This window comes from Nonomuraea sp. NPDC049725, assembly GCF_040674795.1.
Taxonomy (GTDB): domain Bacteria; phylum Actinomycetota; class Actinomycetes; order Streptosporangiales; family Streptosporangiaceae; genus Nonomuraea; species Nonomuraea ceibae.
The window spans coordinates 111806-169476 of sequence record NZ_JBFANJ010000020.1 but is presented as its reverse complement, the minus strand read 5'-3'; the positions used below and the strand labels follow the sequence as shown (position 1 = coordinate 169476).

The following is a 57671-nucleotide window of genomic DNA, read 5'->3' as shown; positions in this document are numbered from 1 at the left end:
GGCGGCCACCCAGCTCGGGGTGCGCCCGGAGGACGTGGTGGTCGACCGGAGCTGCGCGGACTGCGCCAGGCACCACGGCAAGCCGTACATCAGGATGTCGGGTCGCCGCCTGCACGTTTCGGTCTCCCACTCGGGCGACCGGGTGGCGGTGGCGCTGACGGGCGTGGGAGCGCTGGGCGTGGACGTCGAGGCGGTGCCTTCGGAGCCCGTGGACGACCTGGCCCGGTGCGCCCTGACCCCGCACGAGTTGAAGGCCCTGGACGCGCTGCCGCCGGATGAGCGTTATGAGGCGTTCGCCAGGGTGTGGACGCGCAAGGAGGCGGCGCTCAAGGCCACCGGGCACGGCCTGCGCGTCTCCCCGGGCAAGCTTGAGGTCACCGGCCCCGAGGAGCCGCCTGAGCTGCTGAGCTGGCCGCTGGAGATCCCGCCGCGTGACATCAGGTTCGTCGACCTGGACCCCGGTGACGGGTACGTGGCGGTGGTGGCGCTGATCGCCGGCGATCAGCGCGTGCACGTCGTGCAGTCCCTGGTGGCCGGTCAGCCGGTGGCCGCCCCGCCGCCCGCCCGTGAGCGCGTGCTGGTCGCCGCCTGAGCGGTGGACACCGTGGCCGGGCTTCTGTCAGATGAGGAAGAAGGAGGTGACCTCCGGTGAAGCGAGGGTTCGTCCTGATCCCGGGCCCCTGGATGGGGGCCTGGGCGTGGGAGCCGGTCGCCAGGCGGCTGCGGGCGCGCGGGCACGAGGCCCGCGCGGTCACCCTGCGCGGCCTGGCTGGCGGCGAGGACGACGTGTCCGACGTCGGCCTGGAGACGCACGTACGCGACGTGCTGGCGCTGCTGGAGTCGGACGACCTGCGCGACGTGGTGCTCGTCGGCCACAGCTACTCCGGCCTGGTGGCCGGGCAGGTGGCCGACCGGGCGCGCGAGCGGGTCGCGCACACCGTGTTCGTGGAGGCGTTCCTGCCGCACGACGGCAGGTCGATGCTGCACGCGTTCCCGGAGCGCCAGCGGACCCAGGAGTTGCGGCTCATCGCCGACAACGAGGGCCGCTGGCCCGCCCCGGACGCGACGATCGTGGGGGAGGGGCAGGGGCTGACCACGACGCAGGCGCGCTGGCTGGCCGGGCGCCTCGTCGGGCACCCCGGCCGCACGATCGCCGAGCCGGCCACGCTGACCCGGCCGCTGGAGCGGCAGCGGGCCAGCTACGTCGTCTGCAGCCTGGACCATTTCGCCGGGCGGCTCTCGGCGGACGTGACGGCCATGCGGTCGGTGCCGTCCTGGGACTTCCACACGCTGGAGACCGGCCACTGGCCGATGGTCTCCGCGCCGGGTCCGCTGGCCGCGCTGCTGGCCCGCATCGCCGCCCGCGACTCGTGACCCTAGGAGACGCGGGCGGGCTCGCGCCGGAACGCCCGGCGGAGCGGCCCCCCGTACAGCCAGAGCAGGATGCCCAGCCCACTCACGATCATGAGCGCGGTGAACACCCACTCGTTCGAGCCGCCGGGGCCGTAGACGCGGCCGGGCAGGCCGATGTCCACCGCCCGCACCGGGGACCCGGCCCGGTTGGAGTAGCGGTCGCTGCCGTACAGCTCGACGCCGGCCCGGTCCGAGGAGCCGTCGCCGGAGCGGAACTCACCCGTCCACACGCACGACTCGTGCCCCGGATGCACGATGCAGATCAGCTCGCGCGGGGTGAACGTGCCGGCGACGCCGTCGGCCCTGGCCGCGCGGACGGCCGTGCCGGCGTTCGGCACGGCCAGGTAGAGGAGGAAGACCGCCACCAGGGTCAGGACGACGGTGAACATGCGGGAGCGTGGACGCCGGGCCATCGTCACGCGGGGGCCACGGCGCAGGCGCACCGCATGGCGGAACGCTCGGCCGGGCGGGGGTGGCGGTGCAGGAGCATCGCGACGACCATCGGCGCGAACACCAGCGCGTTGTAGAACAGGTGCAGCTCCACGCGCGGCACGAGGAGCTGGATGAGGCTCGTCGGCACCGGCCGACCGGCCAGGTTGCTGCCGGAGATCGCCTGCAGGAGCAGGATCAGGTGCTCCAGGTGGTGCCAGACCTGGATGCCGAGCGAGACGTTCCACCACACGCGGGACCGCCCGGTGAAGCCGCGCCGCAGCATGATCAGCCCGACGAGCATGAGCAGCGCGTACCCGTAGTGCATCCACTCGGAGGTGACGAGCCACGGGAAGGGCACGCCGAGCACGCCGCGCGCCTCGGGCAGCGGCCAGCCCAGCACGTAGATCTGGATGGCCTGGACGACGTGCTCGGCCCAGTGGGCCAGGACGATGAGCAGGTAGACGGCCAGCGCGGCCCGGTGATGCCGGGTGTTCAGGCCGGTGAGCAGCCCTGGGGTTGCGGCGTTCGTGACCATGAGCGGGACCTCGCTTCTCGGAGTGGTGGGTCGCGTCGCGGTACCGAGCTTCGTTCGGCGCTCCGGAGGCCGCACCTTTGGCCGTGCGGACTTCGCGATGTACCGCAATCCAGGAGATGCGGGCGCCGCCGTACACCGTGAGTATGAGGCGGTGAAAGCACGCTGACCACCCACTGGTCGCCGGGGCCGCCACGCTTGCGGGAGGGTGGCGGCTCCTTCTTCCGTCCGCCCGTCCTCCCGCGCCGTCGGAAGGAAAGCACGACATGACGCCAGCAGGAACGTGGGGCAGGAGGCTGGTGCGCGTCGTCGCGTCCGCAGCCCTGGCCGTGGTGCTGATCGCCACGACCGCCACCGCGTCGTCAGGCGAGGACGAGCAGGCCGGGAGCCTGCCCGGCTTCACCCACGGCCGGGTCGCCGTCGAGGGCGGCTCCGTCCACTACGTCAAGGGCGGGTCGGGGCCGGCGCTGCTGCTCCTGCACGGCTGGCCGCAGACGTGGCAGATGTGGCGCGACGTCATGCCCGAGCTGGCCCGCCAGCACACCGTCATCGCCATGGACCTGCCCGGCCTGGGCACCTCGTCCATCCCCGGCGGCGGCTACGACAAGGTCACCACCGCGCACCGGATCCGCGAGGCCGTGCGCGCGCTCGGCTTCACCAAGGTCGGCATCATCGGCCACGACCTGGGCGTCCTGGTCGCCTACCCGTACGCGCGGGACTTCCCGGCCGAGGTGAGCCGGCTCGTGATGATCGAGAGCCCGCTGCCCGGCTTCGGGCTGGAGGACCTGTACGGGGTGAGCTTCCACTTCAAGTTCAACTCCGCCCCGGCCCCGATCCCCGAGCGGATCATGGACGACGAGGACGTGCCCACCTACCTCGGCATGATCTTCGACTTCAGCCACCGCAAGGACGCTGTCAGTCGCGAAACCTACTATCGCGCGTATGCCTCCGACGCCAGGCGCACGGCGGGGTACGAGTACTACCGCGCCTTCGCCGCCGACGCCGCCGACAACCGGGCCAACGCCGGCCGGAGGCTCGCCATGCCGGTCGCGGCCGTGGGCGGCCAGCACTCCTTCGGCCCCGGCGTCGCCGCCTCGTTCGCCCAGGTGGCCGACGACGTGCGCACCGTGGTCGCGCCCGATTCCGGGCACTTCGTCCCCGAGGAGAACCCGGAGTTCCTGGCCGGGTGCGCGCTCCTGTTCTTCGGCCCGGCGGGCACGACCCCCGGTCCCGGGCTCGGCGACTGTGCCCCCTGACATCCCAGGGCCGCCTGACACCCCAGGCCCGTCGCGGTCCCCGTCCCCGGATCCGGGGGCGGGGCCGCCGCATGACCACACCCCGACAGGAGGGAAGGCTGACATGAGCCAGCAATACGCGCATCAGCGCCTGTCCCCGCCAGGCGTCTCGGCAGAGAACGAGCGGGAGGCGGTGCGGCGGCTGCGCCGCGACGTCGAGGGGGCCGTCCTGGTCCCGTTCGAGGCCGCCTACGAACGCGAGCGGCAGGCGCCCTACTCCGACATCGACCCCAGGCCCGTCGCCGTCGTGATGGCGAGCGGCCCGGCCGACGTCCGCACCGCGCTCACCACCGCGCGCGAGCACGACCTGCCCTTCGCCGTCCAGGGCACCGGGCACGGCACCCACGCCGCCTCCGACGGCGGCGTCCTCGTCAAGACCACGCAGCTGGCCGGCGTCCTGGTCGACCCGGTGCGCCAGGTGGCCCGCGTCGGCGCCGGCGCCGTGTGGGAGCAGGTGATCGCCGCCGCCGCGCCGCTCGGCCTGGCGCCGCTGGCCGGGTCCCATCAGACGGTCGGCGTGGCCGGCTACACGCTGGGCGGCGGTCTCGGCTGGCTGTCGCGCCGGTACGGGTTCGCCGCCGACAGCGTGCTGCGCGCCGAGGTGGTCACCGCGGACGGCCGGCTGCTCACGGCGAGCGCCGACAGCCACCCCGACCTGTTCTGGGCCATGCGCGGCGGCGGCGGCAACTTCGGCGTGGTCACCTCGCTGGAGTTCCGGCTCCACCCGGTCGCGCGGGTGTTCGCCGGGGCGGCGTTCTTCCCCGGCGACCGGGCCGCCGACCTGCTCGCCCGCTACCGCGACTGGATCGACGGCGCGCCCGACGCGCTCAGCACCGCGATCCTGCTCACCCGGCTGCCGCACGACCGGCGGGTGCCCGCCGCGCTGCGGGGCAGGCCGGGCGCGGTCGTCCAGGTCATGTACGACGGGCCGGGCGAGGAGGCCGGGCGGCTGCTCGCGCCGCTGTTCGAGGCGGCGGGGCCGCCGCTGCTGGAGACGTTCCGGACCGGCGCGTTCGGCGAGATGGACATGGGCGGCACCGGCCCCGCGCACGTCAACCTGCTCGACTCGCTGCCCGACGAGGTGATCGAGGTCCTGGTGTCGGCGGCGACCCGGCCGGGCTCGCCGGTCTCCGGCGTGGAGATCCGCCACTGGGGCGGCGCGCTGGGCCGCCCCGGCCCGCACGCCGGCCCGATCGGGCACCGCTCGACGCGGCTCAGCGCCATCCTCGACGCCAGGCTGCCGGAGGTGGAGGCGGTGATGCGCCCCCACACGGGCGGGCGCGCGTTCCTCAACTTCCTGCACGACCCGGGCAACGCCGTGGCGGCCTACGACCCGGCCGACCACCGCAGGCTGCGCGAGGTGAAGCGGGCCTACGACCCGGACAACGTCTTCCGGCTGAACTACAACATCCCGCCCGCCTGAGCCCCGGGCGGCAGCGAGCCGCCCGGGCCGGTGACCGGCCCGGGCGGCTCTCGCGTGCGTCGCGGCCCGGCTCACAGCTCGACGCGGACGTCGTACAGGGTGACCCAGGTGTTGAACTCGATCAGCCGCTCGATGACGGCGCGGGCGCTCCACGGGCCGCCCATGCTGTAGGCGCCGGGCGGCGCGTCCAGCAGGGTGCGGATCTCCGCCTCCGACGCCAGCAGCAGCGCCGGGCCGCCGTCGGCCAGGATGCCGGCCAGCTTCTCGCGCAGCGCCTCCTCGTAGCCGGTGTCCTGGGTGGACGGGTACGGGTTCTTCTTCCTGTCGAGCACCGAGTCGGGCAGCACGCCCCGCATGGCGGCCCGCAGCAGGCTCTTCTCCCGGCCGTCGAAGTTCTTCATCGCCCACGGCGTGTTGTACACGTACTCGACCAGCGTGTGGTCGGTGAACGGGACCCGCACCTCCAGGCTGGCGGCCATGCTGATGCGGTCCTTGCGGTCGAGCAGGAAGTTCTCCCACCGGGTGAGGTTGAGGTAGGTCAGCTCGCGCATGCGCGCCTCCAGCCCGCTCTCGCCGGGCAGCCTCGGCACCTCCTCCAGCGCCTCGGCGTAGCGCCGCTTGACGTACTCCTCCAGGCCGAGCCGGTCCCACAGGCCGATGTCGCGCAGCGCGCCGATGCCGCCGGCCTTCCTGAACGGCGAATGCCAGGGGAAGGTGTCGGACTGGACCGCGTCCTCGTCGTGGAACCAGGTGTAGCCGCCGAACAGCTCGTCGGCCGCCTCGCCCGACAGCGCGACCGTCATCTCCCGCTTCAGCGCGCGGCACAGCACGAGCAGCGAGTACTCCATGTCGCCGGTCGACACCGGCAGGTCCTGGGCGCGCAGCACCGACCGCCTGACCTCCGGGTCGAGGATCTCGGCGTTGTCCAGCTCGACGATGATGTGCTCGGCGCCGACGTGCTCGGCCACCTCGACCGCGAACGGCGTGTCCGGGTCCTCCCACTGCACGTTCGCCTGGAAGCGCGACTCGTGGCCCTTGAAGTCCACCGAGAACGCCTTGAGCGGCTCGCCGGCGCCCTTGCGGGCGATCGCGGCGGCGGCCAGCGCGGTGATCGCGCTGGAGTCGAGGCCGCCCGACAGCAGCGTGCCCACGGGCACGTCGGCGACGAGCTGGCGGTCCACGATCTCCGACAGCAGCCGCCGCACGGTGGCGATCGTGGTGTCCAGGTCGTCGGTGTGCGGGCGGGCCCGCAGCCGCCAGTAGCGGTGCTCGCTGCGGCCCTCGCGCGACAGGCGCAGCACGGTGGCCGGGCGCACCTCGTGCATGCCGCGGAAGACGCCGTGGCCGGGCGTCTTGACGATCGTGAAGATCTCCCGCAGCCCGTCGGCGTCGATGACCGCCTCGGCCTCGTCGTGCGCCAGGATCGTCTTCGGCTCCGAGCCGAACAGCACCCCGTCGGGCGTCGGGTAGTAGTAGAGCGGCTTGACGCCCATCCGGTCGCGCACCAGCAGCAGCTCCTCGGTGCGCGGGTCCCAGATGGCCAGCGCGAAGATGCCGTCGAGCCGGTCGGCGAAGTCCTCGCCCCACTCCAGGTAGGCGCGCAGCACCACCTCGGAGTCGCTGGCGGTGCGGAACTCGTGGCCCAGCCCGCGCAGCTCCTCGCGCAGCTCGCGGTAGTTGTAGACCTCCCCGTTGTAGGTCATGACCGGCAGGCCGTCGTCGCCGGCCGCCATCGGCTGCCTGCCGCCCTCCAGGTCGATGATCGCCAGCCTCCGGTGGCCGAGCGCCGCGCGGGCGCAGGTCCACACGCCGCCCGCGTCGGGGCCCCGGTACTCCAGCGTCGCCGTCATCGCCGTGATCGTGTCCCGTTCGCCGGTCAGATCGCGGTCGTAGCTCACCCATCCTGCGATGCCGCACATGGTCAGTTCGTCCTTTCGATGGTCTCGGTGAAGTCGCGGGCGCCGTGCAGCCACGCGACCTTGTCGTGCAGCTCGTCCTCGGAGAGGGCGGACAGCATCCGGTTCCTGGCGAGCGCGTCGGCGCCGGCCGGGTGGTAGAGGCGGGCGCCCATCTCGCGCGAGACGAGCTGGGTCCTGGCCGTGCGGTCCCGGCGGGCCGCGTTGTACTTCTCGAACCGCTGCGGGAACTCGGCGGGGCCGCAGTCGGCCAGCTCGCCCAGCGTCACCGCGTCCTCCAGCGCCATGCACGCGCCCTGGGCGGCGTACTGGAGCATCGGGTGGGCGGCGTCGCCGAGCAGCACCACCCGGCCGTCGGCCCAGTCGGGCACCGGGTCGCGGTCGCACAGCACCCACTCGCGCCACTGGGCGCCGAGCTCCAGCAGCCGCCTGGCGGTCTCGCCCAGCTCGGGGAAGGCGCCCAGCACCCGCTCGCGCACGGCCGGCCGGCCCGTCACCACGGCGGCGGCGCCGTCGTCGCGGGTGGCGGCCAGGTTGAGGAACTCGCCGCCGCCGATCGGGTAGTGCACGAAGTGCCAGCGCGGCCCCGCCCACAGCGTGACGGTGTTCCAGCGCAGGTCGGCGGGCACCCGGTCCATCGGGATGACCGAACGGAAGATCGTGTGCCCCGACACGCGCGGCCCGCCGTCGCCGACCAGCCGCGCCCGGATCATCGAGTGCAGCCCGTCGGCCCCGACGAGCGCGTCGCCCGGCACCCGCCGCCCGTCGCCGAGCAGCGCCCGCACGCCGCCCGCGTCCTGCTCGTAGCCGGTGACGTGGCTGCCGCCGCGCAGCTCGACCAGCGGGTGCTCGCGGCAGGCGGCCAGCAGCGGCCCGTACAGGTCCACCCGCTGCACGACCGCGTACGGGTTGCCGAAGCGGGCCCGGTAGCGGCCGGTGAGCGGCATGCTGGCCACCCGCTCACCGGTGGTGCCGTCCATGAAGCGCAGCTCGTCGATGTAGACGGCCAGCTCGCGCACCGCCTGCCCGACCCCGAGCCGGTCCAGCGCGGTGAAGCCGTTGGGGCCGATCTGGATGCCGGCGCCGAGCTCGCTGAACTCGTCGCGGCGCTCCAGGACCACCGCCCGGTGGCCCTGGCCGGCCAGGCCGAGCGCGGCGGCGAGCCCGCCGATGCCGCCCCCGGCGACGAGCACGGTCGCCGTCCTCGTCCGCCCGCTCATCGCCGCACCGGCGTCCGGTCGAGCACCGACAGCAGGGCGTCGCGCAGGATGCCGACCCCGTCGGCGGTGAGCACCGACTCGGCGTGGAACTGCATGGAGGCGAACCGGGGCCCGCGCAAGGCGTGCACCTCGCCCGTCTCCGGGTCGCGGCTGACCGCGACGGTCCCCGTCAGTCCGGCGGGCTCGATCTCGTCGGCCGGGGCGTGCGCGGCGAAGGTGTTGTAGAAGCCGACCCTGGCCCGGCGGCCGAACAGGTCGATCACCCGCTGCACGCCCTGGTTGGGCACCTTCCTGCGGCGCAGCGGCAGGCCGAGCGCGCCGCTGAGCACCTGGTGGCTCAGGCACACGGCCAGGAACGGGGCGCCGGAGCCGAGCAGCCGCCCGACCGCGTCCCGCAGGTGCGCGATCTTGGGGTGGGCCAGGTCGGCCGGGTCGCCCGGCCCGGGCCCGAGCACCACCAGGTCGTGGCCGTCCAGCGTGTACGGCTCGTCGAAGCGGCGCACGCTCACCTGGAGGCCCAGCGAGCGGAGCTGGTGGCCGATCATCGAGGTGAACGTGTCCTCGGCGTCCACCACCAGCACCCGCAGGCCGATCAGGTCGGGCGTCCAGAACGTCCGCTCGCCCTGCTCCTGCCGCCAGAACCCGGAGATGCCGTCGTTGCGCCCCTCCAGCGCGCCGCGCACGTCGGGGTGCTCGGCCAGCGGCTCCGGCGGCTCGGCGCACAGCGCGTCGAGCAGCCCGGCCGCCTTCGCCGCGGTCTCGGCCACCTCCGACTCCGGGTCGGAGTGCCTGACGAGGGTCGAGCCGACGCCGATGCGGACCCGCCCGGCGGCGTCGATGTCGGCGGTGCGGATGAGGATCGAGGAGTCGAGCGTCCGCCGGCCCGCCCCGTCGCTGCCGATCAGCGCCGCCACGCCGCTGTAGTAGCCGCGTCCCTCCTTCTCGTAGCGGCCGATCACCCGGCAGGCGCTCTCCAGCGGGCTGCCGGTGACGGTCGGCGCGAACAGGGTCTCGCGCAGGATCTCCCGCACGTCGCGGGTGGTCTCGCCCTCGATGTAGTACTCGGTGTGCGCGAGCCTGGCCATCTCCCTCAGGTACGGCCCCGACAGCCGGCCGCCCGACTCGCAGATCCGGGCCATCATCTTGAGCTCCTCGTCGACCACCATGTAGAGCTCGTCGGCCTCCTTCTTGTCGCTGAGGAAGTCCATGAGCGCGCCGACGGTCGGCCCGGACGGGGGGTAGCGGTAGGTGCCGCTGATCGGGTTCATCACCGCGACGCCGTCGTCGACGCTGATGTGCCGCTCGGGCGAGGCGCCGACGAACGTCCGCTCGCCGGTGTGGATGACGAACGTCCAGTACGTGCCCGTCTCCCGGGTGGCCAGCCGGCGGAACAGCGTGAGGGCGGCGGCCGGGGTGTAGTCGGTGATGTCGGCCAGGAACGAGCGCTTGATGACGAAGTTGGCGCCCTCGCCCCGGCCGATCTCGTCGTCGATGACGGCCCGCACCACGGCCGCGTAGTCCTCGTCGGAGGTGTCGACCGTGCGCTCGCGGGTGCGGATCGGCCGGTCGGGGATGCGCGCCAGCGCGGCGGGCAGCGGCAGGCTGCCGTGGCCGGTGACGGTCATCGCGACGAGCGGCGCGCCGTCGTCGCGCGCCTCGAAGCCGCGCTCGGCGATCTGCCGGTACGGGATGAGCGTCAGCAGCTCGGGGCCCTCGGCGCCGGGCTCGTCGGGCAGCGGGAGCTCGGCCAGCGTGGCGACCGTGGACACCTCGCCGACCAGCACGTCCAGCATGCCCTCGCGGCCGGCGCCCGGCCGGTGCAGCAGCGCGAACGGGGGCGGCACGGGGGACAGGACGTCGTCCAGGAGCCGTTCGGCGCTCATGGCCGCCCTCCTCGCGCGAGATCGGTCAGGAGCTCCTTGGTCGTGGCGACCATGCCGCACCGCCCGGCCACGTACCGCAGCGTCATGAGGTGGTCCTCGGCGGTGAAGTCGGCGACGGCGTCGGCCACCAGGAACGGCTGGACGTCGTGGGAGTAGGCGTCCACGGCCGTCATCAGCACGCCGATGTGCGCGTACACCCCCGAGATGATCAACTGGTCGCGCCCGCTGTCACGTAGCATCCACAGCAGCGGCGACTGGTGGAAGGCGCTGTAGCGCCGTTTGACGATGATCCAGTCGTCCGGCCCGGGCGCCACCGGGTCCACGACGCCGCGATGCTCCGCGCCGGTGGTCATGCCGGGGCCCCAGAAGTCCCTGAGCAGTCCCCGCTGCCGGTCGGACATCCCGCCGGGCTGCGTGGTGTAGGCGACGGGGATGCCGACGGCGGCGCACCGCTCGCGCAGCGCGGCCGCGTTCCTGACGAGATCCGTCACCGGGGCCTCGCCCGCGGGAAAGGCATCCAAGAAGAAATGCTGCATGTCGTGCAACAGGAGAACGGCCCGCTCCGGGGAAACGGTCCACCGCGCCGTGTTGGCCGGTAGTTCGCCGGAGTCCGGCATCGGATAAGGCGTAATAGCAGGAATCCCGATCATTGTTGCCTCAATCTGGTTGTGCGATGAAGAAATTCAGGCGCCCAGTGCGGCGCCCCCGTCCACCGTCAGGTGCTGAAGCGTGATGTGGCTCGCCTTTTCGGAGAGCAGGAATGCGACCGTGTGCGCGATGTCGGCCGGGCTGGCGACCTTCCCGAGGGGGATGCCGGTGCGGTAGGCGCGCGGCTTGCCCTCGATCGACGAGCGCAGGGCCCGGCCGTGGTCGCTCCACAGCGCCGAGAGCATCGGGGTGTCGACCGAGCCCGGCGTCACCACGTTGCAGCGGATCCCGTACCCGGCCACCTCCAGGCCCAGGGACTTCGTGAACGCCGTGGCCGCGGCCTTGGAGGCGGCGTAGGCGGCCATGTCGGCGCGGGCGACCAGCGCCGCGTTGGAGGCGACGGTGACGACCGCGCCCGCCCGCCGCGGCACCATCCGGGACACGACCGCCCTGGAGACGTGGAAGACGCCGTCGACGTTGACCCCGAACGTGGCCGCCCAGTCGGCGTCCGACATCGTCACCGCCCGGCCGGTGCGCAGCACCCCCGCGGCGTTGACCAGCTTGGTGACCGGCCCGAGCAGCCGCTCGGCCGCCTCGACCACCGCCTCCACCTGGGCGCTGGAGGCGACGTCCACGGGGAACGCCGCCACCCGCAGCCCGTCGGCCTCCAGCTTCCCGGCCAGCTCCCTCAGCCCGGCCTCGTCCCGGTCCAGGGCGGCCACCGCGATGCCCTCCTCTCCCAGCGTCCGCGCGATCGCCGCCCCGATGCCGCCGGCGGCCCCGGTGACCAGCGCCACCATCAGGAGCTCCCGGCGGAGAATCGCGTCAAATGAATGTGCATGATGAACTCAGCCGCCTTTCCCCGCACAATTGCCGAGGTGCGGGCCTGTCAATTTCCGGGTCTTTCTCTTACGTAAGAGACTGCGATCGGGGATGACCCGGAACAAGGCGGGAGCGTGGCAGCAAGTTGTCTTCCCGGCGCTGTTTCCTGCCAGCCCGGAGCAACGCAGCACGTCAAGAGATGCCCCAGGGGGCGGCCCGAGCTGACGATGTCGTGGTGAGGAAGTCCGGTGTCAAGAGAGCGGCGACCTCGTGGCTGCAGGACCAGGCATGGTTCCTGCAGAAACTGGTCCCGGATTCACCCGCCTACACGATGCTCCGCGCCTACCGAACGACCGGCGAACTCGACGTGCCCGCGCTCCGCGCCGCCTGGCGGGGGGTCGTGCTGCGGCACGAGATCCTGCGCACCACGCTCGTGGACGACGGCGGGCTGCCCGTGCAGGAGATCGCCGGCGACTGCCACCCGCGCGCCTTCACCGAGCTCGACGCCTCCGGCGCCACGGCCGAGCAGCTCTGCGCCGACCTCGCGCGCACCCCGCTCGACCTGGAGGACGGCCCGCTCGCGCAGCTCACCGTGGCCCGGCCGGCCGACGGCGGCCACCTGCTCGTGCTGCGGCTGCACGAGGCCGTCGCCGACGAGTGGTCGCTCCCCACGCTGCTCGACGAGCTCTCCGACGGCTACGCCGACCAGCGGGTGCCGCCGCCGCCCGAGGGGCTCCAGTACGCCTCCTACGCCCGCTGGCAGCGCGACCAGGGGCACACGCCCGAGTTCCACGGGCTGCTGCGCTGGTGGACCGGGCACCTGACGCCGCCGCCCGCCTCCCCGGCGCCGCCCGCCGACCGGCCCCGCCCCGACGGGCCGTCCTTCGGCGGCGGGGCGGTCCCCTTCACCTGGGCGCCCGCGCTCGGGCAGGCCGTCGCCGAGCTGTCCCGCGAGGAACGGGTCAGCGCCCCCGCGGTGCTGCTGGCCGCGTTCCTGTGCCTGCTGCGCCGCCACAGCGGCGAGGACCGGGTGGCCGTCGGCGCCCCCGTCAACCTGCGGCCCGCGGTGCGCACCGGCGCGCTCGTCGGCCCGTTCCGCAACCACGTGGTGCTGTGCGCCGACCTGTCCGGCGGGATCACGTTCCGGCAGGCGGTGCGCCGGGTGGCCAAGGCCGTGGCGCACGCCTACCAGCGCCGGATCGTCCCCTACGACCGGCTGGTGCAGGCGCTGCGGCTGGAGCGGGACCCGCGCCGGATGCCGCTGTGCGACGTGCTGTTCGACTACCGCGACGAGGCCGAGCCGCTGCCCGTCCTGGGCGACGCCGAGGTGCGCCCGGTGCGGCCGCGCGCGGGCTCGGCCAGGACCGACCTGTGCCTCACGGTCGAGCACGTCGGCTCCGGCCTCACCGGGGAGCTGACCTACCGCGACAGCCTGTACGAGGACGAGTCCGCCGGGCAGCTTCTCGACCAGCTCCGCACGTTCCTGGCCATCGCCCTGCGCGCCCCGGACCTGCCCGCCGACCAGATCCCGCTGGAGGACTACGCCCGCACCCGCGCCCGGGTGCGCGAGGCCGACCGGACCGGGGTGCTCGACCCGCTGCTGCCGTCCGTGCCCGAGCTCGTGCGCGCCCGCGCCACCCGCACCCCGGACGCGGTCGCGGTGGACTGGCCGGACGCCGCGCTGACCTTCCGCGAGCTGGACGCGCGCGCCTCGGCCGTCATCACCGCCCTGCGCGCGCTGCCCGCCGACGCGCCCCCCGGAGAAGCCGCCGGGTCCACCGCCGGGCCTGCCACGGAATCCGCCGCCGGGCCTCTCGGGGACGCCTCCGTGGTCGTCCGGATGGCGCCGGGCCCCGCCCAGGTCGCCGCCGTGCTCGGCACGCTCGGCGCCGGCGCCAGGCTCACCTGCCTGGCCACCGGCGACGCGGGAGAGCGGGGCAAGGCCGTGCTCGCCGAGCTGCGGCCCGCCTGCGTGCTCACCGAGGGCCGGTCCGACGACCTGATCCGCTGGTACGAGAACGAGCTCGGCGGAACCGTCGTCGACGTCACCGCACTCGGCGTCCCCGCCCGCCCGGCCGCCCTGGTCACCCCCATGACCACCGCGCCCGCCTACGTCGCCTACACCTCCGGCTCGACCGGCAGGCCCAAGGGCATCATCCAGTCGCACGGCAGCCTCGCCCAGTTCGCCACCTGGCTGGCCACCGAGTTCCGGATGCGGCCGGGCGCCCGCGTCGCCCAGTGGGCCGCGCCCGGCTACGACGCCGCGCTCGTCGAGACGTTCGCCGCGCTGACCGGCGGCGCGACGCTCTGCCCGGTCCCCGAGCGGATCAGGGCGAACCCGGAGAAGCTGGCCGCCTGGCTCGCCGACGAGCGCATCACGCTGCTGCAGACCGTGCCGAGCTTCGCGCGCAAGCTCCTCGACGCGATCACCGCCGACGGCGCCGGCCGCTCGCTCTCGCTCGGCTGCCTGCTGCTCGCCGGTGAGCCGCTGCCCGGCGAGCTGGCCGCCGACCTGCGCGCGGCCCTGCCCGCCGTCCGGCTGGCGAACCTGTACGGCGCCACCGAGACGATCCTGGCCACCTGGTACGAGGTGACCGGCCCGGTGCCCGGCATGACGCCGATCGGCACGTCCATCCCCGGCCGCCAGGTCGTCGTGCTGGACGACTGGGACCGGCCCTGCCCGCCCGGCGTCACCGGGCACCTGGTGGTCAGGAGCCCGTACGTCGCGCTCGGCTACGCGGGCGCGGGCGCCGACACGCGGCCCTTCGAGCCCGTCTACCACCTCCAGGCGTGCGGGTCCGGCTTCGGCCGCTTCTACCGCACCGGCGACCTCGGCCGCCTGCGGTGGGACGGCCTGCTGGAGTTCCGCGGGCGCGGCGACTCCCAGATCAAGTTCCACGGCACCCGCGTCGAGCTGGCCGAGGTCGAGGACGCGCTGAACCGGAACGAGGCGGTCGCCGAGTGCGCGGTCGTCCCGGTCAGCGGCCCCGACGGCTGGGTCACCCGCCTGGTCGCCTACGTCGTGCCGAACCGCACGGCGGCGGGCGAGGCGGAGGTGCGGGCCGCCGACCTGCGGGCCACGCTGCGCGCCCGGTTCGGCAAGAGCACGCTGCCCCTGTCGGTCAGGACGGTCGGCGCGCTGCCCCGCAACGTCGGCGGCAAGATCGACCGGCGGATGCTGCCGGCGCTGCCCGCCGGCGGCGCGAACCGGAGCGCGCGGACGCCGGCCGAGCTCGAACTGGCCGCCATCTGGTCAGACGTCCTGGGCGCCGAGCCGGACGGCGACGGGGACCCCTTCTTCGCGGTGGGCGGGCACTCGCTCATGGTGCCCCGCCTGCTCGATCGCGTGCGTGACAGGTTCGGCGTGGAGATCCCCCTGTGGGAGTTCTTCGCCAACCCCACCCTGAACGGCCTGGCCGCTCAGGTCAGCGCGCACGCGCTTTCCGCTGATGCTGTCAACCAATCTATGGCGGGTGAGTGATGTGACACTGGTGGAGACCTCGACGTCAGTCGACTTCGATGGGGAGAACCTGGATGTCCCGACAGTACGGCTGATCGCCGAGAACCAGGTCACCTGCGGCGTCGCCCCGTCCGCCCTGGCCAAGGTCGCGGCCAACCGGCGGCTGTTCGAGGACGTCATCGCACGTGGCATCCCCGTGTACGGCGTGACGACCGGCTACGGCGAGATGATCTACATGCTCGTCGACACCTCCAACGAGATCCAGCTCCAGACCAACCTCGTCCGCAGCCACTGCGCCGGCGTCGGCCCGATCTTCGCCGAGGACGAGGCTCGGGCGGTTCTCACGGCCCGGCTCAACGCCCTGTCCAAGGGCTACTCGGCGGTCCGGCCCGAACTGCTCGAACGCATGGCGCTCTACCTCAACCTCGGCATCACGCCCGCCATCCCCGAGATCGGGTCGCTGGGCGCCAGCGGCGACCTCGCGCCGCTGGCGCACGTCGCCTCGACGCTCATCGGCGAGGGGTACGTGCTGCGCGACGGCCGCCGCACCGAGACCGGGCCGGTGCTGCGCGAGCTCGGCATCGAGCCGCTGCAACTGCGGTTCAAGGAGGGCCTGGCGCTCATCAACGGCACCTCGGCGATGACCGGGCTCGGCTGCCTGCTCGTCACCCGGGCGCTCGACCAGGTCCGGCAGGCCGAGATCGTCACCGCGCTGATCTGCGAGGTGCTGCAGGGCTCGACCAGCCCGTTCGTGGCCGACGGGCACGACATCGCCCGCCCCCACCAGGGGCAGATCGACGTCGCCGCCAACATGCGCGCCCTGCTCAGCGGCAGCGGCCTGGCCGTGGAGCACAGCGAGCTGCGCCAGGCGCTCAGCGTCGACCCGCTGCGCCTGTCGATCCTGCGCGACCGGGAGCCGCCGCGCCGCCGCAAGGACGGCGACGCGCCCGAGCACGGCGTCCACCGGACCGAGGTCTACCTGCAGAAGGCGTACACGCTGCGGGCCATCCCGCAGGTCGTCGGCGCCGTCCGCGACACGGTCTACCACGCCGCCGCCACGCTGCGCACCGAGCTCAACTCCTCCAACGACAACCCCCTAGTCTTCGAGGGCAAGGAGGTCTTCCACGGCGCCAACTTCCACGGCCAGCCGGTCGCCTTCGTCATGGACTACCTGACGATCGCGCTCACCCAGCTCGGCGTCTTCTCCGAGCGGCGCACCAACCGGCTGCTGAACCGCCACCTCAGCAACGGCCTGCCCGAGTTCCTCGTCGCCGGCGACCCCGGCCTCAACAGCGGGTTCGCCGGAGCCCAGTACCCCGCCACCGCCCTGGTCGCGGAGAACCGGACGATCGGCCCGGCCAGCACCCAGAGCGTGCCGTCCAACGGCGACAACCAGGACGTCGTCAGCATGGGCCTGATCGCCGCCCGCAACGCCCGCCGGGTGCTGCAGAACAACAGCAGGATCCTCGCGGTGGAGTTCCTGTCCGCCGCCCAGGCCGTGGACCTGTCGGGCCGCGCGGACCGGCTCAGCCCGGCCGGGCGGGCCACGTACGAGCGGGTCCGCTCGCTCGTGCCGGTCCTGGAGGCGGACCGGTACATGGCCGACGACATCGAGCTGGTGGCCTCGGCGATCTCACGGGGCGAGTTCCTGGACGCGGTCGTCCAGGCCGACGTCGCCCTCCGCTAGACCCGCTGGACCCCGTACGCGAAGCGCCCCCGGGAGGTGATCCCGGGGGCGCTTTCTCGCGGGCTAGGCGCTCAGTGGCGCAGGCCGTTCTTCGCCTGGCGCAGGTGCTCGAAGGAGGACAGGTCGGGCGCCGTCCAGCCGTCCAGGTCGTACTCGCTCAGGCACTGGTCGACGAACGCCTTGTAGCCGTCCACCTGGCCGCTGGCGGTCTGCGCGGCCAGCAGCTCCACGCGGGTGTTCTCGTGGTTGCCGGCGTAGTTGCGCTCGTACAGCTCGTGCCGGCCGCCGAACTCGGTGCCCACGGCGTCCCAGAGCAGCTTCATCACCTTGATCCGCTCGACCGAGTCGATGCCGCCGGAGCCGCGCAGGTACTTGTCCAGGTACGGCCGCACCTCGGGGTTCTTGAAGTCCTCGGCGCTGGAGTTGATGTAGATCAGGCCGCTGGCGATGTCCTGGTGGATGATCTCCTTGACCCGGGGGTAGCCGGTCTGCATGAACCAGCGGTAGGCCAGGCCGTACTCCGGGTTGGGCAGGACCGCGCCGTTGCGCCATTCGACGGGGTTGCGCGCGGCCGCGTCCGACAGGCCCCAGAACAGGTTGCGCCAGGCCAGCACCTCGCCGATGCGGCTCTGCACGCCCCGGAAGTCCTTGGTGCCGGTGATCTCCACGGCCTTGGCCAGCAGGCCCGCGATGAACTCCAGCTTGACCGCCAGGCGGGTGCAGCCGTGGAAGGTGAAGCGCTCGGGGAAGCCGGAGCGGCCGGTGAACAGCTGCACCTTGCCGAGGTGGCCGTAGATGAAGACGTTCTCCCAGGGGATGAGCACCTTGTCCAGGACGAGGATCGTGTCGTTCTCGTCCAGCCGCGACGACAGGGGATAGTCGAACGGGCTGCCCATCACGGTCGCCGCGGCGGTGTAGGACGGCCGGCAGATCAGCTTCAGCCCCGGCGCGTTCATCGGGATGGTCGCCACCAGCGCGAACTTCTTGTCCTTGATCGGCAGGCCGTAGTGGGCGATGAAGTTGTAGTGCGTCAGCGCCGACCCCGTCGCCACCACCTTGGCCCCGCTCACCACGAGCCCGGCGTCGGTCTCCTTCTCCACGTGCACGAACACGTCGGCGACCTCGTCCGGCGGCCGGCTGCGGTCCACCGGCGGGTGCACGATCGCGTGGTTCCAGAACAGGACCTTCTCCTGCGACTCCCGGTACCAGCGCCGCGCGTTGTCGGCGAACGGCTCGTAGAACTCGGCGTTGGCGCCCAGCGTGCCGAGGAAGGCCGCCTTGTAGTCGGGGCTGCGGCCCATCCAGCCGTAGCTCATCCGCGCCCACGCGGCGATGGCGCGCTGGTTGGCCACCAGGTCGTCGGCGCTGCGCGGGGTGGTGAAGAAGCTGTGGGTGAAGCCGTCGCCGCCCGTGTCGGTCGGCACGACGAGGTCGCCGCGCCGCTCCGGGTCGTGCAGCGCGTCGTAGAGCCTGGCGGTCATCCGGATCGGGTTGTGGAACGCCGGGTGCGCGGTCACGTCCGAGACGCGGTCGCCGTACAGGTAGATCGCCCGGTCGTCGCGCAGGCTCTCGACGTACTCGGCGCCGGTCATCGGGCGGGTCTTCGGCCGGCTGTCCGGCCCGGTGTCCGGGATGTGTGGCGCGTCCTGCAAGTCAGTCATGGCAATTCCCCTATTCGAGCCCGAACCGGGCCTTGGCCAGATCGCGTTTGGCGATTTTGGCGAGGTAGGTGGACAGGCCGGCGTGCGTGACGAACATCGACATGTCCCGCCACACCCGCTCGACGCGCTCGCCGGCGCGCACGGCGCTCGAACCCGCCGTGGGGAACAGGTGCGACTCGACCGCCCGCCAGCACAGCGCCACGGCCTCCTGGCAGATCGCCGCCAGCCGCAGCTCGTGCTCGTGGGTGACGGCCGCCGCGCCGCGGGCGCTCGTCTCGCGCCACTGCCGCACCGCGTCCGTGGTCGCGGCCTCGGCCGTGGCGATCAGGCCCGCGGCCTTGCCGTACGTGAGCTGGAAGTCCGGGTCCTCGGTACGGGTCACGATGGGCGGGAACGGCGTCGTGCGGGTCCGCATGAGGTCCTCGTAGGCGTCCAGCGCGCCCTTGGCCATGCCGACCGCCAGCAGCGCGTCCTCCATGACCATGAAGCTGAGCTGCCCGCCGCCGTACTCGGGGCCGTGCAGCTCGCGGCCGGGGGTGCCGCCGGTGACGTCGATCTGGCTCATGTGGTGCTTGAGCACGTAGCGGTCGGGAACCCGGCCGCCGGTGATGCGGATGCTGTGCGAGCCGCTGCCCTTCAGGCCCAGCGCGTGACCCCAGTCGTCGAGCCGGGTCCACTCGCTGCGCGGGGCGATGAACATGATCGGCTCGCCCGACTCGATCAGGGCGTGCCCCATGAAGTGGGTGGCGTACGGCGATCCGGAGCAGTAGCCCCAGGTGCCGTTGATCAGCCAGTCGCCGTCCGGCGTGCGCTCGGCCGTGCCGCCGGGCATCACGGTCGCGGGGCAGATGAACTCCCCGGAGGCGAAGATCTCCTCCTGGGTGCGCTCGTCGAAGATCGTCGCGGCCGGGAGCGCGTGCGCGGCGCCCAGGCAGAACATCCAGCCCGTCGAGGGGCAGCCCCGGGTCAGGTTGATCGCCACGCGGACGAAGGTGTCGATCCCGAACTCGTAGCCGCCGAACCGGCGGGGGACCAGGATGCGGTAGAAGCCCGCTCTGGAGAACTCCTCGTGGACGTCCTCGGCGTAGAACGTGCGCCGCTCGGTCTCGGCCTGGCGCTCGGCCAGCGCGGGAATCATGGCCTCCGCCCTGGCGACCACGTCCTCGGGGGTGAGTCCGGGCTCCGGCGGTTCGGCGAGGCGGTGCTCGAAAACAGTGGTGTCGACACCCATCGCTATGCGCGTCCTCACGGTTTCGTGGTCGAATCGGACATGCCGCCAGCGTCACATCCACGATTAGGCCGCGCATCTCCCGGCGTGCTGTTCTGCGCGGGCACGGCGAAGCCCCCGGTTCAGGAAGCATTTTCCCGAACCAGGGGCTTTCGATTTCCGCGTCATTCCGGTGTGTTGGCGGCCGAATTCCTTTCTCCCGGTGGATTACCGCTGGTTTCTCACTTGAAGGAGATGGCCACCTCCCCGAGCACCTGCTCGTTGTTGCCGGCGCCGACGAAGCAGGAGGCCGCCGCGCAGTCCACCGGGCCCACCGGGGTGCCGTCGTAGCCGACGCCGGCGAACTGGCGGTTGAGCTTCAGCGGGATGGTGGCCGAACCGCTCGCGTCGGTGGTGAACGAGGTGGCCGTGCCGCCGTCGCAGGCGGCGCCCGAGGCCGTGTTGGCGCAGGTGGCGATGCCGAACACCGCATTGGGCAGGGCCCCGGTGACGGTCACCGTGGCAGTCGCGCCGTCCGACACGCCGGAGGCCGGCGAGACGGAGAACGACGGGGCCGCGGCGGAGGCCGCCGGGCTGGTGGCGAAGGCCAGGCCGAGCGTGACCGTGGCGGCGAGACCCAGCTTGGCAATCAGACCAGTCTTGCGCGTCATTCTTTACTCCTTTTTCCGGGGCGATTTGTTTCGCCGTCGTGAGTACAACTCTGCGGCATCGGCCGGGCGGGTGCCAGAGGAAATCAATTCAGCAAGCTGCAGTGGCGGTGACTGCATCTTGTCAATGATCGCCTTGCGTTCTGTTTGACGATGGGCTATTCGCAGGCGAGCAAGGCCGGATAAGACAGCGGGCCGCGCAGCCGGGAGAATCCGGACCAGTGTGCCCGTCCGTACGGCACGGCTCATCGGTTGGGAGCGGCTGTGACCATTGACCAGATCACCCGGGACGCCAACGTCTACGGCGACGACATCAGCGAGATCTACGACCTGCTCTACCTGCGGCGCGGCAAGGACTACGCGGGGGAGGCCGACATCGTGACCAGCCTCGTGCGCGAGCGCGTGCCGCACGCCGACTCCCTGCTCGACGTGGCCTGCGGGACGGGCGAGCACCTCAGGACGCTGCGCACCCGCTTCTCCCTGGTCGAGGGGGTGGAGCTGTCGGCGGCGATGCGGGCCAGGGCCCAGGCCAAGCTGCCCGGCGTCGCCGTCCACCCGGGCGACATCCGCGACTTCCGGCTCGGCCGCGTCTTCGACGCCGTGTGCAGCCTCTACAGCACGGTCGGCTACATGGCGGGCACCGAGGAGCTCGACGCCGCCGTGGCGAGCATGGGCCGGCACGTGGCCCCCGGCGGGGTGCTCATCGTGGAGCCCTGGTACTTCAAGGACGGCTTCGCCGACGGGCACATCGGCGACGACGTGGTCCGCGAGGACGGCCGGACCATCGCCAGGGTGGCCAGGTCGTCCCGCGTGGGCGACACCGTCCGCGTCGAGGCGCACTACCTGGTGGCCGACGGCGCCGGGGTGCGCCACTTCGAGCACACGCAGGTGATGAACCTGTTCTCCCGCGCCGAGTACGCGGCGGCCTTCGAGCGGGCCGGCTTCACCGCCGAGTGCCTGGAGGAGACCGGGCCGCTGCTCGCCGGCCGCTCCCTGTTCCTCGGCGTGCGACGGGACGGATGATCCGCGGTGATCCCCCTGTTCAAGGTCGAGGTGGCGGCCGGCGCCGCCGACCGGGTCACCGCCGTGCTCGACAGCGGCATGCTCGGGCACGGGCCGCTGGTCGAGGAGTTCGAGCGGCAGCTCGGCGAGCGGATCGGCAACCCGTACGTGGCGGCGCTGAACAACGCCACCTCCGGCCTGCAGCTCGCGCTGCGCCTGGCCGGGGCCGACGGCGAGGTCCTGAGCACGCCGTTCACGTTCGAGGCGACGAACTGGAGCATCCTGGCCGGCGGCGGGCGCATCACCTGGGTGGACGTCGACCCGGCCACGCTCAACGTGGACCTCGAGGACCTCGCCAAGAAGATCACCCCACGCACCCGGGCGATCATGGTGGTGCACTGGGGCGGCTGCCCGGTCGACGTCGAGCGCCTGGCCCGCATCCTGGACGACGCCGAGGCCGCCCACGGGCGCCGGCCGGTCGTCGTCGAGGACTGCGCCCAGGCGTGGGGCGCCACCGTGCACGGCCGCCCGCTGGGCCGCCACGGCAACCTGTGCGTCTACAGCTTCCACGCCACCAAGCACCTGAGCTGCGGCACCGGCGGCCTGCTCGTGCTGCCCGACGAGGAGTCGCTGCGGCGCGCCCGGCGGCTGCGCTTCTTCGGCATCGAGCGCGACGCCGACCGCGTGCACGCCGACTACGACGTGCCCGAGTGGGGCTACAACTTCTACCTGAACGAGATCGGCGCGGCCATCGGGCTCAGCAGCCTCACCGTGGTCGACGAGCGGATCGCCCGCCACCGCGCCAACGCCGCCTACTACGACGCCGAGCTCGCCGGGGTGCCCGGCCTGGAGCTGACCGCGCGCACGCCCGGCCTGGACTCGTCGTTCTGGCTCTACCCGGTCCTGGTGGAGGACCGCGACGCGTTCATCGGCAAGCTCGCCGCCGCCGGGGTCGCGGCGAGCGTGGTGTGCCGGCGCAACGACGCGCACGGCTGCGTGACGCCGTCGGCCGAGCCGCTGCCCGGCCTGGAGGCGGTGCACGACCGGGTGGTCAACATCCCGGTCGGCTGGTGGCTGTCGGACGAGGACCGGGCGCACGTCGCGCACGCCATAAGATCCGGCTGGTGACTCATGGCAATCGCCGATAAAGGTTCGCGCCCGGCCGGTGTTAACGTCTATTCATGGACGCTTCCTGTCGAATTTGCAGCGGGCCGGTCAAGGCGTTTGTCGACCTCGGTTTCCAGCCCCGCGGAAACGCTTTTCCCCGGGCCGACCGGGTGGCCGGTGAATTCCGTTACCAGCTGGTCGTGGGAATGTGCGACTCGTGCACCATGGTCCAGCTGATGGCGGACATTCCCCAGGAAGTCAGATATCACGACGAATACCCGTACCACGCCTCCAACTCGGTGGTGCACAGCCGGCATTTCGAGGGCCTGGCGCGGCATTTCCTGGAGCACGAGCTGACCGGGCCCGACCCGTTCATCGCGGAGATCGGCAGCAACGACGGCGTCATGCTCGCCACCATCGCCGCGGCCGGCGTGCGCCACCTGGGCATCGAGCCGTCGGCCCAGGTGGCGGAGATGTCCAGGGCGCGGGGCGTGCGGGTGCTGTCGCAGTTCTTCGACGAGGACAGCGCCGGGCCGATCCGCGCCGAGCACGGCCCGGCCGACGTGATGTTCGGCGCGAACGTGATCGCCCACATCTCCCACCTGGCCTCGGTGCTCAAGGGCGCCAAGAAGCTGCTCGGCCCGGACGGCGTCTTCGTCTTCGAGGAGCCCTACCTCGGCAGCGTCGTCGAGCAGACCGCGTTCGACATCCTCTACGACGAGCACTCCTTCGTCTTCTCCGTGCGTGCCATCCAGGCCGCGGCCGAGCTGTACGGGCTGGAGCTCGTCGACGCAGAGCCGGTGGCGCTGCACGGGGGCTCGATGCGCTACACGCTGGGCCAGCCCGGCGCCCGCCCGGTCGCCCCCGCGGTGCCCGACCTGCTGGCCGCCGAGGCCGCCCAGCGGCTGGGCGAGCATGCCACGCTGGAGGCCTTCGCCCGCCGCGCCGAGCGCATCCGCGACGAGCTGACCGCCCTCGTCGGGTCGCTGCGCGCCCAGGGCAAGAAGGTCGTCGGCTACGGCGCCCCCGCCAAGATCACCACGGTGACCAACTACTGCGGCTTCGGCCCCGACGTCATCCCCTTCGTCTGCGACTCCACGCCCTCCAAGCAGGGCCGCGTGGTGGCCGGCTCGCACATCCCCGTGGTGGCGCCGTCCGTGTTCGCCGAGAGCGACGCCGACCACGCCATCCTGTTCGCCTGGAACCACGCGGAGGAAATCATGGCAAAAGAGCGCGCGTTCGCCGAGCGAGGCGGGCGCTGGGTTCTCTACGTGCCCGAGGTGCATATCGTCTGAGCATTTTCAGCACATGGGGAGATGCGCCGTGCGGGGTGGCCGCCCACCATTTAGTTAATTCCCCCAGCCGGGCGGTCCGAGAGAAAGGAACCCACGGTGTCTGTGGCGGCGGAAACCAGTCATACAGGCGCTCTCGGAGAGCGCCGCCCCGACCTTCCCGCATTGACCGGACTACGCATCATCGCGGCGTTGCTCGTTTTCATGAGCCACGTCGTCTATCCCATGACGTCGGGAAACCAGAATCCCGCGACCCCCTACAGCGACGACGGGATCACCCAGACGCTCGTCTGGCTCTTCTACCCCGGCGGCTACATCGGCGTCTCGTTCTTCTTCATCCTGAGCGGCTTCGTCATCACCTGGTCCTGGCGGCCGGGCGGCCGGGCCACGTCCTTCTGGCGGCGGCGGGCGGTGAAGATCCTGCCCAACCACGCCGTCACCTGGGGCCTGGCGATGCTGCTGTTCGCCGCGTCGTTCACGCCCCTGTGGGGCCTGCCGAACCTGTTCCTGGTCAACTCGTTCTCGCCCGACCCCAACCTGTGGGGCGGCGCGAACATGCCGGCCTGGTCGCTCAGCTCCGAGATGCTGTTCTACCTGCTCTTCCCGCTGCTGATCATCCCGATCGCCAAGATCAAGGAGAGCCGGCTGTGGCTGTCGGCCGGCCTCGTGGTCCTGGCCATGGCCGCGGTCTGCGTGGCCACGCTCACGCTGCTGCCCGACTCGCCCCGCTACCCGGGTGAGGCGCTGGCGCTGACGCAGTTCTGGTTCGTCTACATGTTCCCGCCGGCGCGGCTGTTCGAGTTCGTGCTCGGCATGGTCCTGGCCAGGATCGTGATCAGCGGCCGGTGGCCCCGCATCGGGATCGCCCCGGTCATCGCCCTGCTCGTGGCCGCCTACGCCGCCACGCTGTGGGTGCCGGAGCCGTACAGCATCTCGCTCGTCACCGCGATCCCGTTCGGACTGGCCATCGGCACCTACGCCGCGGCCAACCTGCGCGGCCGGCGCACCTTCATGGGCAGCCGGGTCATGGTGTGGCTCGGCACCGTCTCGTTCGCCTTCTACATGACCCAGGCCGTGGTGCTCTACTGGCTGCGCGGCGCGGTGCTCGGCGACGCCGAGTACGGGCCCGTCGGCGGCACGCTGCTGATCCTGGGCCTCATCGCGGTCAACGTCGTGGCCGCCTGGCTGCTCTACACGCTGGTCGAGCGGCCCGCGATGCGGCACTGGAGCCGGTCGAAGAAGACACCGCCGCCACCGCCGCGGGAGCCGGCGCGCGCCCCGGTGCCCACCGCCTCAGCCGCCGAGTGACCCTTCCCCCCCGCTGTGCCCGCGATGCCCACCCCTCTTCAGCGGTGGGCATCGGCGTAACACGATCGACCACGACCCAGGAGAGTTCCGTGAACAGACGTTGCCCGGTCCTCGACACCACCGGCAAGAACATCCACGCCGAGACGGACCAACTGCGCTCGCGCGGCCACGCGACCCAGGTCGAGCTGCCCGGCGGGGTCATCGCCTGGTCCGTCAACACCCACGCCGCGATCAGGCGGCTGCTCACCGACCCGAACGTCACCAAGAGCGCCCGCAACCACTGGCCCGCCTTCCGCAACGGCGAGATCCCGCCCGACTGGGAGATGATCAGCTGGGTGGCCATGGACAACATGGTCACCGCGTACGGCAAGGACCACGTGCGGCTGCGCAAGCTCGTCGGCAAGGCGTTCACGCCCCGGCGCACCGAGGCGATCCGCCCGCGCATGGCCGAGCTGACCAACCAGCTCCTGGACGCCCTGGCGGCCGTGCCGCCCGGCGAGGTCGTCGACCTGCGGCAGAGCTTCGCCTACCCGCTGCCCGCCATGCTGGTGGCCGACCTCATCGGCATGTCGGAGGCGGCCCGCGTGCAGACCGCCAAGGTCATCGACATGATGGTCGACACCACCGTGAGCCCCGAGCAGGCCCAGGGCATCCTGCTCGGCTGGCGCGGCGCGATGGAGGAGCTCATCGCCGAGAAGCGCCGCAACCCCGGCGAGGACATCACCAGCGACCTCGTGGCGGCCCGCGACGAGGACGGGTCACGGCTGTCGGAGGTCGAGCTCACCGACACGATCTTCGCGATCCTGGGCGCCGGCTCCGAGACCACGATCAACTTCTTCGACAACGCCATCACCGCGCTGCTCACCCATCCCGACCAGCTCGACCTCGTCCGGACCGGGCGGGCGAGCTGGGACGACGTCATCGACGAGACCCTGCGCGTCGACTCGCCGCTCGTCCACCTGCCGCTGCGCTACGCCGTCACCGACATCCACCTGGACGGCGTCACGATCCCGCAGGGCGACCCGATCCTCATCAACTACAGCGCCGTGGGCCGCGACCCCGCCCTGCACGGGGAGGAGGCCGGCCGCTTCGACATCACCCGGCAGGACAAGGAGCACCTGTCCTTCGGCTACGGCCCGCACTACTGCCTGGGCGCCAGCATCGCCCGCGCGGTCGCCCAGACGGGGCTCTCGACGCTGTTCGAGCGCTTCCCCGACCTGAGCCTCGCGGTGCCGCGCGAGGAGCTGGTGCCGCTGCCCACGTTCATCATGAACGGCCACCAGGCCCTGCCCGTCCGGCTCACCGCCGACGTGCCCGCCGAGGTGCCCGCCGAGGTGAACGCCGCAGTACCTGCCGGGGCCCGCTAGCCCGCCCGCACGACCGACGATCCGGCCCGGAGCACCGGGCCGGATCGTCGCGTTCCGGGGGCGGGTCACGCCGCGGCCGCCAGCGGCCGGGCCCGGACGGCGCCGGCGCCGGTGTCGTCCAGGGCGAGCCACCACGGGTTCGCCCTGGCCCACTCGATCGTCCGCAGCAGCCCGTCCTCCAGCGACGTGGCGCACTCCCAGCCCAGCACCCGCCGCGCCTTGGAGCTGTCGGGGATGCGCCGGGGCACGTCCTCGTAGGCGGAGCCGAGCGCGGCCCGGGTGTCGACCGCGATCTCCTCGGCCTCGGCGCCCGTCAGCTTCGCCACCAGCTCCCCGGCGTCCCTGATGCTCGTCTCCACCATGCTGCCCAGGTTGAACGACTCGCCGACGGCCGCCGGGTGCGAGGCCGCCAGCAGGGTCCCCGCCACGGCGTCGTCCACGTACGTGAAGCAGCGGGTCTGCTCACCCCGGTCGTACATGACGATCGGCCGGCCGTTGAGCGCCCGGTGCACGCTGCGGCTGAGCACGAACGCGGGCCGCTGGCGCGGGCCGTAGGCGTTGAAGTAGCGCACCACCGTGGTCTCCAGGCCGTGCTGGCGGCCGAAGGCGAACGTCAGGTGCTCGGTCAGCGCCTTGGCGGAGGAGTACGTCCACCGGTCGGCCGAGGTGGAGCCGAGGACCCGGTCGGCCTCCTCCGTCCACGGCACTGCCGGGTTCTTGCCGAACACCTCGCTGGTGCTCGCCACCACGACCCGCGCCCCGGCCCGCGCGGCGGCCTCCAGGACGTTGCGGGTGCCCTGGAAGTTGATGTCGATGACGTCCAGCGGGCGGGCCAGGTACTGGTCCACGCCGACCACCGCCGCCAGGTGGTACACCACGTCCACGCCCTTGCCCACGGCCCTGGCCAGGTCACCGGGATCACGTACGTCACCGAGCACCAGCCGGGCGTGCGCCCGCGCCATCCGCTGCGTCTCGGGCAGCGGCCCGCTGTCGAAGACGGTCACCTCGTCACCACGGGCGATCAGCCGCTCCACCAGATGGCTGCCGATGAATCCGGAACCACCGGTCACGACCACGCGGGCGGGCCTCGGGCTGAGTTGCGCCAGATCTGCGTTCGGCATTTTTCCGTCCCTTTCACGGGGTGGTTATTTTCTTCGACACCTCCAATATCCCGCGTCCGAGGGCTCCGAATAAGTTTTTCCGGCGTCAGCAAACTGCACCGCCGGGCAGCTTCCTGCCGACGGGAAAAGAAAAAACCCGGCCCCGCTTCGTCGCGGGACCGGGCTTTTCGCCGCCGGTCAGCCGGAGGTCTTCTCGACGGTCCGGTAGGTGAGGATGACGATGCCCGACTCCAGCGGCGTGGCCCCGGCCAGCCGCAGCGGCGCCGTGGTGCCGTCGTTGTAGAGCAGCTCACCGACGCCGCCGCTGCCGACGAGGACCGGGTGGAGCCAGATCTGCACCTCGTCGAGGAGGCCGTGCTCGACGAGCGTGGCGGTGAGCCGGCCCCACCCGTAGATGAGGATGTCGCCGCCGGGCTGCTCCTTGAGCTTGCGCACCTCGCCGACGGCGTCGCCGCCGAGCACGGTGCTGTTGTTCCAGTCGGCCTTCTCCAGTGTGCTGGAGACGACGTACTTGGGCAGGCTGTTCATCCGGGCGGCGTAGCCGCCCTCGTCCTCCATAGCAGGCCAGGCCTCGGCGAAGCCCTCGTACGTCACACGCCCCATGAGCAGGGCGTCGGCGGCCTTGAGCGTGGCGAGGGCGTGGGACTCGGCCTCGTCGCTCCAGTAGTCCATGGACCATTCCTCGGGCCGTTCGATGACGCCGTCGAGCGACATGATGACCGATGCGATGACCTTGCGCATGGGGCGACTCCCAGGAAGTGGATGGCTCTACGGACGGGCGCTGTCGGAGGCGGCGGCCACCGGCACGCCGGGCGCGGGCTGGGCGACCGGCTCGGCGGGGCGGCTCTTGCCGAACCACCGCGTCCACAGTCTCATGACAGGGCGTTCCAGGACGTAATAACTGACGGTCGAGAGGGCGACGCTCGTCGCCAGCACGAACAGCGTCAGCTCCCAGAAGCCCACCGTGCCGCGGAACTGGGTCGCGTCGACCGGGACCGTGCCGAAGATGTTGCCGTTGCGCAGGTAGACCTCCTGCAGCACGACGTGCCACAGGTAGATCCCGTACGAGATCCGCCCGAGATAGCGGATGACCGGGTTGGCCAGCGTCACGTCCATCAGGCGTGACCTGGCGTGCGGCACGGTCAGCGGCACGATGAACAGCACGCCGAAGACCAGCACCAGCGAGTGCCCCACCAGCTCCTGCACCAGCGCCGGCACGTCACCCGCGCCCGGCGTGCCGAACGGCTGCGGCGCGTAGGCCAGGTAGACGGCGGCCGCGGCCAGCCAGAACAGGTTCGGCCGGCGGGCGGCCAGCCGGTAGATGCCGGGCGTGTTCCCCGAGACGTCCTGGTAGGCGGACAGGGTGCCGAGCATCATGCCGCAGGCGAAGGCGCTCATGTAGTAGAAGGGCCAGAACCACAGCTCGTACGGGCCGGTGAAGGTCGGCAGGTTCGTCCAGGTCACCCAGGCCAGGCCCAGCACCAGCACGGCCACCGGGGTGACCATCATCCAGCGCAGCCGCGCCCGCTGGTCCTCGCGGCCCCGCGCCAGCCGGCCGGAGATCCACGCCAGCAGCGGGATGGCCAGGTAGAACGTCAGCTCCGTCGGCACCGTCCAGGTGTGCAGGAGGCCGGTCATCGGCTGACCCTCCTGCCAGAAGAAGTGGATCGCCAGGAACGGCCGGAGCACGTCCCACACGGTCGCGATGCCGTTCAGGTTGATCGCGAGCAGCGCGACCGCCAGCACCAGCCAGTAGGCGGGCAGGATGCGCAGCGCCCGCCTGGCGAGGAAGGCCGGGATCGCCGGGCGCGAGGTCCCGGCGATCGCCGCGCGGGCGAACGGCCTGTACAGGAACAGGCCGGACAGGACGAAGAAGGGGGGCAGGCACACGGCCAGCCCGTCGGCCAGGACGCCCCAGATCCCGTTGCCCGGCTGGTCCATGAAACTGGAGTCGCCGGACAACCAGGCTGCGTGGAATACGAGAACTCCCAGAGCGAGGACTCCGCGCACTCCTTCCAATCTGGGAAGGCGTTCGCCTTCAGCGGTTCCGCCACCGCTAGCGCGGGCTGTTGCCACCATCGCGTGCTCCCATCAGGAGTGTTTTCATCGGCACTTTTCCGGCCGTATCCGTTTATTTGCTACGCGTCGATATCAGCACGGCCGATCGGTGAACCACATCTCCTGAATTGCGGGATATTGAGTTATGGGAACAGGCCGCGCTCCGTTGTGCCGATCAGCGGCGGACGGCCTCGCCCGGGGCCGGGCTCGGCGTCCACGACGGCGCCGGATCCAGGCCGCGCGTGCCGTTCCGCAGCACCCGGAAGACCATGCCGGGGCTCATCAGCGCCTGCGGCGGGTCGACCAGCCCGGCCACCCGCATGAACGTCCTGGTCACCGCGCCGTCCCGGGTCGCGGCCACCTGCAGCTTCGCCATGTACGCGTTCATCATCCGGACCATCGCCGGCCTCGGCCCCGCCACCTCGGCGAAGCTCAGGTCACCGCCGGCCGAGATGTTCCACGGCACGTCGATCACCGCGGAGATGTCCTTGAGGAAGTCCAGCGGGCGCGGCTCCACCCCCCGCCGCAGATGCGTGCGGAGCGTCAGCGCCTCCAGCGCCGCCACCGTCATGCCCTGCCCGTACACCGGGTTGAAGCTGCACGCGGCGTCACCCAGCACCAGCAGCCCGGCCGGGAAGCGCTCCAGCCGCTCGTAGTGCCGCCGGACGCTCGCCGGATACCGGAACGACACCGGGTCGTCCAGCGGCTCGGCGTCACGGATCACCTCGTAGATGTCCGGCACGGGCAGCGACCTGACGAACTCCATGAAGCCCTCGTGCGTCGCCGGCGCGGCGTCGCCCAGCACGCCCGTCAGCGACAGCACGCAGCGGCCGCCCTCGATCCGCGAGAAGAACGCGCCACGCGGGTGCGACGGCCCCGACACCGGGTTGATCGACAGGTCGCCGTCCAGGATGCTCTCGTCCGGCAGCCGGTAGTGCCGCGTCGTGTAGGTCAGGTCGATCTTGACCTTCTCCTCCTCGGGCCGCCCGTAGCCGAACTCCTCCAGCCACACCGGCGTACGCGAGCCGCGCCCCGTCGCGTCCACGACGAGATCCGCCTCGATGAGCTCCTCGCGCTCGCCGTCCCGGGGGCGCACCCGCACGCCCGTCACCCGGGCCCGGTCCGCCGTCGCCACCAGGCCGACGATGTCGCACCGCTCCACGAACGTCACGTTCGGCAGCTCCGCCACCCGGGCCCGCACGTGGCTCTCCAGCACCGGCCGGGCCGCCGACACGCACACCAGCCCCGTCGTGCCCGGGGCGAGCCGGACGCCGTTGAAGAACCAGCGCAGCTCGCCCAGGTCGCCCGTCGGCACACCCGCCGCCTTCGCGCCCTCGGTGAACCCCGGGAACAGCTCCTCCAGGATCTGCTGACCCCGGGCCAGCAGCCCGTGCACGTGCCGCCCCTGCGGCACCCCGCGCCTGGCGGCGCTCACGCCCACCAGCGCGTCACGATCCACCACCAGCACGTCCGTGTACGCCTCGGCCAGCACCCGGGCCGCCAGCAGGCCCGCCATGCTGCCGCCCAGCACCACCGCGCGGTCTCCCACGGCCATCGCGGTCACCTCCCACGTTCCTGATCGTCAGCGGAACCCCCGGCACGCCGCCCGGCGCGCGGGGCCGTCTCGTGTGATGCCGGTCGCGACCGGCGCGCCCGCGCCCGCCTCATCGCAGCGAACGCGCGAAGGCGCGGATGTCGCCGACCAGCTCGGCCGGCTGCTCCAGCGCCGCGAAGTGGCCGCCACGCTCGAACTCCGTCCACCGCGTGATCGTCGGCAGCTGGTGGTCGGCGAACCGCCGGATCGGCCGCGTCGCGTCCGCCGGGAACACCGCGACGCCCACCGGCATCTCCAGCGGCCACGGCCCGCCCCACGTCCGCACGAACGCCGCGTCCCCGTACGAGGACTCGTAGTAGAACTGCGCCGACGAACCCGCCGTCGCCGTCAGCCAGTAGATCGACACGTTCGTCAGCAGGTCGTCACGGCTCACCGCGTCCTCGGGCGACTTGTCGGAGTCCGTCCACTCCTTGAACTTCTCCACGATCCAGGCGAGCTGCCCGACCGGCGAGTCCGTCAGCCCGTACGCGAGCGTCTGCGGGCGGGTCGACTGGATCTTCTGCCAGCCGATCCCGTCCTGCTGGAACCGGCCGCCGTGCTCCAGCCTGGCCAGATCGTCCGCGCTCAGCTCCGCCATCGCCGCCGGGTCCTGCGGCGGGAACGTCACCAGCATGTTGATGTGCACCCCGGCCACGTGCGCCGGATCGGCCAGGCCGAGCTGCAGCGAGATCACCTTGCCCCAGTCGCCGCCCTGCGCCACGTACCGGTCGTAGCCGAGCCGGCTCATCAGCTCCGCCCACGCCCGCGCCACCCGCGGCACGTCCCAGCCGGTCTCCCGCGTCGGGCCCGAGAAGCCGTACCCGGGGATCGACGGGATGACCACGTCGAACGCGTCCGCCGGATCGCCGCCGTGCGCCGCCGGGTCCGTCAGCGGGCCGATCACGTCCACGAACTCCGCGACCGACCCCGGCCAGCCGTGCGTGATGATCAGCGGCGTGGCGTCCGGCTCGGGGGAGCGCACGTGGACGAAGTGCACGTTCGCGCCGTCGATCTCCGTCGTGAACTGCGGGAAGGAGTTCAGCCGCCGCTCGGCCGCACGCCAGTCGTAGCCCGTGCGCCAGTACTCGGCCAGCTCCTTGAGGTAGTCCAGAGGCACCCCCCGGTCCCAGCCCACGCCCGGCAGCTCGTCCGGCCACCGGGTGGCGGCGAGTCTCCGGTTCAGATCGTCGAGGTCGTCCTGCGGGATGTCGATACGGAACGGACGCATGTGTGCCCCTGGTTCGCTAGAGCTGTCTGGGGGAGGGGCGAGGACTGCGCGCCTCCGGCCCCACGACGTCATCGTCAGCCCCGCCCACCCCCCGGCGCATCTCGCGACGTGCGCCATCCCCCTCCCGTCACCCCCGCCCGTTCCCCGCCCGCCCGCCCGTACGGGCGTCCCCACCGCCCAGCCACCCCCACCGCGCAGAGCGGCCCCCTCCACCGAGCCGCCTCCCTCCCACCAGCCTCTTCACCCACCGCACCCCGCGACTGGGGCGAGCCCTCTACGCCGGACGGACCCTTCGGCGGACGGCCTCCCCGCGAGGCGGCGGGCCCCTTCGGCGGGCCGGCCCTCTGGCGGAGCGGCCCCCTGCGCCGGACGGCCCCCTCCGGCGGGGCGCCCTCTCCGCGCGGCGGCGGGTCCTCTTCGGCGGGGCGGCCCCTCTGCGGGCGTACGGGCCCCCTCCGGGCGGGCGTGCCCTTGGGCGGGTGCCGTCAGGGGCCGGGTTCCTGGGGGGGCTGCTTCACCCAGGGCCCGGGGGCGTTCGGAGTCGGTGGTTCTCGGGGTGGCCTATGGGGGGCCTGGTCCTCAGGGGCGTCGTGGGGCCGACGTGGGCCTATGCGGCGGCGTACGAAGGCGGCGGGGCCCAGGGATGGCGAAGGCCCGGCCGGGTGCCGTTGGGGGAGGCGGGCCGGCCGGGCCGAGGGGTCCGGCGCCGGCTACGGTGGCGGCGCCGGCGGTGCGGGGGTCAGGCGGTGGCCTTGGTGATGACGTCCGCCACCGCCGCCACGGCCGAGTAGTCGCCCGGGCTGAAGCGGGTCTTGGTGACCGCGAACGCCGTGCCGCTGGGCAGGTGGAGCTCGGCGTGGCTGCCGCCGGCGCCGGGCCAGCCGAGGACGGTCGACGGGTCGGGGCCGTTCTCGACGGGCCGTCCGAGGCCGAAGCCGAGCGCGTACTGGGTGGGGTGGCCGAAGATCTGGTCGACGTCGTTGACGGCGACGGCGGAGATCTCCTCCAGCTGCCCCGGGCTGAGCAGGCGGACGCCGTCGACCTCGCTCTGGAGGGCGGCGTACAGCTTGGCGAGCGCCCGCGCGCTCATGGTGCCGCCGGCGGGGATCTCGGCGCCGAGGTAGTCGCGCCGGTTGACGAGCTCGGCCGAGAGCTGCACGGCCTTGGGCACGGCCTTGAAGTACGTGGGCATCATCTGGGCGAGCATGTCGAGGTCGACCGGGTCGCCGACCTGCACCTGCGGGGCGACGCGGTCGAGGGCGGACTCGGGCACGGCCAGGTAGAGCTCGTCGGCGACGCCGAGCGGGCCGGACACCTTCTCGCGCAGCACCTCCGAGATGCGCTTGCCGGTGGCGCGGCGGACGACCTCGCCGATGATGTAGCCGAACGTCTGGGCGTGGTAGCCGGTCTTGGAGCCGGGCTCCCACCACGGCTCGGCGGCGGCCAGGCCGTTGACGATCTTGTCCCAGTCGGCCAGGTCGTCGCCGGTGGTGTCCTCGGGGACGCCGGGGGTGCCGACGGTGTGGGTCAGCGCGTGCCTGATCGTCGCCTTCTCCTTGCCGTTGGCCCCGTACTCGGGCCAGATCTCGGCGATCGGGGTGTCGTACCCGAAGACGCCTTCGCCGACGAGCACGTGCACCACCGTGGAGGTGAGCGCCTTGCCGGCGGAGGTGGCGTAGATGGGGGTGTCGGAGGTGAGTGGCCGTCCGGTCGCCTGGTCGGCGACACCGGAGACGGCGTCGGCCAGCAGTTCACCGTGACGGTAGACGGCGACCTGCAGACCCGTCTCGGCTCCGGATTCGACTAGCTGGTCGATCGTCTCCTGAACTTGCCGCTGGAGATCGCTCATGGTCCCTGTTTCCCTTGTGATGGTGGATGTCCTCGCCTCAACTGAGGGCCATACACCGACAGTTTGCTGAGAGAAAAGGTCGCCGGACAACCGAACAGATGAACGCCGCATTCTCGGAGAAATCCGCTGGTTCAGCCCCAGCATTCTCGGAGATGCGCCACGGGCGGACCGACCAGCAAGATGTGCCAGTAAAGCATGATTCGTAACGCTATTCCTTCGGTTGATTCGGTTGATATCGCGTCACCCGCGCGTGGGGGAGGCTTGATGGCACTGCTCGCGCCACCCGGACCGGCCACGGCCGGCTACTGGAACAGGAAGACCGAGACCATGCCACGCCAGGAGCTGGCCGCCTGGCAGTGGCGCAAGCTGCAGCTCGCGCTCGCCCACGCCCGGGCGAACTCGCCCTTCTGGCGCGAGCGGCTGCCCGAGCGGCTCGACTCGCTGGAGGACTACTTCGCGCGGGTGCCGCTGCTGTACAAGAAGGACCTGATCGCGGCGGAGGAGACGGCGCCGCCGTACGGGACGTGGCCGTCGCTGGACCCGTCCTTCGCCATCCGGCACCACCAGACCAGCGGCACCAGCGGCGACCCGCCCGTGCGCACCTTCGACACCCAGCGCGACTGGACCTGGGGGGTCGACCTGTGGTGCACCGTGCTGCACGGCATGGGCGTGCGGCCCGGCTACACGGGCCTGGTCGCGTTCGGGTACGGGCTGTTCATCGGCTTCTGGGGCATGCACTACGGGCTGGAGCGGATGGGCTGCCGGGTCGTCCCGGCGGGCGGGCTCGATTCCAAGGCGCGCGTGCGCATCCTGGTGGACCTGCAGGTCGAGGTGCTGGGCTGCACGCCGAGCTACGCCATGCGGCTGATCGAGACGGCCAAGGAGATGGGCGTCGACCTGGCGCGCGACGCCAACGTGAAGATCATCATGGCCGGCGGCGAGCCGCGGCCCGAGTCGACCACGCAGGCGATCTCCGAGGCGTTCGGCGCGCGGGTCTTCAACGCGGCCGGGACGACCGAGTTCGGCACGGTGTCGATGTTCGAGTGCCCCTCGCTCAACGGCGGCTGCCACATCATCGAGTCGGGCGTCATCGAAGAGGTGCTGCACCCCGACACGCGGCAGCCGGTCGGCTACGGCGAAGAGGGCATCCGGGTGACGACCGGGCTCGGCCGCGAGGGCATGCAGCTGTTCCGGCACTGGACGGACGACCTCGTGGTCAAGCGGCCGTGGAGCGAGTGCGGCTGCGGCCGGACCTGGGACTGGTTCGACGGCGGCATCCTCGGCCGCCGCGACGACATGCGCAAGATCCGCGGCGTGTCGGTCACCCCGGTCATGGTCGAGGACGTCCTGCGCGGCTTCCCCGAGGTGAACGAGTTCCAGGTGGTGCTGCGGACGATCCGCGGCCTGGACACGATCGTGCTGCGGATCGAGCCCGACGAGATCCCCGGCCTGGACGTCGCCGACCTCGGCGCCCGCGTCAGCACGACGATGAAGCAGGAGGTCGGCATCCGCCCGGACGTGGAGTTCGTGACTCCGGGCACCCTTCCCCGGTTCGAACTGAAGGCGGCGAGGTTCCATGACGAACGCAGATGAGCTCTCCGACAAGCAGGAGCGCCAGCTCCGCGACTGCTACGCGACGCTGCACGAGCTCGCGGAAACCTGCGGAGTCCCCTCCGTCGTGGCCGCGGCGCGCGCCGCCGTGGCCGAGCTGCACGCCGCCCTCGACGGGCAGGCGCTCGACTTCGGGTTCTACTCCCACAAATGGAGCTCCGAGCAGCCCGTCTGAGGAGCCCGTGTGAGCAGCCCGTCTGAGCCCGGAGGAGGCAACCATGGCCGGCAGGCCGAAGAAGATAGTCGCGATCAACGGGTCGGAACGCGACGGCAACACCGCCGACGTGCTCGCGTACGCCGCGGGCATCGCCTTCCGGCGCGGCGTCGAGTTCGAGACCATCCACCTGCGTGACATCGACATGATGCGCTGCGGCCCGTGCGGCGACTGCAACGACCGCGTCGTGCGGTGCGTGCAGACCGACGACGTGCCCGGCGTCGTCGACAAGATGATCGAGGCCGACGCCATCATCTACGCCGCCCCCGTGCACGGGTTCGGCACCTCCAGCCTGATGCAGACGTTCATCGAGCGGGCCGGCGTGGGCTACCTGCGCTTCGACCGGCCGCTCAGCAACAAGGTCGCCGGCATCGTCGCGCTGGCCCGCCGCTACAGCGCCGGCGAGGTGTGGGCGCAGCTCATGGCCAACGCCCTGCTCAACCGCATGATCGTCGTCGGCGCCGGGTTCCCGGCCACGGTGCACGCCCTGCACAAGGGCGACGCGGCCTTCGACGAGGAGGGTCTCATCAACGTCGGCCGCCAGGTCGAGCGCATGATCGACATGATCGAGCTGCTGGACGACTACCGCGAGCTGACCGGCCGCGACGACATCCTGCCCCCGCCGGAACGCAACGAGCGCGAGGGGCTGGCCTGGAACGCCGCGCGGGAGCGCATGTGAGCGCGCCGCCGGACGACGCCGCGTTCCGCGAGGAGTACCGGCGGCTGCACACCCGCTTCTACGCCGGCGCGATGTCGCGGGACGACTGGGCCGCCTGGCAGGAGCGGCGGCTGGCGAGCGTGCTGCGGCACGTCACCGAGCGCTCGCCGTTCTACCGCCGCCACCTGGCCGGGATCGATCTGGCGCGGGTGACCCCGGACACGCTGCCGCTGCTGCCGTTCACCACCAAGGACGACCTGCGCCGGGAGATGTACGACGTGCTGTCCGGCAGCGTCGCCGAGGCCGCCGTCTACTACGAGACGACCGGCACCACCGGCGCGTCCACGCCCTGCCCGCGCGGGCCCAGGGACGTCATGACGAGCAACTCCGCCGTCGTGGAGGCGTGGCGGCGGCTGTTCGCGGCCCGCTTCGGCGACCGCAGGCCCGTCGTCGGGCTGATGGGCCCCTCCGAGCTGTACGCGTTCGGCGACGTGTTCGGCGCGGTCACCGCCGAGCTGGGCATCTGCCACGTCAAGATCTGGCCGGAGTCGCCGCGCGTCGGCTTCCGCAAGGCGCTGCGGCTCATCGAGGAGCTGGGCGTCGAGGTGCTGGTGTGCGCGCCGGCGCTGTGCCTGAGCCTGGCCAAGGCCGCCCTGCACTACGGCTACGACCTCGACCGGCTGCCGGTGTCGATGTTCCTGGTGCTCGGCGAGGTGTGCACGGGCGCCTTCCGGGCGAACGTCACCTCGCTGTGGCCCGGCGCCGCCGTCTACCCCGCCCTGTACGGGTCGCAGGAGGCCCTGTGCATCGCCACCGGCGCGGTCAGCGGCGACCTGCACCTGTCCAAGCCGAACTACCTGGCCGAGGTCGTCGACCCGGACACCGGTGAGGCGCTGGGCGAGACGGGGGAGGGCGAGCTGGTGCTGACCATGCTGATCGACGGCATCAAGCCGCTGATCCGCTACCGCACCGGCGACCTCGTCCGGATCACCCCGGCGCCGCCCGGCGCGCCCCTGCCCGGGCCGGTCGTCGAGGTCATCGGCCGGGTGGCGGACCGCATCCACCTGGGCAGCGCCACCCTGCAGCCCGCCGAGCTGGAGAGCGCCGTGCTCACCGGCGTACGGGGCTGCCTGGGCTACCAGATCGTCATCGACCCGGGCGACGAGGTCACGGTGCGCCTGGACCTGCTGCCGGAGATCAGCGGCGACCCGCGCGAGGTGGGCGCGGGCGTGTCGGCGCGGCTGCGCGAGCTGGCCGGGGTGCGCGCCGGAATCAGCGTGGACGCCGGCCTGGACCCGGTGACGAACACCGGCTCGTTCACGAGCTGGAAGGCGGCCAGGATCCTCGACAACAGGGCGGAGCCCGACCGCGTGGCGCTGGTGGCCCGCGAGGTGGCCCACCGCTACGCGATCACCACCTGAGACGCCGAGGGGCCGTCCGGTCGACGACCGGACGGCCCCTCGGCACGCCGCTGTCCTACCCCTTGTCCAGCTTCACGGCCTGGGCGATGTAGTCGCGCAGCGCCGCGTCGTGCGTCTCCAGGTCGGCCGGCTTCTTGAGCTTCACGTGCCGGGTCTGCTTGCCCGATCCGGCCAGCAGCCCGTGCGCGTCCTCGAAGCTCGCGCCCCGCTCGAAGGCGAACGTGACGTGCGTCTTGCTCAGGCTGATGATCGCCAGGACCTTGTTGTCACGCCAGGAGGGGGACCCGTAGGTCAGCACCTCGCGCGCGTCGGGAGCGGCCTCGGCCATCAGCGCGCGCAGCCCCTCGACGATGTCCTTGTACTCCGGGGAGACCCTGGTCTTCACGAATTCGTCGACGTCCGGGTTACCCATTAGCAGACCTCCTTGTGGTGGTGATGGCTTTCATATCAAGCTGGACGCGTTCGGCGTGACATCTCCGCGGAACAGCCCGTCCGGGTCGACCCGCTGCCGGATCCGGTCCAGCTCGCCGATCTGCTCGGCGCTGAGATGGCCCTGCGGCTGCTCGCTGTCCTCCACGAAGGTGGGCGCGGTCCTGCCGGTGTCCCAGGGCGCGAGCGCCTCCCGTACCCGGGCGCACCGGTCGCGGATGGCCGCGAGGCTGCCGGCGTCCATCACGACGCCCGCGCCCGAATAGGCGTAGGCGGCGTCCAGCCGGTCGAGCGCCCCGCCGGGCGCCGGCGGGGTGGCGTACGCGCCGCCGAGCTGCCGCAGCCCCGCGGTGACCAGCGGCGAGCCGGCCGGATCGGCGATCAGGTCGAGCAGGCGGGCGGCGCCGTCGTCGCCGATCTCGCGCAGCAGCAGGTGGTCGCCGGCGATGGCGATGGGCTCGTCCGGCTCCATGTGCGCGTCGAGCACCGCGGCGGTGGTGGTCGTCTCCCACGTGTCGAGCACCGGCTCGGCGATCGCGCGCAGCGGCCCGAGCAGGTCGGCGGCGTGCCGTTCGGCGGTGCCGGGGCCGGACTCGGCGTCGAGCACGACGCCGTCGACGCACAGCACCGGGCCGGAGCTCAGCGCGGGCGGGATCTCGGGCAGCGGCGGCAGGTTCATCACCCGCAGCGACGTGCCGGCCTCCCAGGGGGCGTCGAGCGCCCACCGCCGCCAGGCCGACAGCAGCCGGGGGGCGTGCGCGGCCGGCCAGTAGGCGGCCCCGGTGACCACCCGGGCCGCCGGGAAGAGGCCGACCTCGACGGCGGTGACGACGCCGAAGCCGCCCCCGCCGCCGCGCAGCGCCCAGAACAGCTCGGGGTCGGACGCGGCGTCGACGCGGCGCGCCTCGCCGTCGGCGGTCACCAGCTCGATCGCCAGCACGCTGTTGGCGGCCAGCCCGTGCTTGCGGCCGTAGAAGCTCAGCCCGCCGCGCAGCAGGTAGCCGACCACGCCGACGGTCGGCGCCGAGCCGTGCGGCGCGGCCAGCCCGTGGGCGGCGGCGGCCGTCACGACGGCGGCCCACGCGGTCCCGGCGGGCACGCGCGCCACGCGGCGGGCCGCGTCGATCTCGACCTCGCCGTCCATCCGGGTGCGGATCAGCAGGTCGCCGTCCATCGGCCGCCCGGCGGGGGCGCCGTGCCCGGTGCTGTGCGCGCGCACGCCCAGCCCGGCCGCCCTCGCGTGCCGGATGGCGGCCCTGACCTGGTCCACGGTCCGCGCCGTGGTGGCGGCGACCGGCCGCAGCGGGCCCGCCAGGTTGAACACGTGCGTGGCCGCCTCGTACGCCGGATCGCCGGGCGAGGCGATCAACGTGCCCGGCTCGTCAACCACGGTCATGAGCGTCAGCCTCCAGCTCGGGTGCCCGCGTGTCAGGCCGTTGTCCAGCCTCGCACGCGCGGGCCCGCGCCACGTCTTCCAGAATGCGGTTTCGGTCTCGCACACCAGGAGATGTGCCCGGCCGCCCGAGGGGCGCACCATGGCCTCAGGGTGCACCGGATTCGCGGGAGAGCGACGTATTCCATGGCTTCCGAATTCCTCGACACGGCCGCAATCGGCAGGCATTACGACGAGCGCTCGCCGATCGGCGACGTGCTCCGCGACGGCCACATCCACATGTGGTACTGGTACGACGACGAGGACGAGGCGTCGCTGGCCGAGGCCGTGGGCCGCACCAGCCGCAAGGTCGCCGACACGCTCGGGCTGCGGCCCGGCGAACGGCTGCTCGACGCCGGCTGCGGGCCGGGCGCCACCAGCGTCTTCCTGGCCACCGGCTACGGCGCGCGGGTCACCGGGATCTCCATCAGCGAGTTCGAGCTCGGCGCCGCCCGCGAGCGGGCCGCCGCCGCCGGCGTCGCCGACCTGGTCACCTTCGAGTACGGCGACTACACCGACCTGGCCTACGCCGACGGCTCCTTCGACGCCGTCCTGGCCCTGGAGTCGCTGCAGAACGCCCCCGACCTGGCCGTGGTGTTCGCCGAGCTGTTCCGCGTGCTGCGCCCGGGCGGCCGGATCACCTTCTCCGACTTCAGCCTGGAGTCGCAGGCCGAGCCCGAGCGGGTGGCCAAGTTCATGGCCAGCCTCAAACTGCGGGAGCTGCCCACGCTCGCCGAATGGCTCGGCCACGCGCGCGCCGCCGGGTTCGTGCCCGAGGAGTACACCCAGTGCGGGCCGAGGGTCTTCGGCCGCAAGTCCAAGTACCTGCGCACCGCGATGCCCCGCAGGCAGGAGATCGCCGAGCGGTTCGGCGAGGCCGCGGTGACGACGTTCTCGCGGCGCCACGCCGGATTCTTCGCCCCCCGTCCCGACCAAATCGGGTACGTCATCGTCTCCGCCCGCAAACCCCTGCGTTGAGCGCGAGGCGGGCGATCACCACGAAAGGACGCGCACATGACCTTGTCCATGTCCCAGCCGGCCGTCGCCGACCTCGTCGAGTCGTTCTCCGGCGCGGACCCCGACCGGCTCGGCGAGGAGTACCTGCGCCTGGCCGGGCTGCTGCTCGACGGCGGCACGGCGACCGAACTGGCCTCGCCCGCCGTGCCGCTGCTGGTCGAGCTGCTGCGCACGGCGCCCGCGGACCGCAAGGCCCACCCGGCCGTCCTGCTGGGCCTGCTGGCCGGCGCCGAGGACCCCGCCGGTGACGGCGAGCTGGCCACGGCCGTGGGGCGGGAGGTCGACCTCTACCTGGACCTGTGGATCGGCAGCGCGAACGGGCAGCCGCTCTCCCTCGCCCTGGCCTACCTGCTGTCGCACTTCCCCGAGCACCGCGACCGCATCCTGGCCGTCGCCGGCGACCGGGGGCTCGACGTCTACGACCTGTCCAAGCTCGACCGGGCGCTCGCCCGGCTCGACCTGGACGACCCGGTCATCGGCCGGGTCTTCCCGTCGCCGGCCGTGTGGGCGCTGATGGACGAGGCGGAGCGCGACTTCGACAACTCGTGGATCAAGGCCATGCCCACCGAGCAGATCATCCTCAACTGGGACAAGGACACCAGTACCGTCCGCGGCAACCTGGGCGCCGCAGCCCACTGGGCCGCGCTCAACGGCGCGCCCACCCCCGTCGAGGTCGGCACCGTCCCGCCCCGCGACGAGCTGCCCCCGCCGCCCGACGGCGGCACCGAGCTGTTCGCGCCGCACGCCGCCGCGCTGCGCTGCCCGCGCTGCGCGAGCGGCCTGGACCTCACCGCCGCCGAGGTGCGCTGCCCGGCCTGCGCCGCCGTCTACCCGGTGGCCAACGGCATCCTCAACCTCACCGAGGACGCCGAGCGCAACGCCGGCGACTTCCTTTACAAGCTCGCCGAGGTGCCCAGCATGGGCCACTTCTACGAGGCGTACGCGCGCCCCAACTTCCTGCGGCTGGCCGGCTCCAACTGGGGCACCGCGATCAGCCCCGCCGACGAGGACGCCTACATCACCGAGCACGTCCGCCCGGTCGACGGGCCGGTGCTCGACCTCGCCTGCGGAGCCGGGCGGTGGACGCAGACGCTGACCGAGGCCGTCGGCGCCGACCGCGTCATCGCGCTGGACATGTATCCGCCCATGCTCACCGCCACCCGCAGACGCCTGCCCGAGCTGCCCGCCGTCATGGCGGGCGCGCGCCGCCTGCCCTTCGGCGACGCCACCCTCGGCGCCGTCATGTGCTGGAACGCGCTCCAGGCCTTCCCCGACGACGCGCCGGAGGCCATCAAGGAGATCGGCCGCTGCCTGCGCCCCGGCGGCACGTTCACCTTCCTCACCTTCCACTCCTCCGCCGACCCCGTCTACCGCCACCTGACCGCCTGCCACTACTTCCCCGGCCACCAGAGCGGCATGGAGCTGTTCGAGCTCGACGACATCAAGGCGTGGCTGGCCGCGGCGGGCCTGACGATCCGCCACGAGCACGGCCCCGGCACCTTCGTCCTCATCACCGCCGAGCGCCCCGCCTGACGACCGGGAACGACGACGCGAAACCAGAAGGGCCGCCGCCGATCCGATCGGCAGCGGCCCTTCTCCCTCGCCCGGGTATCAGCGGTTCAGCTTGAGCTGCACCACCTTCTCCAGGTCGGCGGCCGAGTAGTCGCGCCCCGCCGAGGCGGTGCTGAACGACTCCACGGCCAGGCTGTGCCCGGGGCTCGTCGCCGGGTTGCGGAAGCCCGTGCCGATCGCGTACGCGTTGTACTCGTCCAGCAGCTTCTGCGCCTCCGCGGTGGCGGCCGTGAAGCGCGCCAGCGGGTCGGCCCCCCGCGTCAGCACGTCGTCCATCGCCCGCGTCATGACGTCCTGGTTGCCGGCGAAGTCGCCGAACAGCGCGCCCCGCGACACCGGCACCGGCCCGCCGCCGGGCAGCGCCCTGCTGGGGTACCTGCTGACGTGCTCGTAGCCGAGCCGGTGGTACGGGTGCTGGTCGAACCAGCCCTCGTCCTCCAGCAGCCGGTAGGAGGCGTGCGTGATCGGGATGAAGCTGCTGAACTTGTGCCGGTCGGCCGCGTTGCGCGGATTGTGCAGGAACTGGATGAGCGCGAGCGCGCCGTCCTGCGTGTCCGCGTCGAGGCCGTTCGCCAGCCACAGCGACGTGCCCGCCACCGCGTTGCCCACGTACGGCACCTCGCCGTTGTACGGGAAGACGCCCACCTCGACGTCGAACCCGTTCTTGTGCGCCGCCTGCACCATGTAGTTGACGTCGTTGGACGAGGTCAGCCTGATCGCCACGTCACGCTCGGCGAAGGCCCGGAACGTGCCCGCCCAGTCGGGGATCTTGCCGGTGTAGAGGCAGTGGCCGCGCGCGTGCAGCCGCCGCCACCACTCCACCCACGCCAGCATCTCCTCCGAGGCCAGGTACGCCGTGGTGGCCCGCCCCGACCGGCCGTTGTCGTTGTCCACCAGCAGCCCGCCCTGCGTGGCCAGCGCCTGCTGGAAGAACGTGCCGTGGTTGGACCAGGTGATGGGGAACGCCGGCCGCTCGCCGCGCAGCCCGGCGATCCGCTCGCACACCTCGTCGACCTCGGCCCACGTCTGCGGCAGCTCCGTCACGCCGGCCGCCCGCAGCATCCCCTTGTTGGCGAACAGCAGGCTCGTCGTGCCGCCGGACGGCATCGAGGTGAGATCCCCGTCGAGCGAGTAGTACTCGCGGAAGGCCGGCAGCAGGTCGTCGATCACCACCGGCTCGCCCAGGATCTCCGTCCGGCCGCCGATCGCCCGCTCCAGCGACGTGAACACCGGCTCCCCGTCGGGCCCGGCCAGGTCGCGGGCGGCCTGGCCCATGTAGAAGTAGTACTCGGCCACGGCCGGCCGCTGCCCGCTCGCCGCCGCCTGCGCGACCTGGAGCGGGAAGGTCCAGAAGTCCTTGCCCTCGATGTTCACCTCGTAGTCGGGATGGGCCCGCTCGAAGTCCCTGCCCTGCTCCCGCCACCGGTCCATCCATCCGGGAAAGGTCAGGTCCGGCACCCACACGTCCAGCACGATCTTCTTCATGCGATCCCCCGGTGTTGCGCGGTCAGCTTCTCCAGGTCGGGCACGATGTCCGACGGGCTCGGGCGGTCCAGCCACTCCTCGTGCAGGGCGTCGGCGCCCGCCTTGTACGCCGGGTCCTCCAGCGTGCTGACGATCAGCGCGCGGACCTCCTCGGCGGACTGCTTCTGGTGGTCGAGCCGGAACCCGGCGCCCCGGCCGACGATGTACGAGGCGGCGATCGGCGACAGGATGTGCCGCTCGGGGATGACGCTGCCGCCCTCCTCGGTGAACTCCAGGCGCTGCGACTCGTCCGTGTCGGCGATGATCTGCGGCACGTTGGCGGCGACGGAGGCCCAGAACGTGCCGCTGGAGCCGTGGTTGATGCTGGCCGAGCAGGTCGGCAGCAGCTGCGAGAGCGGCACGTAGTCCACGACGCGGACGTTGTCCGGGATCGGCGGCAGGCCGACGAGCTGGTTGGCGTCGAGCGTGGCGACGAGCTCGACGTCGAGGTCGGCCACCGCCTCCAGGATCTTCGGGGTGCGCCATTCGCCCTGGTGGTAGGTGCGGGTCGACAGGCCCAGCGACAGGGCGATCCGGGGCCGCTCGGGCGGCCCGTACAGCCAGGAGGGTTTGACGCCGCCGCCGTTGTACGGGATCCAGCGCACCGGCAGCGACGTGAGCGTGGTCGAGACGCGCATCTCGGGCGGCAGCGGATCCACCGTCCACTGGCCGAGCAGCAGCTCCTCGTCCACCTCGACGCCGTAGCGCTCGGCCAGCGGGCGGACCGCGGCGGCCAGCGGGTTGCCGGCGGCGGCCGGGCCGCGCGCGGCGAACAGCTCGGTGGCCCAGCCGCTGTAGTCGGGGCCCATGATGACGCGCGCGTGCGCCGCGCCGGCCGCGCGTGCCGCCACGGCGCCGCCGGGGAACCACGGGTCCCACAGCACCAGGTCGGGCCGCCAGGCGAGCGCGAACTCCACCAGCGCCACGTTGTCCGCGCTCGGCTCCGGCGGCAGGTGGTACTTGGCCGCCGACAGCAGGAACTGGTAGAAGACGTCCCAGCTGTCGCGGTCGGCCGGGGAGACGCCCAGCTCCGCCGCCAGCCGGTCCATCTCGGGCACGTTCGGCGCCAGGTCGGGCCGGGCCCAGCCCTGCGCGGTCGTCTCCGGGACGCCGCACACCACCGCCGTCAGCCCGGCGGCGGTGATGTCGTCCTCGGCGCCCGGCGGGCACGCGATGACGACCTCGTGCCCGGCGGTCTGCAGCGCGTGGGCGTACGGGACGGCCGGGAACAGATGGCATCTCTGGGGCCAGACGGTGAGCATCACTCGCATGGAGGCTCCTTGGGATCTAGAGATGTGCGTGGGTCGACCGGTAGCGCCTCAGGTGCTCGCCGGTGAGGGAGTCGGGGGACTGCAGGAGTTCCAGCGGGGTCCCGGTGAACACGATGCGGCCGCCGTCCTTGCCGCCGTCGGGGCCCAGGTCGATGACGTGGTCCGCCTGCTGGACGACGTCCAGGTTGTGCTCGATGGCCACCACGGTGTCGCCCTGGCGGACCAGCGTGTCGAGGAGCGTGAGCAGGGTGGTGATGTCTGACATGTGCAGGCCGGTGGTGGGCTCGTCCAGGACGTAGACGGTGCCGGTGCGGTGCAGTTGCGCGGCCAGCTTGATGCGCTGCAGCTCGCCGCCCGACAGCGTGCTGAGCGGCTGCCCGAGAGTCAGGTAGTCGAGGCCGACGTCCGTGAGCGCCCGCAGCTTGCGGCGCAGCGCGGGCTGCGTGAACGCGTCGACGGCCTGCTCGGCGGGCAGCGCCAGCACGTCGGCGATGGATCTGCCGTCGAGCCGGTGCGCGAGCACGTCCTGGTGGAACCTGCTGCCGTCGCAGGCGGTGCAGCGGACGGTGACCGGGTCCATGTAGGCGAGCTCGGTGATGATGACGCCGCGGCCCTGGCACTCGGCGCAGGCGCCTTCGGAGTTGAAGCTGAACAGGCTCGCCGGCTGCCCGCTGGCCTGCGCGAACAGCTTCCTGATCGGGTCCATCAGGCCCAGGTACGTGGCCGGCGTGGAGCGGGCGGAGGCGGCGATGGGCGACTGGTCGACGTAGACGGCCTCGGGGTACGCGCGGGTGAACACGTCGGCGATCAGCGTGCTCTTGCCCGAGCCCGCGACGCCGGTGACCACCGTCAGCACGCCGAGGGGGATGTCCACCGACACGTCCTTGAGGTTGTGCAGGGTGGCCCCGGTGATCGGCAGGACGCCGCGCGGCTGCCGGAACTCGGTCTTCATCGTGGTCGCCGCGCGCAGGCCCCGGCCGGTGGGCGTGTCGGCCTCGCGCAGCCCCGCGAACGAGCCGGTGTAGACGATCTCGCCGCCGTGCGCGCCCGCCCCGGGGCCGAGGTCCACGACGTGGTCGGCGATGGCGATGACGTCCGGGTCGTGCTCGACGACGAGCACGGTGTTGCCCTGGTCGCGCAGCGTGCGCAGCAGGTCGTTGAGCCGTCCCACGTCACGCGGGTGCAGGCCGACGCTGGGCTCGTCGAAGACGTACGTCATCCCGGTCAGCGTGCTGCCCAGGTAGCGGACCAGCTTGAGCCGCTGGCCCTCGCCGCCCGACAGCGTCGAGGTGGCGCGGTCCAGGCTGAGGTAGCCGAGCCCGATCGCCGCCACGCGCCGCAGCGCCACCGCGGCCGAGCGGGCGATGGGGGTGGCCACCGGGTCGTCGATGCCGTCGAGCACCTCGATCAGGTCGGTGACCTGCATGCGGGTCCACTCGGCGATGTTGCGCCCGCCGATCGTGGTCGCCAGCGCCGCCGGGTTCAGCCGCGCGCCGTCGCAGTCGGGGCAGACGCCCTCGGAGATGAACCGCTGGATCGTCTCGCGGGTCCGCTCGCTGGTCTTGCTCATGTCGCGCTTGACGCCCAGCCGGGTGAACCGGTCGAGCAGGCCCTCGTAGTTCGTCTTGTACGAGCCGCTCTTCGTGGTGAGCTGGACCTTGCCGCCGGTGCCGTGGAGGAAGAAGTCCATCTCCTCCCGCGTGTAGTCGCGCACCGGCTTGGCCGGGTCGAGCTTGCCGCTGTTGGCGTACAGCTGCCAGTCGGGGGTGCCGACGCCGTAGCCGGGGACCAGGATCGCGCCGTCGGCCAGCGACTTGTCGCGGTCCAGCATCAGGTCCACGTCCGCGCGGACGCTGCGGCCGAGGCCGTCGCAGCCGGTGCACATGCCGCGCGGGTTGTTGAAGGAGTATGTCGAGGCCAGGCCGTCGGTGGGCGTGCCGTAGCGGGCGAACAGGGACCGGATGACGGAGTAGATGTCGGTGATCGTCCCCACCGTGGAGCGGGCGTTGCCGCCGAGCGGCTTCTGGTCCACGACGACCGGCGGCGTGAGGTTCTCGATGGCGTCGGCCAGCGGGCGCTCGTATTTGGGCAGCTGGTTGCGGATGAACCACGGGTAGGTGCCGTTGAGCTGCCGCTGGGCCTCCACCGCCACGGTGTCGAAGACGATGGACGACTTGCCGGACCCCGACACGCCGGTGAAGACGGTGATCTGGTTCTTCGGGATGGTGAGGGACACGTCCTTGAGGTTGTGCTCCCGCGCCCCGGTGATCCTGATGACGTCGAGGCTGGGGGAGACGGCCGGCGCGGGGGCCGGGTCTGCTGTGACGCTCACTGGTGCTCCTGTTCCTGCGGGGCGCGGGAGACACGGTGATCCGGCCGAGGTGTTCCGATCCCCGGCCGGATCACTGGCCCGCGCTACTTGGCTGCGGTCTCGGCCACCGGCTGGTCCGCCCCGGCGGGGGCGGCGCCGGGCTCGCCGGCCTGCTCGCCGTCGCCCGGCTGCTCGCCGCCGTCCGGCTGGTCGCCGGTGGGCGGGGCGTGCCGGAGCGCGATGGCGGCCACGGTGGCCAGGACGAGCGCGACGACGGCGCTGGCGACGGCGGTGGAGTTCATCGCCGAGGTGAACGCCTCGCGGGCGGCGGTGAGCAGCTGCGCCGCCACCGGCCCCGTCACCTGCTCGACGGCCGTGTAGGCGCCGGCGATGCTCTCCTGGGCGGTCCGCGCCGCCTCGGCGGGCACGCCCGCGGGCAGGCCGCCGCTGAGGCTGCTCTGGTAGACGGCGGTGCCGACGCTGCCCATGACCGCGATGCCGAACGCGATGCCGAACTCGCCGCTGGTCTCCGACATCGCCGACGCCGACCCGGCCTTCTCCGGCGGCACGGACCCGATGATGAGCCCGGTGCCGAGCGCGCCCATCGGGCCCGCGCCGAGCGAGCTGACGATGAGGCCGGTGACCAGCAGCGCGACGCCCGCCGAGCTGCCGACCTGGGTCAGCAGCAGGTAGCCGACCGCGGTGACCACGAGGCCGCCGGCGATCACGTACCCGGGCCTGATCTTGCGGGCGACGGCGGGGGCCGCCATCACGCCGAAGATGGTGGCGATGGTCGAGGGCACCAGCCAGGCGCCCGCCTGCAGCGGCGAGAGGCCCTCGACCGTCTGCAGGTAGAGGTTGACCAGCAGGTACGTGCCGCTCATGATGCCGCCGCCCACCATGATCACCAGGGCGGCGCTGAACGAGCGGTTGGCGAACAGCCGCAGGTCGAGCAGGGGGCTGGCGAGGCTGCGCTGGCGCTGCACGAACAGCACGCCGACGATGAGGCCGACGGCGACGGCGGTGATGTTCACCGGCTGCCAGCCGCTCCTGGCGACCTCCTTGAGCCCGTAGATGACGGGCAGGATCGCGCCGAGCGACAGGGCCACGCTGACCAGGTCGACCCGGCCGCTCTCGGCGTCGCGGTATTCGGGCAGCAGCTTCGGCCCCGCCAGCAGGAGCAGCGCCATGACCGGCACGCCCAGCAGGAAGACCGAGCCCCACCAGAAGTTCACCAGCAGCACGCCGCCGACGACGGGGCCGATCGCCATGCCGCCCATGAAGCAGCTCATCCACACGGCGATGGCGACGCCCATCTGCTGGGGGTTCTTGAACATCACGCCGAGCAGCGACATGGTGGACGGCATCAGCGTGGCGCCGGCGATGCCCATGAGCGCCCGGGAGACGATCAGCATCTCCGCGCTGGTCGAGTACGCGGCGGCCACGGAGGCGGCGGCGAACGCGACGGCGCCGATCAGCAGCAGTCTGCGCCGGCCGACCCGGTCGCCCACCGTGCCCATCGTGACCAGGAACCCGGCGATCAGGAAGCCGTAGATATCGGTGATCCAGAGCTGCTGGGTCGCGCTCGCGCCCAGGTCCTGGCTCAGGTGCGGCAGCGCCAGGTACAGCGCGCTCATGTCCAGCGACAGCAGCAGGGTCGGCAGGGCCAGCACGGCCAGGCCGATCCACTCCTTGCGACCGGCCCGCACATCGGACCCGGCGCCGGAGCTCACATCCATGGGAGATCCTTCCGTCTGGGGGGTTTCCAGGGCCCTCGGCCCTAGTGCAGGGGGGAATCCGGAGTGGTGACGACGGCTCGCAGGACGGTGGTGAACTCCGAGGCCCAGGCGGCCATCGTGTCCGGGTTCCACAGGTTGGTGTTGTAGCCGAGAGTGCCGATGATCTCCCCGGCCGGTGTGATGTTGAGCTCGCACAGCGCGCCGTCCGGGATGTCGCCGCCGGACGGCTGCGACAGCAGGCGGGGCACCTCGGCGTACTCGACGTCGCCGACGCGCTCGCCGTTCATCGCGAACGGCGAGTGGAAGACCTGGAACAGGAACAGCCCGCCGTCGTCGGCCGCCGCCGTGCTCATGAGCTGCGGGGCCTGCGCGACGATCTGCGAGAACGGGATGTCGTGCGCGTAGCTCTCCAGGCAGCTCGCCCGCACGAGCCGGGCCACGTCGCCGAACGTGTCGCAGCCCGTCAGGTCGGCGCGCAGCGGCACGAAGTTGAAGAACGACCCGACGGTCTGGTGGAAGCGCATCGCGGTGCGCCCGGTGGTGAACGTCGGCACCACGACGTCGCTGACGCCGGTGATGCGGCGCAGCACGATCGCGTGGGCGGCGAACAGCACCATGAACGGCGAGCAGCGCAGCTTCGCCGCCGCCTTCCTCGTCGCGGCGCTCAGCTCGGCGCCGACGGTGAAGCGGTGCCAGCCGGTGGTCTTGGGCAGCCCGGCCGAGCGGGGGTGGTCGGTGGGGAAGGTGAGCATCTCGGCGCCGCTCAGCTTCTCCCCCCAGAACGCGCGCGCCCCGTCCAGCTCGTCGGAGGCGGCCCGCTCCCGCTCCCACGCCGCGTACTCGCGGTACTGCGGCGGCGGGGGCGGCAGCTCCACCGGGTGCCCGCGCCGGACGGCGTAGCAGAGCGCCACCTCGCGCATGATCACGTGCATCGACCACGCGTCGGCGGCGGTGTGGTGGACGGCCAGCACGAGCACCGCGTCGGCCGGGTCGAAGCGGCCGAGCACGGCGCGCAGCAGCGGCACCGACGTCGCGCTGTAGGAGCCGGACTCCACCTCGTTGACCAGCTCGCTGGCCCGCAGGTCACGCGCGTCCTCTTCGGTGTCCGACAGGTCGCGCACCTCCAGCTCCACCGGCCCCGGCGGCATGATCCGCTGGTGGCTGTCGCCGGGCTCGCGGACGAGCAGCGTCCGCAGCGCCTCGTGCCGCGCCACGACGTCGCCCAGGGCCGCCCGCAGCGTCCCGTCGTCGACCTCGCCGCGCACCCGGCAGGCGTAGAAGATGTTGTACGCCGGTCCGAACGGCCCCGAGTCGTCACCCTCGTCGAAGACGGACAGGAATTCCTGGTTGAGGGAAAGCGGAACGCGGCTCACCGGCTCGCTCGGCGTGTTCAGGATTTCGGTGACGCTCACCACGGGTCCCTTCACTGAAATTCGCCGCAAGGCGCGTCCCGGACGGACTGAAAGAATATCCGCGACGCACTTTCCGGACTTATTCTGGATTGCTGTCTTTCACCGGCCGATGCCCAGGTAGAGGTAACCGAGCCGGCGCAGTTCGGCGATCTTTTCCTTGCTGTAGTAGGCCCGGCCGTCGAGAATGAGGCAGTTGCCCGCCACCGGCAGCGCCGCGTAGTCGATGTCCGCGAAGTCGTGGTGGTTCGCCATGATGGCCACGCAGTCGGCGTCGCGGACCGTCTCGTCGAGGGACTCGGTCGGGGCGATGCCGAACAGCGTCTCGGCCTGGAACGGGTCGACCAGCGGATCGTGCAGCCTGACCGTCGCGCCGGCCTTGAGCAGGGCGGTGACGACGCCCTCGACGGGGGTCGCGCGCAGGTCGCCGGTGTTGTTCTTGAAGGCCGCGCCGAGGATGGCGACGGTCGCCGTGGCCGGGTCCTTGCCCTGGCCGACCAGCGTGTCGATGATGAGCTGGCTGGCGTGCTCGGGCATGCCGAGGTTGACCTTGCGGCCGGTCGGCGGCGTGTGGAGCTCGACGCCGCGGCGGCGGGCGGCGTGCCAGACCATCCACGGGTCCTTGACCAGGCACGAGCCGCCGACCCCCACGCTGGGCAGCAGGATGTTGACCTTGCTCTTGCCCTTGGTGATCGTGTTCGCGGCGGCGATCACGTCCAGGACGTCGACGTCGTAGGCGGCGCAGAACTTGGCCAGCTCGTTGGCCAGCGCGATGTTCAGGTCGATCCACCAGTTGTCGGCCAGCTTGACGATCTCGGCAGCCTCGGGGGAGTCCTGGGTGATCACCTCGACGCCGAGCGCCTGCCGCCAGAACAGGGCGGCGTCCGCCGTGCTGTCGTCGTCGACGCCGCCCACCACGATCGGCAGCGAGCGCAGCTCCCGCAGCGCGGTCCCCTCGGCGAACCGCTCCGGCGTGAAGGCGAGGTTGAAGTCCACGCCGCAGGCCAGGCCGCCGCCCTCCAGCAGCGGCCGGACGAAGTCGCGCGTCGTGCCGGGCGGGACCGTGCTCTTGACCAGCACGAGCTGCCCGGCCCGCAGATGCCGGCCCACCTGCTCGGACGCCTGCCCGAGCTGGTCCTCCACCATGGAGCCGTCGGTGCGCACCGGCGTGCCGACCGCCAGCAGCAGCACGTCGGCGTCGCGGACCGCCGCGAAACTCGTCGTCAGCCGCAGCCGGCCGGCCATGATGGCGGCCTCCAGCAGCGGGGCCAGGCCGTCCTCCTGATAGCGGCAGTGGCCCTCGGTCAATTCCTCGATCAGCCTGGCGTTGGTGTCGATGCCGATCACGTCCCACCCGCGCTCGGCGAGGATGGCGGCGTAACAGGAGCCGACGTAGCCGAGTCCGATGACCGCCACTTTCGGCTGCTCGTTTTCCCGCAGGCATCGCATGAACGTTCCCCCTTTAGGGCGACCGGTCGAAATTCCTGTTGCCAGCACAACGCAATTCCCGGCGCCGCGCATCTTGTGGGTTGCCTGGCCGGGCGCAATACAGGAGATGCGACAGGAATGGAGGTGGCCGATGCTGTGGAGTGGTGCATCGACGAAGGGCGTGAGATGAACGAACACAAGGCGTTGATCCTCGACGAGGTGCGTAAATACCACGCCGATGTGGCACCCTCCGGGGATTTCGAGCCGGGCGTCACCGAGATCTGGCCCACCGGGGCCGTGCACGACGTGGCGGACCGGCTGGCGCTGGTCGAGGCCGCCCTCGACCTCCGCGTCGCCGGCGGCACCAGGGCCAGGAAGTTCGAATCGGTCTTCGCGCGCAAGATGAAGCGGCGCAAGGCGCACCTGACCAACTCGGGCTCCTCCGCCAACCTGCTGGCGGTGTCGGCGCTGACCTCCCACCGGCTGGAGGACGCCCGGCTGCGGCCCGGCGACGAGGTGATCACCGTCGCGGCGGCGTTCCCGACCACGGTCAACCCGATCCTGCAGAACGGGCTCGTCCCGGTCTACGTGGACGTGGAGCTCGGCACGTACAACCCGACCGTCGACATGGTCGCCCGGGCCATCGGCCCGAAGACGCGCGCCATCATGATCGCGCACACCGTCGGCAACCCGTTCGCCGTCGCCGAGATGGCCGAACTGGCCGCCGAGCACGAGCTCTTCCTCATCGAGGACAGCTGCGACGCCGTCGGCTCCACCTACGACGGCGAGCCCGTCGGCACCTTCGGCGACCTCACCACCGTGAGCTTCTACCCGGCCCACCACATGACGATGGGCGAGGGCGGCTGCGTGCTGACCTCCAGCCTGCTGCTGTCACGCATCGTCGAGTCGCTGCGCGACTGGGGCCGCGACTGCTGGTGCGAGCCCGGCGAGAGCAACACGTGCCTGAAGAGGTTCAACTACCAGATGGGCACGCTGCCGCACGGCTACGACCACAAGTACATCTACTCGCACGTCGGCTACAACCTGAAGATCACCGAACTGCAGGCCGCGCTCGGCCTGAGCCAGCTCGGCAAGCTCGACGACTTCTGCGCCGCCCGCCGCCACAACTGGCGCCGGCTGCGCGAGGGCCTCGAAGGCGTCCCGCACCTGATCCTGCCCGAGGCCACCCCCCGCTCCGACCCGAGCTGGTACGGCTTCGTCCTCACCGTCGACCCGGCCGCGCCGTTCGACGCCAAGGAACTCGTGGACTTCCTGGAGGACCGCAAGATCGGCACCCGCCGCCTCTTCGCCGGCAACCTGCTGCGCCACCCCGCCTACCTCGACCGCGACCACCGCGTGGTGGGCGAGCTGACCAACACCGACATCATCACCACCCACACCTTCCACGTCGGCGTGTACCCCGGACTGACCGACCAGATGATCGACTACGTGGTCGCGTCGATCAAGGAGTTCGTCGCCGCGCGCGGATGACCGTGTGACAGAAGCCGAGAAGGTGATTCCTCATGGGCCGGACCGACGCATGAAGGCCTTGGTGCTGTCCGGCGGGTCCGGCACCCGTCTGCGTCCCTTCAGCTACTCGATGCCGAAACAGCTCATCCCCATCGCCAACCGTCCCGTGCTGGAGCACGTGCTGGTGAACATCCGCGACCTGGGCGTGACCGAGATCGGCGTCGTCGTCGGCTCCTGGGCCGCGGAGATCGCCGCGGTCGTCGGGGACGGCTCGTCGCTCGGCCTGCGCGTCACCTACATCCGGCAGGACGAGCCGCTCGGGCTCGCCCACGCCGTGCGGCTGGCCCGCGGTTTCCTCGGCGACGACGACTTCGTGCTCTACCTGGGCGACATCATGCTGCCCGACGGGGTCGTCGGCGTCGCCGCCGACTTCCGCGCCCGGCGGCCCGCCGCGCACGTCGTCGCCCAGCGGGTGCCGGACCCGAGGGCGTTCGGCGTCGTCGAGCTCGGGCCCGGCGGGAACGTGCGGCGGCTCGTCGAGAAACCGCGCCACCCGCGCAGCGACCTCGCCATGGTGGGCGTGTACTTCTTCACCGCCGCCGTGCACGAGGCCGTCGACGCCATCGCCCCCAGCCGGCGCGGCGAGCTGGAGATCACCGACGCCGTCCAGTGGCTCGTCTCCCACGGGCGGCCCGTCCGGGCGACCGAGTACCAGGGCTTCTGGAAGGACACCGGCAAGCCCGACGACGTGCTCGAATGCAACCGGCGGCTGCTCGCCGAGCTCGGCGGCCGCGTCGAGCTCGGCCCCATGACCAGGACCACGCGCTCGCGCATCGACGGCCCGGTCATCGTCGGGGCCAACACCGTCATCGAGGACTGCCTCATCGGGCCGAACGTCTCGATCGGCCGCGACTGCGTGCTGCGCGGGACCCGGCTGAGCGACTCCATCGTGCTCGACGGCGCCTCCATCCTGGAGGTGCCCGGCATGCACGGCTCCATCGTCGGCCGCTCGGCCGTCATCGAGCCGGCCGGCTCGCCCGCGATCCCGTACCGCCTGCTGGTCGGCGACAACACCCGCGTCGAGATCGCCCCCGTGGCCCGCTGACCCCCGCGCCCCCGTCCCCGGTACGTCCTCTCCCCCCGGGCGCGGGGGCGCGGCGTACTCCCGCACACGGGCGCGGGGGTGCGGCGCACTCCCCGGACATGCGGCGACCGACCGGTGAGGCCGGTCGGTCGGGGCGGGGGAGGAGCGGGTCAGGCTCCGACGGGGGTGTTCTGGTAGGCGGTGATGAGCCACTGGCCGTCCTGCTTGGCCAGCACCCAGGTGGCGCGGACGGCCCGCTCGGGCGCGACCTCGCTCTCGCCGCCGGCGAGCACGCCGCCCTTGGTGACCAGCACCGCGGCGTCCGGGCCGAGGAACTTGGCCGACACGGGCTCGCCGAACACCCGCGTGCCCTTGAGCGGCCCGGCGTAGGCGGCGCTCATGTACGCCCGGATGCCCTCGCGGCCGGCGACGTAGACGTCACCGGGCAGGATCATGGTGGCGTCCTCGGTGAAGACGCCGGCGAAGGCGTCACCGTCGTTGGCGGCCCAGGCGGCGATGATGCGCCGCGGCACCTCGCGCACGGCGGTCGTGTCGTCGGCGGTGATCGTTGTGACGCTCATGGGATCGTCCTCCACTCAGCGGCTGATAAACACCCTCCGTGACCATAACTCCGCGCCCTTCGCCGCCTTTCTCCTGCCGTGCCGAAGGGCGCCGGCATTTTCCCGCATTCTCAAAGATGTACGCGCCGCCGCCGCCTGTGACGATATCCGCAAGAACCGGTATTCAGGGCGGGTATCCGTTCGCGGGCCCTTTCATTGGGGAATTCAGCAGTGGAGGACACCGGATGACTGACAATCGGGCAGGCGAGCTGAGTTTCGCTCTGATCGAGGAGAAGGTCGGAAAGATCTGGCGCACCGTCTTGGACGTGCCGGACGACATGGCCGACGCCACGTTCTTCGACCTGGAAGGCGAGTCGATCTCCGCGATCCGCATCGTGTCGCGCATCGAGGACGAACTGGGCGTCGAGCTCGAGGTGGGTGACATCTTCGAGGAGGACCCCAACGTGGGCGCGCTGGTGCTCAGGGTCGCCGCCGCGGCGAAGGTCTCGTCCCTCGCCTGAACGCGCCGACGGCGCGAGCTTCTGACCGCTGGGACACGCGGCCCAGCCCCGAGGGAACAGTAGGAGGAAATGGTGGCGACGACGACCGAGGTTCCGGCGCGGGAAGAGCTGGTGAAGCGGGTGTCCGCGCTCGCGCCGGCGCTCCGGGCCAAGTCGGCCTGGAACGAGCAGAACCGGCGCCTCCACGAGGAGTCGATCGAGGCCCTGGCCGACGCCGGCGTCTTCAGGATGCGGGTTCCGGCCCGCTTCGGCGGCTACGAGTGCGACACGCGCACGCTGGTCGACGTGGGCGCGGAGCTGGGCCAGGCCGACGGGTCCACCGCGTGGACGGCGTCGGTCTACTGGATTCCGACGTGGATGGTCTGCCTGTTCCCGGACGAGGTGCAGGCCGAGGTGTTCTCGACGCCGGACGTGCGCGTCTGCGGCACGCTGAGCCCGACCGCGATGGCGGCCCCGGCGAACGGCGGCGTGGTGGTCAACGGCAAGTGGGGGTTCGTCAGCGGCGCCTGGCACAGCCACTGGCAGGAGATCGTGGCCATCCAGGTGGGCCCGGACCAGGAGCCCATGCCCATCATGGCGCTGGTGCCCACGTCCGAGCTGAAGATCATCGACGACTGGCACACGACCGGGCTCCAGGGCACCGGCAGCGTCAGCACGGTGGCCGAGAACGTGTTCGTCCCGGCCGAGCGGGTGCTCCCGCTGCCTGCCGTCCTGCAGGAGCAGTACGCGTCGCAGCTGAACGCCGGCATCCCGATCTACCGGGCGCCGATGCTCCCCGTGGCCTCGGCCTCCTCGGTCGGCACGCTGCTGGGGCTGGCGAAGGCGGCGAAGACGGCGTTCCTGGAGCGCCTGCCCGGCCGCAAGATCACCTACACGGGCTACGAGCAGCAGAGCGAGGCGCCGCTCACCCATCTGCAGGTCGCCTCCGCCGCGCTGAAGATCGACCAGGCGCAGTTCCACGCGGAGCGGCTGGCGGCCACGGTCGACGGCAAGAGCGAGCGCGGCGAGGCGTGGACGCTGGAGGAGCGGGCCCGGGTCCGCGCCGACATGGGCGCGGTGTGCGCGCTGGCCAAGGAGGCCGCGGACATCTTCGCCTCGGCCAGCGGCGGCTCGTCCCTCTACTCCGACGTGCCGATCCAGCGCATCCTGCGTGACGTGCACAGCGCCAACCTGCACGCGCTCATGCACCCCAACACCAACACCGAGCTGTACGGCAGGGTCCTGTGCGGCCTGCCGCCGAACACGCTCTACATCTGACCGGCGTGCCCCGATGCCCCGCTGCCCTCCGGCGGCGGGGCATCGGCTCGTCACGCCGCTTCCAGACCGGCGGCCTCGGCGGCCTCGGCGGGCTCGGCGGCCGCGGGGCCGCGGTCCCGGGCGGCGGGGGCGCAGGCGTCGACGATGAGCTCGCGGCCGAGGTTGCCGCGCACCAGCAGGTCGGCCACGACGCCCCAGCTCGTGCTTCCCTCCGGCGCCCGCAGCGCCTGCGCCACGGCGGTCAGGTCGTCCACGACCTCCTCCAGCACGCCGGCGACGGCGTCGGCGTTGTGCTCCAGGATGTCGATCCACAGCTCGGGCGGGCTGCCGGCCACGCGGGTCACGTCGTACAGCCCCCGGCCGGCCAGGGACAGCAGCTCCGGCTGCCCGGCCGCGTACGCGAACCGGGCGGCCAGCGCCGCCGACAGGACCAGCGGCGCGTGCGAGACCGCCGCGGCGGCCCTGTCGTGGGCGGGCGGCGACAGCAGCGTCACCTGCGCGCCGCAGGCGGCGACGAGGTCGGCCACCGCCCGCACCGCGTACAGGGCGG

47 protein-coding genes (2 of these 47 running past the window's edge) are annotated in these 57671 nt (G+C 72.1%); 21 read left to right on the top strand and 26 right to left on the bottom strand.

Annotation, left to right across the window (positions count from 1 at the left end):
• On the top strand, positions 1-592 hold the 3' portion of the coding sequence (locus AB0J53_RS38335; protein WP_219508746.1) for a 4'-phosphopantetheinyl transferase superfamily protein. 179 nt of this gene lie to the left of the window's left edge; 592 of the gene's 771 nt are visible here — the last part of the coding sequence; its start codon lies beyond the left edge, outside the window; it ends in the stop codon at positions 590-592.
• 56 nt (positions 593-648) lie between these two features.
• Complete coding sequence (locus AB0J53_RS38330) at positions 649-1374, top strand: alpha/beta hydrolase (RefSeq protein ID WP_219508745.1); 726 nt, start codon at positions 649-651, stop codon at positions 1372-1374.
• 2 nt (positions 1375-1376) lie between these two features.
• On the opposite strand, the gene AB0J53_RS38325 is transcribed toward AB0J53_RS38330, so the two are convergent.
• Together AB0J53_RS38325 and AB0J53_RS38320 are read right to left on the bottom strand one after the other, a co-directional pair.
• Positions 1377-1802 (bottom strand): hypothetical protein, encoded by a 426-nt coding sequence (locus AB0J53_RS38325; protein ID WP_364181548.1) that lies wholly within the window; start codon positions 1800-1802, stop codon positions 1377-1379.
• Between the two features lie 26 nt (positions 1803-1828).
• Positions 1829-2380, bottom strand: a complete 552-nt coding sequence (locus AB0J53_RS38320) for a hypothetical protein (protein WP_364181545.1) — start codon at positions 2378-2380, stop codon at positions 1829-1831.
• Between the two features lie 263 nt (positions 2381-2643).
• Here AB0J53_RS38320 and AB0J53_RS38315 point away from each other — a divergent pair, with 263 nt between their 5' ends.
• Positions 2644-3633 (top strand): alpha/beta hydrolase, encoded by a 990-nt coding sequence (locus AB0J53_RS38315; protein ID WP_364181541.1) that lies wholly within the window; start codon positions 2644-2646, stop codon positions 3631-3633.
• A gap of 103 nt (positions 3634-3736) precedes the next feature.
• Positions 3737-5095, top strand: coding sequence for an FAD-binding oxidoreductase (locus tag AB0J53_RS38310; RefSeq protein ID WP_364181538.1), 1359 nt, complete (start codon positions 3737-3739; stop codon positions 5093-5095).
• A gap of 71 nt (positions 5096-5166) precedes the next feature.
• On the opposite strand, the gene asnB is transcribed toward AB0J53_RS38310, so the two are convergent.
• The 5 genes from asnB to AB0J53_RS38285 all read right to left on the bottom strand — a co-directional run bounded on the left by asnB (position 5167) and on the right by AB0J53_RS38285 (position 11562).
• Positions 5167-7014, bottom strand: coding sequence for an asparagine synthase (glutamine-hydrolyzing) (gene asnB / locus AB0J53_RS38305; protein WP_364181535.1), 1848 nt, complete (start codon positions 7012-7014; stop codon positions 5167-5169).
• Between the two features lie 2 nt (positions 7015-7016).
• Positions 7017-8231, bottom strand: a complete 1215-nt coding sequence (locus tag AB0J53_RS38300) for a 3-hydroxybenzoate 6-monooxygenase (protein WP_364181532.1) — start codon at positions 8229-8231, stop codon at positions 7017-7019.
• Positions 8228-10114 carry an anthranilate synthase family protein gene (locus AB0J53_RS38295; protein ID WP_364181529.1) on the bottom strand — a complete coding sequence of 629 codons (1887 nt, stop codon included), beginning with the start codon at positions 10112-10114 and terminating at the stop codon, positions 8228-8230. The genes AB0J53_RS38300 and AB0J53_RS38295 overlap by 4 nt, the downstream gene beginning before the upstream one ends.
• Positions 10111-10635: an isochorismatase family protein gene (locus AB0J53_RS38290; RefSeq protein ID WP_364181527.1), complete on the bottom strand. Its 525-nt coding sequence runs from the start codon at positions 10633-10635 to the stop codon at positions 10111-10113. Before AB0J53_RS38290 ends, AB0J53_RS38295 begins: the two co-directional genes overlap by 4 nt.
• Before the next feature lie 162 nt (positions 10636-10797).
• Positions 10798-11562, bottom strand: coding sequence for a 2,3-dihydro-2,3-dihydroxybenzoate dehydrogenase (locus AB0J53_RS38285; RefSeq protein WP_364181524.1), 765 nt, complete (start codon positions 11560-11562; stop codon positions 10798-10800).
• 257 nt (positions 11563-11819) lie between these two features.
• Between AB0J53_RS38285 and AB0J53_RS38280 the strand changes: the two genes are divergently transcribed.
• Positions 11820-15065 (top strand): condensation domain-containing protein, encoded by a 3246-nt coding sequence (locus tag AB0J53_RS38280; RefSeq protein WP_364181521.1) that lies wholly within the window; start codon positions 11820-11822, stop codon positions 15063-15065.
• A complete protein-coding gene (gene cmdF, locus AB0J53_RS38275; protein WP_364181518.1) occupies positions 15058-16731 on the top strand; it encodes a tyrosine 2,3-aminomutase in 1674 nt (557 codons plus the stop codon). Before AB0J53_RS38280 ends, cmdF begins: the two co-directional genes overlap by 8 nt.
• Before the next feature lie 71 nt (positions 16732-16802).
• On the opposite strand, the gene AB0J53_RS38270 is transcribed toward cmdF, so the two are convergent.
• The 3 genes from AB0J53_RS38270 to AB0J53_RS38260 form a co-directional block, all read right to left on the bottom strand.
• Positions 16803-18392: a 4-hydroxyphenylacetate 3-hydroxylase N-terminal domain-containing protein gene (locus tag AB0J53_RS38270; protein ID WP_364181516.1), complete on the bottom strand. Its 1590-nt coding sequence runs from the start codon at positions 18390-18392 to the stop codon at positions 16803-16805.
• Positions 18393-18402: 10 nt separating this feature from the next.
• Complete coding sequence (locus AB0J53_RS38265) at positions 18403-19623, bottom strand: acyl-CoA dehydrogenase family protein (protein WP_357592968.1); 1221 nt, start codon at positions 19621-19623, stop codon at positions 18403-18405.
• Positions 19624-19841: 218 nt separating this feature from the next.
• Positions 19842-20270, bottom strand: coding sequence for an enediyne antibiotic chromoprotein (locus tag AB0J53_RS38260; protein WP_364181512.1), 429 nt, complete (start codon positions 20268-20270; stop codon positions 19842-19844).
• A gap of 261 nt (positions 20271-20531) precedes the next feature.
• On the opposite strand from AB0J53_RS38260, the gene AB0J53_RS38255 reads away from it, so the two are divergent.
• The 5 genes from AB0J53_RS38255 to AB0J53_RS38235 all read left to right on the top strand — a co-directional run bounded on the left by AB0J53_RS38255 (position 20532) and on the right by AB0J53_RS38235 (position 26343).
• Complete coding sequence (locus AB0J53_RS38255) at positions 20532-21290, top strand: methyltransferase domain-containing protein (protein ID WP_364181509.1); 759 nt, start codon at positions 20532-20534, stop codon at positions 21288-21290.
• Positions 21291-21296: 6 nt separating this feature from the next.
• Positions 21297-22397, top strand: a complete 1101-nt coding sequence (locus AB0J53_RS38250; protein ID WP_364181506.1) for a DegT/DnrJ/EryC1/StrS family aminotransferase — start codon at positions 21297-21299, stop codon at positions 22395-22397.
• Between the two features lie 53 nt (positions 22398-22450).
• Entirely contained in the window at positions 22451-23671 is a 1221-nt protein-coding gene (locus AB0J53_RS38245) for a class I SAM-dependent methyltransferase (RefSeq protein ID WP_364181504.1), read from the top strand.
• 96 nt (positions 23672-23767) lie between these two features.
• Entirely contained in the window at positions 23768-24976 is a 1209-nt protein-coding gene (locus tag AB0J53_RS38240) for an acyltransferase (RefSeq protein ID WP_364181501.1), read from the top strand.
• Between the two features lie 89 nt (positions 24977-25065).
• Positions 25066-26343, top strand: coding sequence for a cytochrome P450 (locus AB0J53_RS38235; protein ID WP_364181498.1), 1278 nt, complete (start codon positions 25066-25068; stop codon positions 26341-26343).
• A 65-nt stretch (positions 26344-26408) separates the two neighbouring features.
• Here the strand turns inward: AB0J53_RS38235 and AB0J53_RS38230 are convergent, their stop codons facing one another.
• The 6 genes from AB0J53_RS38230 to AB0J53_RS38205 form a co-directional block, all read right to left on the bottom strand.
• Complete coding sequence (locus AB0J53_RS38230) at positions 26409-27464, bottom strand: NAD-dependent epimerase/dehydratase family protein (RefSeq protein WP_364181496.1); 1056 nt, start codon at positions 27462-27464, stop codon at positions 26409-26411.
• Between the two features lie 177 nt (positions 27465-27641).
• Entirely contained in the window at positions 27642-28205 is a 564-nt protein-coding gene (locus AB0J53_RS38225; protein WP_364181493.1) for a dihydrofolate reductase family protein, read from the bottom strand.
• Positions 28206-28232: 27 nt separating this feature from the next.
• Positions 28233-29543, bottom strand: coding sequence for an acyltransferase (locus tag AB0J53_RS38220; protein WP_281427167.1), 1311 nt, complete (start codon positions 29541-29543; stop codon positions 28233-28235).
• 154 nt (positions 29544-29697) lie between these two features.
• Positions 29698-31077: an FAD-dependent oxidoreductase gene (locus tag AB0J53_RS38215; RefSeq protein ID WP_219508720.1), complete on the bottom strand. Its 1380-nt coding sequence runs from the start codon at positions 31075-31077 to the stop codon at positions 29698-29700.
• Positions 31078-31186: 109 nt separating this feature from the next.
• Positions 31187-32344 (bottom strand): epoxide hydrolase family protein, encoded by a 1158-nt coding sequence (locus AB0J53_RS38210; RefSeq protein ID WP_357592978.1) that lies wholly within the window; start codon positions 32342-32344, stop codon positions 31187-31189.
• 739 nt (positions 32345-33083) lie between these two features.
• A complete protein-coding gene (locus AB0J53_RS38205; RefSeq protein WP_364181490.1) occupies positions 33084-34193 on the bottom strand; it encodes a serine hydrolase domain-containing protein in 1110 nt (369 codons plus the stop codon).
• 264 nt (positions 34194-34457) lie between these two features.
• Between AB0J53_RS38205 and AB0J53_RS38200 the strand changes: the two genes are divergently transcribed.
• Genes AB0J53_RS38200 through AB0J53_RS38185 form a run of 4 tightly spaced genes read left to right on the top strand, consistent with a single transcriptional unit; the run spans position 34458 to position 38097 of the window.
• Positions 34458-35786, top strand: coding sequence for an AMP-binding protein (locus tag AB0J53_RS38200; protein ID WP_219508717.1), 1329 nt, complete (start codon positions 34458-34460; stop codon positions 35784-35786).
• Positions 35770-35979 (top strand): DUF6052 family protein, encoded by a 210-nt coding sequence (locus AB0J53_RS38195; RefSeq protein WP_219508715.1) that lies wholly within the window; start codon positions 35770-35772, stop codon positions 35977-35979. Before AB0J53_RS38200 ends, AB0J53_RS38195 begins: the two co-directional genes overlap by 17 nt.
• A 43-nt stretch (positions 35980-36022) precedes the next feature.
• A complete protein-coding gene (locus AB0J53_RS38190; protein ID WP_364181485.1) occupies positions 36023-36697 on the top strand; it encodes an NAD(P)H-dependent oxidoreductase in 675 nt (224 codons plus the stop codon).
• Entirely contained in the window at positions 36694-38097 is a 1404-nt protein-coding gene (locus AB0J53_RS38185; protein WP_364181483.1) for an AMP-binding protein, read from the top strand. Before AB0J53_RS38190 ends, AB0J53_RS38185 begins: the two co-directional genes overlap by 4 nt.
• Before the next feature lie 55 nt (positions 38098-38152).
• On the opposite strand, the gene AB0J53_RS38180 is transcribed toward AB0J53_RS38185, so the two are convergent.
• Positions 38153-38509: a DUF1801 domain-containing protein gene (locus tag AB0J53_RS38180; protein WP_219508709.1), complete on the bottom strand. Its 357-nt coding sequence runs from the start codon at positions 38507-38509 to the stop codon at positions 38153-38155.
• Positions 38510-38539: 30 nt separating this feature from the next.
• Positions 38540-39922: an FAD-binding protein gene (locus AB0J53_RS38175; protein ID WP_364181479.1), complete on the bottom strand. Its 1383-nt coding sequence runs from the start codon at positions 39920-39922 to the stop codon at positions 38540-38542.
• Between the two features lie 183 nt (positions 39923-40105).
• On the opposite strand from AB0J53_RS38175, the gene AB0J53_RS38170 reads away from it, so the two are divergent.
• The gene (locus tag AB0J53_RS38170; protein ID WP_364181476.1) at positions 40106-40936 is read left to right on the top strand and encodes a methyltransferase domain-containing protein; all 831 of its coding nucleotides are present in this window, start codon (positions 40106-40108) and stop codon (positions 40934-40936) included.
• Between the two features lie 36 nt (positions 40937-40972).
• Positions 40973-42508, top strand: a complete 1536-nt coding sequence (locus AB0J53_RS38165; RefSeq protein ID WP_364181473.1) for a class I SAM-dependent methyltransferase — start codon at positions 40973-40975, stop codon at positions 42506-42508.
• A 78-nt stretch (positions 42509-42586) separates the two neighbouring features.
• On the opposite strand, the gene AB0J53_RS38160 is transcribed toward AB0J53_RS38165, so the two are convergent.
• The 6 genes from AB0J53_RS38160 to AB0J53_RS38135 form a co-directional block, all read right to left on the bottom strand.
• Positions 42587-44032, bottom strand: coding sequence for an extracellular solute-binding protein (locus tag AB0J53_RS38160; RefSeq protein WP_364181470.1), 1446 nt, complete (start codon positions 44030-44032; stop codon positions 42587-42589).
• Positions 44029-45342: a nucleotide disphospho-sugar-binding domain-containing protein gene (locus tag AB0J53_RS38155; protein WP_364181467.1), complete on the bottom strand. Its 1314-nt coding sequence runs from the start codon at positions 45340-45342 to the stop codon at positions 44029-44031. The genes AB0J53_RS38160 and AB0J53_RS38155 overlap by 4 nt, the downstream gene beginning before the upstream one ends.
• Before the next feature lie 16 nt (positions 45343-45358).
• Positions 45359-47674: an excinuclease ABC subunit UvrA gene (locus AB0J53_RS38150; protein WP_357592984.1), complete on the bottom strand. Its 2316-nt coding sequence runs from the start codon at positions 47672-47674 to the stop codon at positions 45359-45361.
• Between the two features lie 83 nt (positions 47675-47757).
• Positions 47758-49392: an MFS transporter gene (locus AB0J53_RS38145; RefSeq protein WP_364181463.1), complete on the bottom strand. Its 1635-nt coding sequence runs from the start codon at positions 49390-49392 to the stop codon at positions 47758-47760.
• A gap of 41 nt (positions 49393-49433) precedes the next feature.
• Positions 49434-50804, bottom strand: coding sequence for a condensation domain-containing protein (locus tag AB0J53_RS38140; protein WP_364181460.1), 1371 nt, complete (start codon positions 50802-50804; stop codon positions 49434-49436).
• A gap of 99 nt (positions 50805-50903) precedes the next feature.
• Positions 50904-52217 (bottom strand): nucleotide sugar dehydrogenase, encoded by a 1314-nt coding sequence (locus AB0J53_RS38135; RefSeq protein ID WP_364181457.1) that lies wholly within the window; start codon positions 52215-52217, stop codon positions 50904-50906.
• A 198-nt stretch (positions 52218-52415) separates the two neighbouring features.
• Here AB0J53_RS38135 and rfbH point away from each other — a divergent pair, with 198 nt between their 5' ends.
• Together rfbH and AB0J53_RS38125 are read left to right on the top strand one after the other, a co-directional pair.
• On the top strand, positions 52416-53720 hold the full coding sequence (rfbH, locus tag AB0J53_RS38130; protein WP_219508699.1) for a lipopolysaccharide biosynthesis protein RfbH: 1305 nt from the start codon (positions 52416-52418) through the stop codon (positions 53718-53720).
• Positions 53721-53769: 49 nt separating this feature from the next.
• Positions 53770-54804, top strand: a complete 1035-nt coding sequence (locus tag AB0J53_RS38125; RefSeq protein WP_364181453.1) for a glucose-1-phosphate thymidylyltransferase — start codon at positions 53770-53772, stop codon at positions 54802-54804.
• 149 nt (positions 54805-54953) lie between these two features.
• Here AB0J53_RS38125 and AB0J53_RS38120 read toward each other — a convergent pair whose 3' ends face one another.
• A complete protein-coding gene (locus AB0J53_RS38120; protein WP_357592992.1) occupies positions 54954-55364 on the bottom strand; it encodes an SgcJ/EcaC family oxidoreductase in 411 nt (136 codons plus the stop codon).
• Positions 55365-55588: 224 nt separating this feature from the next.
• On the opposite strand from AB0J53_RS38120, the gene AB0J53_RS38115 reads away from it, so the two are divergent.
• Positions 55589-55864 (top strand): phosphopantetheine-binding protein, encoded by a 276-nt coding sequence (locus AB0J53_RS38115; protein WP_246645785.1) that lies wholly within the window; start codon positions 55589-55591, stop codon positions 55862-55864.
• Positions 55865-55936: 72 nt separating this feature from the next.
• Positions 55937-57121, top strand: a complete 1185-nt coding sequence (locus tag AB0J53_RS38110) for an acyl-CoA dehydrogenase family protein (RefSeq protein WP_364181448.1) — start codon at positions 55937-55939, stop codon at positions 57119-57121.
• A 50-nt stretch (positions 57122-57171) separates the two neighbouring features.
• Here the strand turns inward: AB0J53_RS38110 and AB0J53_RS38105 are convergent, their stop codons facing one another.
• Positions 57172-57671: the 3' portion of a prephenate dehydrogenase gene (locus AB0J53_RS38105; protein WP_364181445.1), read on the bottom strand. 472 nt of this gene lie beyond the right edge of the window; the window shows 500 of its 972 coding nt (coding positions 473-972); its start codon lies beyond the right edge, outside the window; the stop codon is at positions 57172-57174.

Coding starts and splice junctions, on each gene's coding strand:
- AB0J53_RS38160 (WP_364181470.1), bottom strand. CDS start 44,032: ATGAAGAAGATCGTGCTGGACGTGTGGGTGCCGGACCTGACCTTTCCC.
- AB0J53_RS38115 (WP_246645785.1), top strand. CDS start 55,589: ATGACTGACAATCGGGCAGGCGAGCTGAGTTTCGCTCTGATCGAGGAG.
- rfbH (WP_219508699.1), top strand. CDS start 52,416: ATGAACGAACACAAGGCGTTGATCCTCGACGAGGTGCGTAAATACCAC.
- AB0J53_RS38270 (WP_364181516.1), bottom strand. CDS start 18,392: ATGACTGACTTGCAGGACGCGCCACACATCCCGGACACCGGGCCGGAC.
- AB0J53_RS38320 (WP_364181545.1), bottom strand. CDS start 2,380: ATGGTCACGAACGCCGCAACCCCAGGGCTGCTCACCGGCCTGAACACC.
- AB0J53_RS38155 (WP_364181467.1), bottom strand. CDS start 45,342: ATGCGAGTGATGCTCACCGTCTGGCCCCAGAGATGCCATCTGTTCCCG.
- AB0J53_RS38220 (WP_281427167.1), bottom strand. CDS start 29,543: ATGGTGGCAACAGCCCGCGCTAGCGGTGGCGGAACCGCTGAAGGCGAA.
- AB0J53_RS38195 (WP_219508715.1), top strand. CDS start 35,770: ATGACGAACGCAGATGAGCTCTCCGACAAGCAGGAGCGCCAGCTCCGC.
- AB0J53_RS38310 (WP_364181538.1), top strand. CDS start 3,737: ATGAGCCAGCAATACGCGCATCAGCGCCTGTCCCCGCCAGGCGTCTCG.
- AB0J53_RS38260 (WP_364181512.1), bottom strand. CDS start 20,270: ATGACGCGCAAGACTGGTCTGATTGCCAAGCTGGGTCTCGCCGCCACG.
- AB0J53_RS38200 (WP_219508717.1), top strand. CDS start 34,458: ATGGCACTGCTCGCGCCACCCGGACCGGCCACGGCCGGCTACTGGAAC.
- AB0J53_RS38125 (WP_364181453.1), top strand. CDS start 53,770: ATGAAGGCCTTGGTGCTGTCCGGCGGGTCCGGCACCCGTCTGCGTCCC.
- AB0J53_RS38295 (WP_364181529.1), bottom strand. CDS start 10,114: ATGAGCGCCGAACGGCTCCTGGACGACGTCCTGTCCCCCGTGCCGCCC.
- AB0J53_RS38120 (WP_357592992.1), bottom strand. CDS start 55,364: ATGAGCGTCACAACGATCACCGCCGACGACACGACCGCCGTGCGCGAG.
- AB0J53_RS38205 (WP_364181490.1), bottom strand. CDS start 34,193: ATGAGCGATCTCCAGCGGCAAGTTCAGGAGACGATCGACCAGCTAGTC.
- AB0J53_RS38245 (WP_364181504.1), top strand. CDS start 22,451: ATGGACGCTTCCTGTCGAATTTGCAGCGGGCCGGTCAAGGCGTTTGTC.
- AB0J53_RS38230 (WP_364181496.1), bottom strand. CDS start 27,464: ATGCCGAACGCAGATCTGGCGCAACTCAGCCCGAGGCCCGCCCGCGTG.
- AB0J53_RS38175 (WP_364181479.1), bottom strand. CDS start 39,922: ATGACCGTGGTTGACGAGCCGGGCACGTTGATCGCCTCGCCCGGCGAT.
- AB0J53_RS38215 (WP_219508720.1), bottom strand. CDS start 31,077: ATGGCCGTGGGAGACCGCGCGGTGGTGCTGGGCGGCAGCATGGCGGGC.
- AB0J53_RS38325 (WP_364181548.1), bottom strand. CDS start 1,802: ATGTTCACCGTCGTCCTGACCCTGGTGGCGGTCTTCCTCCTCTACCTG.
- AB0J53_RS38315 (WP_364181541.1), top strand. CDS start 2,644: ATGACGCCAGCAGGAACGTGGGGCAGGAGGCTGGTGCGCGTCGTCGCG.
- asnB (WP_364181535.1), bottom strand. CDS start 7,014: ATGTGCGGCATCGCAGGATGGGTGAGCTACGACCGCGATCTGACCGGC.
- AB0J53_RS38165 (WP_364181473.1), top strand. CDS start 40,973: ATGACCTTGTCCATGTCCCAGCCGGCCGTCGCCGACCTCGTCGAGTCG.
- AB0J53_RS38300 (WP_364181532.1), bottom strand. CDS start 8,231: ATGAGCGGGCGGACGAGGACGGCGACCGTGCTCGTCGCCGGGGGCGGC.
- AB0J53_RS38285 (WP_364181524.1), bottom strand. CDS start 11,562: ATGGTGGCGCTGGTCACCGGGGCCGCCGGCGGCATCGGGGCGGCGATC.
- AB0J53_RS38145 (WP_364181463.1), bottom strand. CDS start 49,392: ATGGATGTGAGCTCCGGCGCCGGGTCCGATGTGCGGGCCGGTCGCAAG.
- AB0J53_RS38180 (WP_219508709.1), bottom strand. CDS start 38,509: ATGGGTAACCCGGACGTCGACGAATTCGTGAAGACCAGGGTCTCCCCG.
- AB0J53_RS38190 (WP_364181485.1), top strand. CDS start 36,023: ATGGCCGGCAGGCCGAAGAAGATAGTCGCGATCAACGGGTCGGAACGC.
- AB0J53_RS38170 (WP_364181476.1), top strand. CDS start 40,106: ATGGCTTCCGAATTCCTCGACACGGCCGCAATCGGCAGGCATTACGAC.
- AB0J53_RS38225 (WP_364181493.1), bottom strand. CDS start 28,205: ATGCGCAAGGTCATCGCATCGGTCATCATGTCGCTCGACGGCGTCATC.
- AB0J53_RS38265 (WP_357592968.1), bottom strand. CDS start 19,623: ATGGGTGTCGACACCACTGTTTTCGAGCACCGCCTCGCCGAACCGCCG.
- AB0J53_RS38210 (WP_357592978.1), bottom strand. CDS start 32,344: ATGCGTCCGTTCCGTATCGACATCCCGCAGGACGACCTCGACGATCTG.